Genomic DNA, 55734 nt, shown 5'->3' with positions numbered 1-55734 from the left:
GGATACTTGAGGTTGCACTTGTCCTTGAACAGGACGTAGGGCTCGCTCGTCGCCGCCTCGACGGCTGGCAGCAGGTGCCGGTCGACCAGCGCGCGGAAGGTCTGATCCTCTCCCACGAGGTACTCGACGCGGCAGACCGACATGGCCGAGGCGACTTCCGGGACACAAATGAGCTCCGGGCCCCGCGCCCGGTAGTACGCCTCGAGGCTCCTGCCCTCGTCCGCCGCGACCCGCAGGATCCGCTCGCCCTTCGTCAGCAAGGTGTCCAGCGCTGCCGTGAGTCGGGTGAGTACGGCGCCGTCCAGCCGGTTCCCGAGCGCGTACCCGTCGCGTTCGACGACGGTGTCCGGCCTGGCTTCTCGCATGGGATTGCCCTCTCCCTCATCCTTCGGTGGCCAGGACGCTCGGCCCGACGTCCGCGACCTTCCGGGGGTCGTACTTGGCGATCTCCAGGCCGAGCAGCTCCTCGGCCCGGGCCAGGAACTCCAGCCCGCGGAGGGAGGCCTCCGTCGAGGTTCGGGCCGGGATGATCACATGGCCGAAGATGCTCAGGTTCCCCTCGTACTTCCGGGCCGTCTGGCCCGCCCGCACCTTCAAGGTGTGCAAGGGGATGTCGAACTCGACCAGCAGGGCGTCGAGGTCCCGGTGATCGAAGTGCGGGGAGACCACTCCGCCGTGCCGGGCGCCGACGGCCAGGGTCAGCCCCGCAGAGCCGAAGGCCGGGTCGACCCGCACCGGCTCGCCGAGATGCGCCCTGATCATCAGCTCGAACGGGTCGGTGCCGGTCAGGAGCTGATACATCTGGGGCGACACGCTGCCCATCATCCTGGCATTGATCTCGACGATGACCGGGCCGTCGCGGCCGACGATGAGCTCGACGTGGTAGACACCGACGTCGAGACCGAGCGCCTCGAACACCTCCCGCACATACTCCTCCGCCTCCGCACGGGTCCGATCGGCCATCGTCGACGGCATCGCGGCCGCTATCTCCAGCAACTCGTAGTAGTCGGCCCGATGGCGGTTGGTCGTCGCGAAGATCCTCACCCGGCCGTCCGTGACCAGCACCTCGGCCGAGTGCAGGCTGCCGTCCACGTACTCCTCGACCAGGTAGTCCGTGCTGACGAGCCGGCCCAGCTCCAGCGGATCGGTGCGCCGGACCTCGTCCACCGTGGCAACGAATCGGTCGAAATCCCCCCAGGTCTGGCAGACCGCGGAGTATTGTTTCCCGAACCCGCGGACCGGCTTCACCACGAACGGCGGCCGCACGGCGGACGGGGCGCCGCGCGGATAGCGGGCCAGGTCCGTGGTCGTGGTGTAGGACGTCGATCGGATTCCGCGCTGCCGCAGGACCCGGCGCATCCTGTCCTTGTAGATGGCGGTCCGCAGGCTGTCATACCGCGGGTAGCGGGTCCCGAAATGCTCGGCCTCCCCGGCGACCGCGAGCAGCGCCGCCTCGGAGGTGGTGAGGATGGCGTCTATCGGTGCCTCGCGGGCCAGTTCGCTGATGACCGACCGGACCTCGCCGGTGTCCAGGGCCGCCACCTCCACGTATCGGCCGGCGAAATCGACTCGCTCACGCAGGTCCCGCTCCGTCGACACGGCCGCCGAGGCGAACGACAGCGACCTCGGACGGATGAAGACCACGTCATGTCCCATCTGCTCCGCGGTCCGCAGAGCCTGCAGGCCCATCACGGTGCTGTCGATGAAAACGATCATGTCGACCTTCCGTCGATGTCCTCAGCCCAGCAGGGCTCTGGCGTTTCCGAAGACGACCGCGACGACCGAAGTCAGCACCGCGGCCGCGGTGACGATGCCCAGACACCATCCGGTGCCGGGCAGGCGCAGCCGCACCCGGGCGACCTGCGCGACGGCCACCACGGCGCAGAGGGCGAGGAAGGGCCCCGCGGTGACGACCCCGGCCACGGTGAGCAGGGACAGGCACCCCACCAGGAATCCGGCGTACGTTGTGGGTAGCCCCGTGGAAAGGTGCGGGTCCGGTTCCGGCGTGATGTCGAAATGGGCGAGCCGGACGATGCCCAACACCACGAAGGTCGCTCCCACGAGCGCCGCAGCGGGCTGGACCGACGCGGTCAACGAGATCAGGACGGTCGGAACGGCGCCGAAGTTGAGCAGGTCGGCGAGGCTGTCGGCCCGGGCACCGAATGCTCGTCGCGCCGTGCCGGGCTCCAGGAACCGCCGCGCGAGGTATCCGTCCAGGTGGTCCAGCACGACAGCAGCGAACAGCAGCGCGAGGCACGCCCCGGCCTGCCCTTCCAGGGCGAGCCACAACGCCAGTCCCCCCACGGCGCCGTTGAGGAGGGTGACCGCGTTGGCGGAGTCCAGGTATTCGCCGAAGACGACGGGGGAGGTGCGGGGTGCGCTGCTCATCGGGTCACCTGCCGGTCGGGGTTGACGGGGGCGCGGGAGGGGAACCGTCGCTCCCGCGGCGCGGCGTACAGGGCCCAGAACCCCACGACACACAGGCAGAACGCGACCGCGGCGGACTGCACGGCGGCGACCGAGGTGAAGTAGCTGCCCAGGACGACCACGACGGTCATGCCGAGATAGATCAGGGCGATCTGCAACGTCGACACGAGCGCCACTGTCGAGGCGTCCGCCGCTTCGACGATCGACGCCTGCTGCCGCAGGAAGACCAGTTCGAAGGACAACATGAACAAGAAGTAGAGCCCCAGGAAGGCCAGCGGGAGATCGGTGACCGCGACCGCGATCATCAACACGGCCGCGAGGCAGCAGGTGAACCCGTTCCCCAGGACGACCCGCCGCCCGGCCGCGAGGAACGCGATGGCGGCGACCAGCGCCGCGAAGCTGGAGAGGAACTGCACCGCCCCGGTGAGGGCGACGGAGCCGTGGAAGGTGGTCAACGGCAGGGCGACCCGGGTGAGGTTGTAGTAGCCCTGGAACAGCGTCGTCAGGACGACGAAGGAGATGAAGGCGTGTCGCAGCCGGCCGTTGGCGGCCAGCGCGCGGAACTCGGCCGCCAGCAACGCCCGGTAGCCTCCGGTGTGGTCGCCCTGGGGCACCGCCACGTCGCGCGGTTCGGCGATCAGGTGCGCGGTCAGCGCGGCGAGGACGAAGCCGGCGCCGGAGATGCACAGAGCGAACTGCGGCGAGATCCACGAGCCGGCCCCGGCATAGATCAGGCAGGCCACCACACATCCGCTCGAGAACTGCGCCGAGAACGCCACCGGGACGGCGGATCGCATGTTCTCCCGCGAGACGCACCGGTTGATGACGACCAGCCGGCCGACCCGCTGCACCATGTCCACGAACCCGATCATCAGGCACAGCGGGATGAGCACCCCGTCGACCACGAGCAGCAGCGCGGCCGCCGCGGCGCAGGCCAGACCTCCCAGCCACATCGCCCCGGCGAGGACACGCCGGGGCTCGCCGCTGGTGCAGACCCGGTGGATCACCGGGCTCCCGAGGGCGGGGATCGCCAGTGGTGCCACCAGGACCAGGTTGGACAGCAGCACGCTGCTGGTCCGGTTGTGCACCTCGATGGCGAAGAAGAGATACAGGAACGTGCTCGAGGAGACGCTGAAGAAGGTGTTCGACCAGAGACCGATCAGGTCGCGGCCCGGGCTTCGAGCCGCGCCGGGCCCCGGGCCGGTGCCCGGCTCGGGCGGGTCCGAGGGCGGGCCCGCCCGATCCGGAGTCGTGTCCATGACGGCTACCTGGCCGGCAAGGGCCTGGCCAGACGCTCCACGGCGAGGCGGAAGGTCTTCTCGTCGCCACAGAGGACCAGGCGGACGTGCCGGTCGACGGAAGGACCGTAGACCTCTCCCGGCACCACGGCCACCTGTCGCTCGTCGATCAGGTAGCTCGCCACCGCGGCCCCCACCGACCTGCCCGCGTCCCGGAGCGGATCGGGCAGCCGATCGTGCAGCGCGGCGACATCGGGAAGGAGGAACATCCCGCCCTTCGGCGCCCGGTTCCACGAGAACCCCTGCTCCGGCGTCAGCGTCCTGATCGCGGTGTTCCGCCGCTCCCGCAGACGCGCGTTGTTCCCGGCGAACCACTGCTCGTTCTGGGGATCCTGCAGCATGCGGAGCGCGATCCGCTCGAAGAGGATGTTGACACCGAGGTAGAGATAGTCGTGTGCTTTCTTCGCGACCTCGATGAGGTCACGGCGGGCGACCATCCACCCGATCCGCAGACCCGGGGTGCCGAACTTCTTCGAGCAGCTGTTGATCATGATCGCTCGATCGCCCACCGCCTCGACGCTCCGGGCGGGCAGATGGGGCCGATCAAAGGCCATCGTGTCATACACCTCGTCGTGGATGATCCACGCGTCATTCCGCGTCGCGATGTCGCCCAGCAAGCCCCATTCCTCGGCGGTCAGCATGTATCCCGTCGGATTCTCCGGCGAGTTGACGATGACGGCCCGCGCGGCACCGAAGTCTCGGGCGAACGACGCGTCGTCGCCGATCAGCGCCTCGAACTCGCGGTCCGCCGCGGGCCGGCGGAAGCTGACCGGCCTCCGTCCCAGCGTCGCCACCGAGCGTTCGTACAGCATGTACGAGGGGTCGGTGATCGCCACCGGGTCACCGTCATTCGTGACGGAGAGCAACGCGAGCGCGATCGCCTCGACACCGCCGTGGGTCACGATGATCTCAGTGTCGGGGTCGACGACCATGCCGTAACGGCGGCGGTACCAGTCGGCGATGGCCTGTCGCAGCTCCGCGGATCCGGCGGAATACTCGTATCGGTTCAGCGCGTCCAGCAGCGTCGTCCGGGTGAGGTCGTCGGTCAGCACCCGATCGACCAGGTGCTCGGGCGGCCCGAACTCCGGTTCCCCGATGCTCAGGTTGCAGACGTCCGGCAACGACTTGGCCCTCATCGAAATCGCCTTGGAGGCGTACTCCGACATCGACGTCAACGTGCGGTTCGGCATCTCGCTCCTCCATCCTCAGCCGGCGGGCCGACTGGATCCGTTCCTCAGTCCGGACTCCATGACCGAGTCCACGATGTCGCCCGCGCGCCGCAGGTCCTCCGGATTGTCGATCTCCACCCACGGCAGCCCCTTGATGTCGATCACCGCGGCGCTCAGGTGTGACAGGGCCTCGTCGAAGATCCGGTACAGCTGCATCGGGCCGATGAAGGGCTGCTCACCGAGGGCGCGAACCACGTACTCCCGGGCCGGAGCACTGACCTTGACCAGGCAGACGAGCTCTCCCAGCACCTGCATGGGGCCGTCGTAGTGAGCCACCTCGTGCTCGAAGAACAGCAGTTGGCGCGGCTGGGATCCATCGGAGAGGACCAGCGTGTCGGGTCGCGCACTGGGCACGGACGAGTCGACCACGATGGTGAGGTCCGCCTGGCTCTCCCAGAGCTTCCTGAAAGCGATGGCGGGGACCAGCAGATCGCCTTCCATGTAGATCGTGCCGCCCGGGGCCTGGGACAGCGCCAGGAACGCGCTCCAGTCGAGGTTGCGGTCGGCGTAGTGGGTGTTGTCCACGACGGTGTATTCGAGCTCGTGCCCGGCCGCGGCCAGGTGGTCCTTGAGCTGAGGTCCGCCGTGGCCGGTCACGACGGTGAGCGACGACGCGCCCGCCTGCCGGAGGATGTCCAGCTGATAGTCGACGATACGGCGCCCGCCGAGGCTCAGCATCGACTTGTGACAGCTCTCGGTGAGCGGTGAGAGCCGAGTTCCGATACCTGCCATCAGAGCTGCGACATGCATGGATCAGTCACCCCTTCAGGTGCCGGTGCGGTCGCCGGCGCACCGGCTGCCCGACGCGTCGACATCGAATACTTGAGCCTCTCGGCGATCTCCGGTGGGCGGCGGTCCGGCCGTCCCAGCTTCTCCACCGAGCCCGGCCTGATCCGTAGATGCAGCAGGGTCGGCCCGGCGAAGGCTCGGCTGCCGAGGTGTCGCGTCAACCCGTCGAGATCCTCGCAGCGCACCGCGTCGGAATATCCACAGGCCCGCGCCAGGGCGGTGAAGTCCACCGTGCCCGCCGCGGTGGCCTGGCCGCCGGTCGAGTCGTAGCTCCCGTTGTCGAGGACGATATGGGTCAGGGCGGGCGGCGCGGTCGCTCCGATGGTCGACAGGTTGCCGAGATGCATCAGGAGGGCGCCGTCCCCGTCGAGGACGTAGACGGGTTCACTCGTACCGAGCGCCACACCGTGCGCGATGGCGTTGGCATAGCCCATGGCGCCCACACAGTAGAAGTTGCGTTCCCGATCCCGGATCGAGGAGAGCTCGCGCCCGCATTTGCCCGTCGTGGCGACGACGACGGCTTCGGGGCTCAGGGCCTCGGCTATCCGGGTCAGGGCCTCATGCCGGGACGGCAACTCCGCGGGTGCCCCAGCGGGATCCGGCCGCGGCCCGCCGTCCTGCCCGGTCAGGTCGCCCGCCCGAACCAATATCGCGTACGGCCGGCGGGTGCTCGCGAGATGGGCGAACACCTCGTCCAGGACCCCGGGAAGGTCCGAGTCCGAGGACGGCAGGTGCCTCCAGTCGATCTCCATGAGATCGAGCAGGCCCGGCGTCATCCGGCCCATGAGCTCGTGCTGTGGCTCGTCCGGCCGGCCGGGCTCGCCCCGCCAGGACACGATCAACAGGCAGGGGATCCGACTGCTCGCCGACAGCGAGGTGAGCGGGTTGACCATGTTGCCCAGTCCCGAGTTCTGGCACATCACCACGCCGAGCCCGCCGGTCAGCCAGGTGCCCGCGCAGAGCGCGACGGATTCCCCCTCGCTGGACGCGGGGACGTAGCGGACGTCGGGCCTACCGTGGACCTCCGACAGGAGCGGGTCCAGGTGACTGCACGGGACGCCGGTGAAGAAATTCGCCCCCCGATCCACGAGATGGCGCAGGAGTGTCGTGGCGTCGGTCATGTCCTCTCCTCGTCCTTTCGCCGCGACCGGCAGTCACGCCGACAGCTCGTTCGTCAGCCGGAACAGTTGCTCGAGGCTGGCGATGCGGGTCTCGATCCCCGCCACGGACCTGCCCCGGCAGATCTGGTCGGTGATGGTGCGCATCGCCGAGATCGAGGCCCGGAGACTGTGGTTCGCCCAGATGATGGCTGCGATGTCGCGCTCGATGAACAAGCTGGTCGGGGTGGCGTGGTACTTCGTGGGCACGATGATCACCGGACACGGGTGCTGCCAGCGGTCGAGGAACTGCAGGATCTCCTCGCCGTCGGACTTCTTGGAGTGGATCAATATCGCGTCGGCCCCGGACTCCTGATACCGGTACGCGCGATCGAGGGCCTCGTTCAGGCCGTGCCCGGCTATCAGCGCCTCGACCCGCGCGACCAGAACGAAGTCGTCGTCCAGCTGCGCATCCTTGCCGCGCTTGATCTTCTCGCAGAAATCCTCGACGGGAAGGAGCGGCTGGGCGGTTCCCAGGAATGAGTTCTGCTTCGGGAAGAGCTTGTCCTCGATGCAGACTCCCTGGACGTTTCGCTGGCACAACTTCTTGACCAGGCGACTGACGTTGTTGGCGTCCCCGAAGCCCGTGTCGCCGTCGAAGAGGACCGGCTCGGGGACGAAATCGGTGATCATCTCCACGATGTCGAGAACCTGCGTCCAGGACGCTTCGTTGCGGTCGCGGAGTCCCATCGTCGCCGAGATGGTCAGACCCGAGGCCCAGAGCGCCTCGAACCCCGACTCGACGGCGATCTTCGCACTCAGGGCATTGTGCGCTTCCATGATGTACAGCACTTCGTCGCGGAATATCAATTCGCGGAGCCGGTCAGGCACACCCCACCTCCGCGGAGTGAACGGGTGCCGGCGCGACCGGCGCTGCCGACAAATCGCTGCGAGCGACGATGGAAAACCTGGTCAACACATCACCCCCGTGATGTCGACGGGTGCCTTCCGGGAAACTCGCCGCGTGCCCCGGCTCGGCGGCGCCTGAGGTCCGGCGCGATCACCCGAACAGGCTTACACCCCTGCGGAAGGAACGCGCAAGCGCACTTCGGCTACCGCGATCGCGGTAGCCGACCTGCTGATGAACGCGGGCAAATGCCAACCAACCGGCCAGCGGAGCGGACCGCATTCCCGGACAAATGCCTCCGGGGGTCCGCCGGAGAGCTTCGATATGCGGACCGCGCGGTTGGTTGGACACAGCGAGCACAGTCGATCGCTGTCAGCGCAGCGCCGACCGGCGGAGTTTCGCCGAGCATCGACGGTGTCGATCATTTCTGATGGTGCTGAAATCCGTCCCACGGGATGAAGAACAGTCGAGGAATTTCTACTGTTGAGTTTGATCGACATATCAGCGTCGCGACCACACGGGGGGACGGAGCAGACGTTGTGCGTGAGATTCACGCTGTCCTGGGGGAGATCCTCAAACCGCGCTGGGCCGGGCCGGTGCTCGTGGACCTCGCCGCCCGGGGACCGGGCCGCTACACCGACCTGCGGGACCGCCTGGCCGGCGCCGACGGCCCGCATGTGCACAACCAGTCGCTGAGCGGGGCCCTGCGACGCCTCCAGCGCCACGCTCTGATCACCCAGGAGCCGGCGGACCAGGGCGGCGAATACACCCTCACCCCACTCGGCGCCGAACTCGCCGACTATCTGGCCCGCCTCGACCGCTGGAGCCGGCGCCACCGCGACCGCCTCCGTCTCGACTTCCGCCGCGGAGCCGCCGGAGCCGCCGGAGCCGCCGGAGCCGCGGGTCGATCGGGCGAAAAGCTGTCTCGGTGACCGTCGTGCGGCAAAATGCCGACATGGACATACAGCTTCGACCGGTTCAGCACCAGGACGTGCCAGTGCTGGCCGACCTCCTGGGCCAGCTGGGCTATCCGACCACCGAGACAGCGGCGCGGGAACGGCTCGACCTCTGGCTGGACGACCCGGCGAGCTGGCTCATCGGCGCCGACGACGACGGCGAGCTGGTCGGCGTCGCGGCGCTGCACGTCATGCCCCTGCTGCAGCTGACCGGAAAGGCGGGTCGCCTGGTCGCCCTGGTGGTCGACGAGCGTTACCGCAGCCGGGGCGTAGGCCAGTCCCTGGTCGCCGCGGCCGAGGACCAGGCCCGGGCGGCCGGCTGCGCGAAGATGGAAGTCACCAGCCGCCGCCACCGCACGAGAACCCACGAGTTCTACAAACTCCTTGGCTACGAGGATATCTGCTCCTCCTCGGCCCGCTTCGTCAAACTCTTCCCCACCGACTGACAGCACCGCCCTCGGCCCGGCCGCCGATCACGCCGGCGGGGTGCGCCGGCTCAGGGGCGGGCGCCTGGCGGGCGCATGGCGGCGAGCAGCGCGTCGACGTCGACGGTGGCGAAGCTGACCCGGGCGTCGCTGGAGCCGTAGGGCAACCAGAGCAGTCCGGCGTGGATCAGGGCGCCGCACGAGTAGACGACGTTGGGCACGTAGCCGTCGCGCTCGGTGTGGTCGGGCTCGACGAGGGCACCGGGCAGCTCGCCGATGACCCGCTCCGGGTGGCGCAGGTCGAGCAGCAGGGCGCTGATGACGTACCGGCGCATCGGGCCGACGCCGTGGGTCAGGACCAGCCAGCCGGCGTCGGTCTCGATCGGCGAGCCGCAGTTGCCGGTCTGGATCAGGTCCCAGCCGTACCGGGGCCCGCGCAGCGGCACCGGCGGTTGCCATCGGGCGTTCTCGTCGAGCACGGTCAGCCCGGTGGTCTCGCCGTCGGTGCGGCACAGCGCGAGGCGGCGGCCCTCGACGGCCCGGGGGAACAGGGCGATGCCCTTGTTCCGGACGCCCGGACCGCGCATGGGTGCGATCTGGAAGTGCCGGAGATCGGGGCTGGTGAGCGTCCGCGCGGCGATGTGGCGCCCGTCGTAGGCCGTGTAGGTGGCCCGGTAGTCGACGGTGCCGTCGTCGTCGGCGTACCGCACGAAGCGGGCGTCCTCCATCCCGTTGCTCTCCGCCGGGCTGGCCGGCCAGAGCACCCGCTGATGCAGCGGGGTCTCCGCCGGGAAGGTGATCGCGTAGCCGGCGGCGTGGGTGCGGCGCAGGTGCTCGAGGGTGCGCTGGGTGTTCTCCCTGCTCTGCAGGTCGGCCGGGAGGTCGGCGAGGACCTGCTCGAAGGTCGCGTCGTCGAACAGCGCGGGCAGCGAGCCGAGCACGGTGGCGGACACCTCGTTGTCCCAGCCGTCGTCGGTCAGGCCGGCCGCGAGCAGGTCACGCCGGTGGCTCGCGGCGGCGCGCCGGCCGGTGTGCAGCGGACCGGCGCGGTCGGTCACCGCCAGCCGGCCGGCCGGGCCGACCACGGCCGTGGCGAATCCGATGGACGACAGGTGCCCCTCGCCGATCTGGCGGAGGCTGACGGCCACCCGCAACTGCCCGGCCGCCAGCGCGGACTGATCGGGGTGCGCGACGACGGAGGGGTTGCACAGGGCGGCGGCCTCGACGGCGTACTCGTGGGTGAAGTAGGCGCCGACCAGCAGGCGCTGGGCCGGCGAGAGGTCGCCGGCCCGGTCGGCCCGGTGCCGCACCAGGTCGAAGTGGTGCAGGAAGGTGCCCGCCAGGTCGTGATGGCGGGGGGCGAACCCCGCCATGGTCCGCGCGAGCAGGCTCTCCACCTGGTCGGCGGGCAGGTCGGCGATCCGGTCGATGAGGGCGTGGGCGCGGGTCCGCACCACGGCGGCGTCCTCGCCGGGCACGAACAGTTTGACGATGACCCGCCGGGGGTCGGGAGTCAGCGTCAAGGTCTGCCGCGCCGCCTGCGGCGCGCCGGTCAGCGCCGGCATGCGGTCATGGTCTGTGAACGAGCGGCCATGGGCCGACCTTCCGGTCGTCGAGCACGGTACGGGCCGCGGCAGGCGCCGGGATCCCGGGGGAGTCACCACCGTACGCGGGCCGTGCGCCACGGTCCTGGTGGATTCGGGGTGCCGGCGGGTGCTTCCCGCCTAAAATGTCCGGTATCAGGACACGTGAGGGCTCTCGGCTGCTGGGCATCGGGCCACGCGCCGCGGCTCGTCAGGTCGCGGTGTTGTTCGCCCTTTCCGGGCTGCTCGGCATCATCGGCATCGCCAACGACACCCGGCGGGCCGGCGACCTGCTGATCATCGCGGCGGCCGACCTGGTGTCGGCGGCGGTCATCAGCGTGCTTCCGTGGCAGCGCTGGCACCGGCGGGCGCCGGCGCTCCTGGTGCTGCCCGCCTTCCTGGTCCTCGGCTTCTCCACGTGGGCGTTCGGCGGCGTGGCCGCGGGCACCGGCCCGTTCCTGGTGCTGATCTTCGCCTGGGCGGCCCTGCACTTCTCGCGGCGGCTGCTGCTGGCGTTCGTCCCGCCGGCGCTGCTCGCGTACCTCGTGCCGTTGATCATCACCGGGCAGCCGCCGATGATTCTCGGCTCGGCCGTGGTGCTGCTGCCGGTCGCGCTCGGCATCGCCCTGCTCATCGAGGCGCAGGCCCGGCACGTACGCGAGGACCGCGCGCGGCTGGCCCAGATCGAGAAATGGCGGGCGGCGCTGGTGGCGGCGCTCGCGCACGACGTGCGCTCGCCGCTGAGCACCGTGCAGATCGTGCTGGAGGAACTGCGGGTGGACGCCGGCCAGGAAGGCGAGGAGCTCATCGACCGGGCCCTGCGGCAGGTCGCCCCGGATCAGCAACCTGACGGCCGGCCTGCTGGATCTCGACCGGATCGACTCCCAGGGCCGGCTGACGCTGCACCCCCGGCCGTGGCCGGTCTCCGACGTGGTGTCCGCCGCCGTCGCCGACCTGGGACGCGGGGTCGACGTCGTCATCGACGTCGACCCCGGCCTGGTCATGGCCCTGGACCGGGAGCGGTTCGAGCAGATCGTGGTCAACCTCGTGGGCAACAGCCTGCGCCACGGCAAGCCGCCCGTGGTGGTGCGGGTGACCAGCGACGGGAGCACCGGCCGGCTGGAGGTGCGCGACCACGGTGCCGGCGTCCCCGCCGCGGCGCAGCCGCGCCTGTTCACCCGCTTCGGCAGCGACAACCCCGGCAGCGTCGGGCTCGGCCTCTGGATCGTCGGTCAGCTCGCGCAGGCGCACGGCGGCGAGGCCCACTACGAGGACGTCGCCGGCGGTGCCCGGATGGTCGTCACCTGGCCGGTGCCGGACTGACGGGGGACGCTCAGTCGCTGGTGAGGGCGTCGTAGCGGATGCGGGTGCCCGGCACCCGCATCTCGGTCAGCCTGGTCAGGGTCGCGTTGACCATGGCCCTCGGGCCCGCGACGTAGAAGTCGTGGTCGCGCCAGGGCCCGTACCGCGACATCACGTCGGTGACGGCGCCGCGCTCGCCGGGGTAGTCGGGTTCGGCGCTGACCGAGCGGACGACGGTGAGCCAGGGGTGCGCCTCGGCCAGCAGGTCGAGTTCCTCGCTGTCGTAGAAGTCGTCGTGGCCGCGCTCGCCGCGGAACAGGTGGATCCAGCGGGTGCGGTTGTACCGGGTCAGTTCGTCGAGCATGGCCTTGACCGGCGCCAGGCCGGTGCCGCCCGAGACGAAGACGATGTCGCGCCGGGACGCCGGGTCCAGGATCATCGAGCCCATCGGCGCGGCGAGCCGGATGACCTCGCCGACCTTGAGCCGGCGCACCAGGGCGCTGGAGACCCAGCCGCCGCCGGTGGAGCGCACGTGGAACTCCAGGGTGTCGTCCGGGCGCGGCGCGTTGGCCACCGAGTAGGGCCGCCAGAGCCGTGGCTGGTGCGGGCACTCGATGCTGACGTACTGGCCCGCCCGGTACCGCAGCGGTCGCAGCGGCCGGCAGGTGAAGACGGCGACGTCCGCGCGCCGCCGTTCGTGGTCGAGCACCTCGGCGTGCCAGTACGGCGGCCCGTCGTCCTCCTCGGCGCCGGCGATCATCGTCCGCGCCGTCAGGTCGTACACGTCGCCCCAGGCCTGCTCGTAGACGCTGGTCCAGCGGTCGCCGGCGTGCGCCCGCAACGCGTCCAGCAGGGCCGTCTTCACGTGGGCGTAGTGCTCCGGCGTGACGTGGTATTTGCGATGGTCGCGGCCCAGGGCGCGCAGGTAGCCGTCGAAGCGGGCCGGATCGTCGAGGTTCTGGATGGTGGCGACGATCGCGCCGAGCAGCCGGCCGCGCTGGACGTCCATCTGGACCGGGAACAGGTCGCGCAGCTGGGGATTGGCCAGGAACAGCCGGGCGTAGAAGTACGCGGCGACCCGATCCTGCCGATCTTCGACAAGATGCCAGCTTTCCTTGAGAACAGCGGACAAATGACTCATCAGGGTTCCTGCCCGGCATGCGTGAGCGTGATTCGATCAGGGTGCGTGAATACGGAGAGACACGACGCACACACTGTGCGATATCGTCGCGGTGGTGCGGCGGCTCGTGGCACGGACGCGACGGGAGTTGTCACCGGTGCGAGACGAGGGCCTGAGGAGGCTCCCATGGACGGCGCGAGCTTGGACGCGATGCAGTCGTGTGCCATCGCCGGAGAGCGGCTGCTACAGGAAAGGCTCGGCACGCGGGAGCAGGCCGAGCGGTTCCACGAACGCCAGGTCCTCGATCACCTCAACGAGCCGATGTGCCGGTTCATCGCCCGGCAGGAGATGATGTTCCTGGCCACCAGCGACGGCGCGGGTGCCTGCGACAGCACGCTGCGGGCCGGGGCGCCGGGCTTCGTGACGGTGCTGGACGAGCGCCGGCTGGCCTGGCCGGAATACCGGGGCAACGGCGTGCTGGCCAGCCGGGGCAACATCGTCGAGAATCCGCACGTCGGGTTGCTCTTCGTGGACTTCGTCCGGGACGGGATCGGCCTGCACGTCAACGGCGGCGCGGTGCTGACCGACGACGATGACCTGCGGGAGGAGTTCCCCGCCCTGCCGACCGAGGTGGTGCCGGGCCGCAAGCCCGAGCAGTGGGTCGTCGCCGCGGTGGTCGAGGCGTACATCCACTGCGCCAAGTTCATCCCCCGGCTGGCCGCCGTGCCGGCGCAGCGGGACCGGCGCGGCGCGGACCCGCAGCCCAAGAAGAGCGACTACTTCATCCCTTAGCCACCGTGAGCAGGACTCCGGCGTCCTCCAGCGCTTCGAGGGCATGCCGTGAGTCGGGAATGATCAGGATGTCCCCGGCGGTGGCCTCGCACGACGTGGACCCGGCTTCCAGGCGCACCCGGCCGTGCAGGACCTGCAGGGTGGCCTGGCCGGGATTCTCGTGCTCGTCGAGGCGCCGGCCGGCGGCCAGCACGATGAGGGTCTGGCGCAGGCTGTGCTCGCTGCCGCCGTAGACGGTGTGCGCGCTGCGCCCGCTGGATGCCGTACGGGCCACCGCGAGATGCTCGCCGAGCAGTGCGGTGATCGAAATGGCGTTCATGACCGTGATCCTCCAGGAGACCGGCCCGCGCGACGAGGGCCGAAGGTCCCGACGGCGGCGAACGGTGTACCACGGTCGCAGTAGCGGGATCACTGCGCCTGGAGGACGCCTGCCTGGACCTCGCGGCGCAGAATGGATGGCGGCCGCACCTGACCGACAGTCCGTCCCTACCGCTCGGAGATCGCCATCGTGACCATCGCGCACCCCGGCCGGACGGCATCCGACGGCGGCCCGGCGGCTCCCGGCGCTCGCGGCGAGCCCGAGGCGCTCCGCGAGCTGACCGACGGGCTGGCCGAATTCCTGATGGTCTACAAGTTCGGGCTCGACGAGATCAGCACCAAGCTCACCATCCTGCGCGAGGAGCTGTCGCACCGCGGCACGGGCAGCCCGATCGAGCACGTCAGCCCGAGGCTGAAGACGCCCGCCAGCATCACCGCCAAGGCGCGGCGGATCGGCTGCCCGCTCGTCTTCGACGACCTGCGGAGCCGGATCCGCGACATCGCCGGCATCCGGGTCGTCTGCGGGTTCATCTCCGACGTCTACACCGTCGCGGACATGCTCACCCGGCAGCCCGACGTGCGATTGTTGCAGGTCAAGGACTACGTGGCGGCGCCGAAGCCGAACGGCTACCGGAGCCTGCACCTGATCGTGGAGATCCCGGTGTTCCTCTCCGACCGGGTCGCGGCGGTGCCGGTGGAGGTGCAGCTCCGCACCGTGGCGATGGACTTCTGGGCGAGCCTGGAGCACAAGCTCTCCTATAAGTACGACGACGACATCCCGGCCCGGCTGCACGACGAGCTGACCGCCGCCGCGGAGGACGCGATGCGCCTCGACCAGCGGATGGAGCTGCTGCAGCAGGAGATCCGCGGCACCGCCCCCACGACGGCCGGCCCCGCCGCGGCGGTCCGCCCCGACGGCTGGTGACGCCGTCAGGCTTCGCTGCCGGCCGGCTGCCGCTGCGCCGCTGACGCGTCGGCGAGCCGCCGCAGGTGTCGCACGACCGGCAGGGTGAGCAGCAGGCCCAGCACCGGGACGAGGAACGCCACCCGCAGCCCGACCGGTTCGGAGAGCAGCCCGAGCAGCACCGCGCCGATCAGCGCCCCGCCGTAGTTGAACAGGTTGACCCGGGCGATCACCTCGTCGCTGTTGCCGGGCACGGCATGCCCGGCGGCGCTGAACGCGAGCGGCACCAGCACGCCCACCCCGAGGCCGGTGAGGGCGAAGCCGGCGATGGCCGCCGCGACCGAGGGGACCGCCACGACCAGTCCGCAGCCGACCGCGCAGACCAGCAGGGCGGCGGTCGCGGCCGCGGCCACCCCGGTACGGGGCACGACGTGGTCGCCGGTCAGCCGGGAGACGAGCACCGTGAACTGGTACGCCGCATAGCCCAGCGGCGCGATCGAGTCGGCGGCCAGCAGCGAGTCGTGCAGGTAGATGGTGCTCCAGGTGCTGACGGCGGAGTCGGCGAGGAACGCGGTGAAGATGAGCGCACCGCAGATCAGCACGACGCGGCGGGAGTTGCCGCGCGGATGGCGGTGCCCGGTGAGGTCGGGCAGCACGGTGCGCGCCGGCTCGTAGCCCCGCCAGCCGGCCAGCGCGACCGCGACGGCGAACGCGCCCGCGATGCCGACGGAGACGCTGGCGCCGGCCCCGCCCGCGACGAACGCGGACATCAGCAGGGCGGCGGCCATGGCCGCGGCGGTGTAGGCCGCGAAGAGCCGGTTCATGACGCTGCGGCCCAGCCGGGCCTGGACGAGCACCCCCTGCATGCTGAGCGAGGCGTCGACCGTGCCGAGGCCCACGCCGTAGATGATGAGGATCGCGACGAACACGGCGGTGGGGGTGCGGAACGTGGTCAGGCCGAGCGCGGCGCCGACCGCGAGCAGCCCGCCGGCCAGCGCGAAGCGGCTGCCCCACCGGGCGGCGACCGCGTCGGCGAGCAGCGATCCGCCCGCCGCCGCCACGACCACCAGCAGCAGGATCACCGAGACGAGGGCGTCGTCGAAGCCCTGGCGTTCCTTGAACATCGGCAGCGCGGTGACCACCGCCGCGTAGCCGAGGCCCTGCGCCGCGTAGCCGGCGCCGATCCACCGGGCGCGGGTGCCGCCGGTGGGTTCCGCCGGGGTCATCGACGGCCCGGCGTGCACGGTCCGGCCGGCACGCGGTCCGATCGAGAAACATGGGAATTGTTCACGATCTCCATGGGCGCTCACTCTGGCACGTGAGTGCCGTCACGTCGAGAGGACAAATGCGAGCAGAACATCAGCCCGCACACCGTCATGTGGACATCATCGCTCACGACCGGTGGGTTACGGCACGAGTGTCAGCGCGACCGGCATCCGCACCGTGAAAGTCGACCCGGCGCCGGGGGCGCTGGTGACCGAGATGGTGCCGCCGTGCGCCTCGGTGAGCTTGCGGGCGATGGCGAGCCCGAGCCCGCTGCCACCCGTGCTGCGGGTGCGGGAGCCGTCCGCGCGCCAGAACCGGTCGAAGATCCTCGGCAGGTCCGCGGCGGCGATGCCGATGCCGGTGTCGGCGACCTGGACGGTGAGCTCACCGTCCGCCACCCGGGAGCGGACGGTGACGGTGCCGCCGGACGGGGTGTGCCGGACGGCGTTGGAGACCAGGTTGCCGACGAGCTGGCGCAGCCGTACCGGATCGACGACGACCTGCGGGTCGGCCTCGGTCTCGGTGACCAGCCGCACGGCCGCGGTCTCGGCGGCGCCGCGGTGGGCCTCGGCGACCTGCTCCAGCGCGTCGTTGACGTACACCGGCTCGGGGTGCACCCGCAGGGTGTCGGCGTCGGCGGCGGCCAGGTCCCGCAGGTCGTCGATGATGTGCTGGAGCAGGACGGCCTCCTCGAGCAGCAGGCTGAGCAGCTGCGGGTCGGCGGTGGCGAGCCCGTCCTGGGCGGCCTCCAGCCAGCTGCGCATGTTGGTCAGGGGAGTGCGCAGCTCGTGCGCCACGTCGCTGACCATCGCCTTGCGCTGCTGCTCCGTGCGTTCCCGGCGGGCCGCCAGGTCGTTGAGCGCGGTGGCCAGGTAGCCGATCTCGTCGTTGGTGGTGACCGGCACCCGGGCCTGGTCCTCGACGGGCTTGCGGGCCGCCTCGGCGAGGGTCCGCAGCGGCCGGACCAGCCGGGTCCCCACCAGGACCGTGACCAGGATCGCCAGCAGCAGGACGGCGCCGGTGACCGTGGCGATGCGGGTGATGTTGGCCCGGGAGAGGTTGAACGTCGGCTGGGCGGCGCCGTCCGCGGGGTCGGTCACGAACAGCAGCGCGGGCGGGGCGACGTACGGCTTGAGCTGGCTCCGCCGCGACTTCAGCAGGCAGTCGCCGGCCTGTTTGCTGCGGGCCGCGCTGGCCCGCTTCGGGTCGGCCTCGCCGAACGTGGTGGTGAAGTCCGGGGCGATCCCCAGCTTGACCTGGAAGGGATCGGCGCCCAGGCAGGCCAGCGTCAGCTTCGTGAGCTTCGCCAGGGCCACCTCCTCGGTCTTCGTCAGCTGCTCCTCGAGCCGCCACGGCTCGCAGAGGGAGGACAAGGTCCGGGGAGCGCTGCCGGGTATCCGGACGGACGGCCGCCCGCTCGGCGCCTCGACGATCTCGGCACCCAGGCCCTGGTCCTTGAGGCAGGAGACCTGCTGGTCCGCGTCGGCCCGCAGGCTCCGCCGCTCCCGGCCGGTCAGCCGGTACGGCCCCACGGCGCGCGGGTCGATGCGCTCGGCGCCCCCGGTCAGTCCCGGGTCGGTCCGCAACGGGTCGACGATCGCCGAGGGACGGGCCGCCCGCAGCGACGGCCCGTCGGCCGAATCGGCGATGACCTGCCGGTCCTCGGTGGTGAGCGTGATCCGCCGGCCGACCTCGCGGGCCCGTTCGTCGACGATCGGGCCCACCCCGGACCAGTCGGTGTGGGTGGCGCCGTAGCCGAGCAGCGCGTCGTAGACGCTGGTGTCGTCCGACAACGACCGGCCCTGCTCCTGGCGGACCGCCCGGGTGGTCGACTGCACCACGAGCCAGGCGGTGGTCATGGTGGCGCAGACCGCCACCAGGATCGAGGTGGCCAGCAACCGCACCACGAGACTGCGGTGCGGCGGCACGCGCTGGGCGCGCATCAGCTCGTCCCGGCGGTCAGCTTGTAGCCGATCCCGTACACGGTCAGCAGCTGCACCGGCCGCCGCGGATCGGCCTCGATCTTGCGGCGCAGGTTCATCACGTGGACGTCGATGGTGCGCTCGGTGGACTCGCGGTCGAGGCCGCTGGTGTGCTCCAGGAGCTGACCGCGGGTGAAGACCCGGTCTGGCAGCTCGGCCATGGCGGCGAGGATCGCGAACTCGCCGGGGGTGCAGTCGATCCGCTCGCCGCCGGCCGTCACCTCGTGGCGGCCCGGATCGACACCGAGCCGGCCCACCCGGCGGACCGCCGTGGGACCCGGGCTGCGCTGGGCGCGGCGCAGCAGGGTCCGCACCCGGGCCATCAGCTCCCGGGGGCTGTAGGGCTTGGTCAGGTAGTCGTCGGCGCCGAGTTCCAGCCCGAGCAGCAGGTCGTCCTCGGCGGAGCGGGCGGTGAGCATCAGCACCAGCACGTCGGACTCGGTCCGCAGGATGCGGCACACGTCGAGGCCGTCGAGCCGCGGCATCATCACGTCCAGGACGACCAGCTCGGGTTGCCGGCGCCGGACCTGGTCGAGGGCGGAGCGGCCGTCGTGCACCACGGTGGCCTGGTGGCCGTCGGCCTCCAGATACCGTCGCAGCACCTCGGCCTGGCGTTCGTCGTCCTCGGCGACCAGCACATATGCGCACACGCCGCCGACTATAGGGTGACCGCGCAGCGAATCTCGCCGCCCGAATCGTGGCCGGAACCTCACAGGTTCCTGACGATGCGCGGTCACCATGGCCCCGGTCCTACCCGCGGGCGGCGACCTCGCGCTGGCAGTCGTCCAGCAGCTCGCCGGTCATCGAGATGGAACGGGCGTCGTTCCGCGAGCCGCCGGCGGCGATGCCGATGCCGTCCTCGGTCGTCTCGACGTACCTGACGCCCTTGCCCTTCAGGCACTTCACCACGTCCCGGGCGAAGTCGTCGGCCTCCGGGTTCGCCGGATCCTGTTCCCACGGCGGCAGCGGCCAGAACCTCGTGCAGGCCTCCTGCGCCGCCTTCTGCTTGGCGGGCACGTCGTCGCCGCCGACCCAGCCCTGGTCCTTCTCGCCGCCGGGCAGGCCCTGCGCCTTCATGCACTTCTGGAACGGCTTGAGCAGCGCCTGGAAGTCGGCCTCGGACTCGTCCAGGCGTCGCCGGGGGCGTTCCTGTCGCACCACCGCTGACCCGGACGCGGCCGCGGAGGCCGTGGCCGAGGGCGGGATCAGGCTGGCCACCCGGGGCGTCTGCTCGTCCGGCCCGGACGAGCACGCCGCCGCGCCGAGCACCGCGACGAGCACCACCGGAAGCAGCCGTGCGGACCTGACCATCACTGTGTCTCCCTGTTGATCATGGCTTCGCACCCGGGTTCCCCGGACGCCGAGCCAGGATCATGGACAGTTGTCAGGAAGCTGTGAGGCGTGCGCGGGGCGGATCCTTGACAACGCGGCAACGTGGACGCAATTATTCAGCAACCTCAATGAGATCGTTCGCCAGTTGCCACGGCCCGAATTGTTACCGTTCACATTCAGGCCGACGAATGCGAGGTTCCAGTGAAACGTCGTACCCTGCTGTCGGCGATGGGCGGAGCGGCCCTCACCGCGAGCGCCGCGGGCGCCCTGATCCGGCCCGGCGCCGCCGGCGCCGCCACCTATTCCGGCTACGCCATGGCCTATTTCACCGAATCGCCGTCGATGACGGCGGCGAGCTACAACCTGCACCTGGCCGTCAGTCCCGACGGGCTGGCCTGGACCCCGCTCAACCAGAACCGGCCGGTGGCGACCCCGACGGCGGGCAGCGGCGGCCTGCGCGACCCGTTCATCCTGCGCAAGCAGGACGGCACGTTCACCGTGCTGGCCACCGACCTCAACGGCACCAACTGGTCCTACCAGAGCCAGTACCTGCACGTCTGGGACTCGGCGGACCTGCGCAGCTTCCGCAACTACCGGCTGCTCAAGGTGCACTCGCTGGCGACACACGCGTGGGCGCCCGAGGCGTACTGGGACGCCGCACGCGGGCAGTACGCCGTGGTCTACTCGGCGGTGGTCAACGGCCACAACGTCCTGATGGTCAACTACACCGGCGACTTCGTGACCGCGTCGGCGCCGCAGGTCTTCTTCGACCCGGGCTACGACGCCATCGACGGCAACTTCGTCACGGCCGGCGGCGTCAACTACATGTACTTCAAGAACAACACCAACAGCACCCTGCTGGGCGCCCGCTCCACCTCCCTGAACCCGGGCAGCTTCAGCATCTACACCGCCGCGATCGGTCCCGGCCGGGGCGTCGAGGCCCCGCAGATCGTGAAGTCGAACAGCGCCAACGTCTGGTACATGTGGGGCGACACCTGGAGCCCGAACGGCCGGTTCTTCTGCTGGCAGACCGGCGACCTCGCGGGCGGCTCGTGGAGCCTGCTGAACGACCGGGCGTACACCCAGCCGCTGAACTCCAAGCACCTCGGCATCACGCCGATCACCGCCACCGAACTGTCCGGCCTCACCAGCGCCTGGGGCACGCCCGCCTGGAACCGGATCAAGTCCTACAACTACCCGGACCGCTACGTCCGGCATGCGAACAACGTCGGCCGCATCGACGCGTACCCGTTCGACCCGTACCAGGATCAGCTGTGGACGGTGGTGCCGGGACTCGCGGACCCGGCGGGGATCTCGTTCCGGTCGGTCAACTATCCGGACCGCTACCTGCGGCACGCGAACTACGCGCTGGTCCTCAACGCCAACGACGGCACCGGTGTCTTCGCGGCGGACGCCACCTTCCACCGGGCCGCGGGCTGGGCGGACGCCGGCTGGACGTCGTTGCGCTCGCACAACTTCCCGGACCGCTACGTCCGGCACGCCGGCTATGTGCTGCGGATCGACCCGATCACCAGCGGCTCGTCGGGCGCCGACAAGCAGGACGCGACGTTCCACATCGGCTTCTGACCGGTCGCCGCCCAAAAAGCAGTGCCGCTGCGAATTCCACGGGGGAAGAACTCGCAACGGCACGCACCATGAATCTAAACGACGACGACCGGTGCTGTCTAACCGGCGGGCGATCCAATGCCGGATTTCCCGCCGGACGGGCCGCGCGCGGGACGGTGTGTGCCTTGACCGGTGCCTGTCGCTAAATATAGTTTCGTATTAGCAAATGCACGACGACGAAGGACAACGCGGGCCCGATCCGGCCGATCACGGGGTGGCCGGGATCAGGCCCGCTCCCGCTGCCGGGCGTCGCTCGCCGTTTCGCCGCTGCCGGGGACCAGGACGGGGTTGGCCCTATGAAGGTTCTCATCGCCGGCGGCGGAGTCGCCGGCACCGCCACCGCGCTCGCCCTGCACCAGGCCGGCATCTCGTCGGTCGTCTACGAGGCGCACGGGTCCGGCGGCGACGACGCCGGTGCGTTCCTGACCGTGATGGCGAACGGCATGGCGGGCCTCGAGACGATCGACGCCGCCCGGTCCGTCGTGGACGCCTCCTACCCGGCCGCGGCGGTCGAGTTGTTCAGCGCCGAGGGGCGGCACTTGCAGCACCGGGCGATCGAGGGCGTGGCGCGCACGCTGAGCCGTGCCACGCTGTATCGCGTCCTGCAGGATCTCGCGTCCGCCCGGGGCATCCCGATCGTGCACGGCAAGCGCCTGGTCGACGTCTCCGTGGCCGGCGGTGTCGAGGTGCGCTTCGCCGACGGCGGCCGGGCCAGGGGTGACATCCTGGTCGGTGCCGACGGCATCCACTCGCTGACCCGCCGCCTCATCGACCCGCAGGCGCCGACCCCGCGCCACACCGGCCAGCAGGTCGTGTACGGCTACGCCGCCGGCAACCCGGCCGGCAGCGCGCCGGACGCGTACCACATGGTGTTCGGCGCCCGCGCGTTCTTCGGCTTCACCGCGCCCGGCGACGGGCGCACCTGGTGGTTCGCCCGTCTTCCCGGCGACAGCCGACGCGGCGAGACCGGTGCCGGGCAGTGGCGCGGCCTCGTCCTCGAGGCTGTCCGCGACGACACCACCCCGGCCGCGGCGATCATCGAAGCGACCGGCGGGGACGTCGTGGGCGCGGACTCCTACGACATCCCGACGACGCCGCGCTGGCACAACGACCGGCTGGTGCTGGTCGGCGACGCCGCGCACGCCGCGTCGCCGGCGGCCGCCCAGGGCGCGTCGATGGCGATCGAGGACGCCGTGGCGCTGGCAGCCGCCCTGCGGGGGCGAGCGGATCCGGGGGCGGCCTTCGCCGCATACTCCTCGCGGCGCCGGGCCCAGACGGAGGAGACGGTGGCCGCCAGCGCCCGGATGGGCACGGGCCGCGGATAGCGGGCAGGCTCAGCCCTTGATCGACGCCGCCAGCTTGCTCAGCGCGTCGCCGGCGCCGCTGGTCAGGGGTTCGCCGTGGCCGGGCAGGATCGTCTTGACGCCCAGGGCGGCCAGCTTGCGCACCGAGGCGGCCGCCTGGGCGGTGTCGGCGGTGTACTTCGGGTCGGGCCCGACCAGGCCGGCGGTGGTGCGCAACGCGTCGCCGGCCACCAGGACGCCGGTGGACGGGTCGAAGACGGAGATGTGCCCGGCGGTGTGGCCGGGGGTGCCGATGATCCGGAGGCCGAAGATCTCGTCGCCGTCCTTGACCGGCTGCAGCGGCTGCGCCGAGGTGATCCCGGCGACGTCCGCCTCGCCGGCATAGATCGCGGCCTTGACCTGGGGCGCGACCCCCGCGAGACCGCCGGCGTGGTCGGGGTGCTGATGGGTGAGGAGGACGTGCCGCACCGCGCCCCAGCCGCTGCCCGCGGCCGTCAGCGCCGACCCGATCGAGTCGGCCGAGCCGTCGGTGCCGAGGTCGACCACGGCCGCTTCGTCGCCGCGGATCAGCAGGTAGGCCGAGACGAACGAGAGATTGACGCGCTGCCAGTCACCGGCGGCCGTCCCGGTCGCACCGGCGCTCGCGGTGCGGGCCGCGTCGGGCGACGCCGGCGTGGCCGGGCCGGTGGATTTCGAGCAGCCCGTGACGGTGTTCAGGACGGTCACGCCGAGAATCCCTGAACCGGCGGTGACCAGAAGGTGGCGCCGGGTAAGCCTCAAGTCCCTCATGTCCGAAGGGTAGCCCGCTGGGCGGTTCGGCCACCGGTTTCGGATGATCATCGGCTGGCGGATCGGTCGGCACCGGGGTCGGGCGGGCAGCCGGTGCTGTGCGGCGCCGCGGCGTGCGACATTGTCGCGCGAGCCGGCCGGGAGAGCGGGGCCGGCCGGGGGAGTGGAGAGACTGTGGACGAAGCGCTGCTGGCCTACGACGCCGGCCGGGTCGACGCCCTCGCCGGGCACCGGGATGCCGCGCGGGCGAAGGACGCCTCGACCGGGGCCGACTACCGGATGGGGTTCCTCGACGGGCGAATCGAGATATTTCGGATGCTGGCCTCCGTCCGCGAGATCCTCGACGGCGACTCTCCTTGACCCCATCATAGTAAGCGCGCATACTAAATTCATGAGGACGATCGCTGCCGCCCGGCTCACGACCGCCGATCCCGCCCGCCCGCCGGCGGCGGCCCGCGCGGCGGGAGTGTCGGCGTGACCTACTGGCTCGGCGTGGTCTGCCGCGACCACGTGCGGCGCGGCACCGCGCTGGGCATCGCTCAGCTCGGTCACGGCAGGCGCGACGGGCTCGCCCGGCTCGCGAGCGGTGACTGGCTCGTCTACTACTCGCCTCGCACGAGCCTGCGCGGCGGCCGGCCGCTGCAGGCCTGCACGGCGATCGGTGAGCTGCCCGACGACGAGATCTGGCAGGCCCACGAGGGTGACTTCCACCCGTGGCGGCGCCGGGTGCGCTACCTGCCGGAGGCGGCCGAGACGCCGATCCGCTCGCTGCGGCTCGACCTCACCGCGGCGCCGAACTGGGGATACCAGCTGCGACGCGGCCTCATCCAGCTCTCCGGCGACGATTTCGCGGCGATCCGCGCCGCCATGCTCGCCCCGGCGGCGGTCACCCCGTCGTGAGCCTCGCCACCCGGTTCTCCAGCGCCGACGAGAGCCCGGGCCTGCTGCTCTGGCAGGTCACCAACCGGTGGCAGGCCGCGCAGCGGGCCACGCTCAAGCCGTACGGCATCACTCACGTGCAGTTCGTCCTGCTCGCCACGCTCACCTATCTGCAGGCCTCCGGCCCGGTCACCCAGAAGGCGCTCGCCGACGTGGCCGCCACCGATCCGATGATGACGTCCCAGGTCCTGCGCGCCCTGGAGGGCCGCGACCTGGTGCACCGGCCCGCGCACCCCACCGACCGGCGGGCCCGCGCGCTGGCCGTCACCGCGGCCGGCCGCGAGCTGGTCAACCGGGCGGTGGTCGCGGTGGAGGCCTGCGACACGGCGTTCTTCGCCGCGCTCGGTGCCGACGGTCCCGCGTTCGCGGCGGCGCTGCGCACCCTCTGCCGCCCCTGATCCCGGCCCGTCGTCCCGCAGCCCGGGGTCAGCCCCCGCTCATCGCGGCGACCGGGGCGCCATGCCGGTTGCGCGCCGAGACCGGGTCCGGCAGGAGCAGCTCCACGTTGCGGTCGGTCAGCTCGCCGCGGCGGGCGTCCGTCCTGTTCGGCAGGTCGTTGGCGGACAACTCGCGGGACAGCGAGGCCAGGGTGGCGGTCTCGGTCAGTCGGCCGCCGCGGGAGATCGGGCCGCTGTGATCGATGATCGTGCAGAAGATCGACAGGGTGTCGTCCAGGTTGTCGGTCAGCTCGACGATCCGTGACTGCTGCGGCCAGTCGATGTGCGCCGCCGTGTTGATCTCCCAGAAGCCGCCGCCGACAGCCGCCCCGGACGGGCGGGCGTGCGGCAGCACCTGATTGCGGTGGGTGTGGCCGTTGACCCAGGCGATCACGTTGGGGTAGCGCAGCAGCAGCTCCCGCACCTGCGGGCCGCCGAGCCGGCCGCTGCCGTCGGAGACGTTGGTCATCGACGCGATGGTGTGATGGCTGAAGATCATCACGTACCGGTCGGCGCGGCCGCGGCGGCGCACCACCTCGCCCGACGGGGCCAGCCACTGGCTGCTCGCCGCCTGCAGCTGCGCCTCCAGCCAGGCGAACTGCGCCGGCTCCAGCGACCCGTCGGGGCCGCCGCTGCTGGTGACCGTGTCCAGCACGATGCCGCGCACCGGCCCCCGGTCGAACGTGTAGTAGGCGGTGCCGGCGGCCAGGTTCGCGGCGGTGAACCCGTGCCCGACCGGGCCTCCGGTGGTCTTGAAATGCTCCCTGATGGTGGTGCCGCGGTCCACGATGCGGCGCCGGGCATCGGGCGTGACGAATCGCCGGCCGCCCTCGGCCAGCTGCTGCGCCACCGCGGCCGGGTCGAGCCGGAGCAGCCCGAGGATGAACTGCACCTGCGCGGAGAGCGGCGCCGCCAGGATCGACGGCGGCAGGCTGGTCAGCTTGAGCGGGCCGGTCGCGAGCTGCCGGAGCAGGTCGTTGCTGGGCAGGTTGCCCTGCACCAGGCCGTCGTGGTTGCCGTAGACGGCATACCACGGCAGATCCAGACCGACCGCCCGGAACGGCGCGCGGGCGGCGTGCAGCAGGCCGGGCACCCGCGGGAATCCGTACGCTGCGGTGGGCTGGCCGAACCCGCTCTCCGGATGCCAGTAGTAGGGGTCCGGCGCCACGTCGTCCAGCACGCCCTCGTAGCGCTGGGGGTCGCCGGAGTCCGGCCGCACCGCACCGCCGTCGAGCAGGTCGATATACCAGCGCAGCTCGTTGAACTGACAGTTGTCGGTGTTGTCGCCGGTGACCACGGTGAACCGCACCGGCGCGCCGGTCGCCGGGCCGCGGCGCACCCGGCGCAGCTGAGCCACCATCGCGTTGCCCACCTGGGCGCTCAGCAGCTCCTGGGGGCGGTGGGCGCTGCCGAAATCCGACAGGCCGGGAATGCCGCTGTACCGGTCGAAGTATTCGAACCGGGCCGGCGACTGGACGTCCATCACGTGCAGGTCGGTGAGCTGCGTGAAGCAGGTCAGCGCCCGCCGGCGGCGGCAGGAGTGACGGGACACGCCGGCCAGGTCGCCACGGAACAGGAACGGCTCGCCGGCCGCGGCGGTCAGCCGGGCGTAGCCGCCGGCGCCGGCCGGGCCCCGGACGATGGTGCGCGCCAGCGTCGTCCCGGCGCCCGGGCCGGCGCCGGCGGATGCGGCCCGCTGCGTGAACGGATCCAGTGCTCCGGCGACGGTGAACCCGGCCGCGCCGAGCGCGCCATTGAGGATCGTGCGCCTGGTGATTCCCACGCCAGTACCCCTCTCGAGCCGCCTCGTCGCGCCTGCCTCCAATGTTTCGGCCAGGTTTCCCGGCCGCAATCAGCCGAATGGGCGGCCTGGGCCGCGGCACTCCTGGCGCAAGCGGCCCGGCACCAGTATTTTTTTGACGATGACGCGGCTCACTCCGAAGTGGCGCGACCCCAAGGTGCACGCGGTGCTGCTCGACTTTCTGGAGCGGGCCGGCTGGTCGGCAGGGCAGGTCTTCCTCGCGACGCTGCTGGGCGGTGGCGTCGCCGGCTCGGTGGGCAACCTGCCGTGGAGATACGCGCTGACGCTGGCCGTCAGCGCGGCGGTCGCCTCGGTCCTGCTCACCTCGGCGCAATACGCGGGGAAGCTGACGGACCTCCCGTTCTGGCCCGACCTGCTGGTGCGCCTGGGCAAGACATTCGTCAGCTCGCTGTCGGCCTCCATCGTGGCCAGTGGCGTCTTCGACATCACCCGGTTCAGCTGGAGCGCCGCCTTCAACATCGCCTTCATCGCGACGATCGGCGGCCTCGGCAAGGGTCTGCTGGCCCGCGAGCACGTGATCCCGGTGGCGGCTGCCGGGCCGTCCACTGTGGCGGAGCCGGCTGCGGAGCCGGGGCCCACCGCTCCGGCTCCCGCGGCGCCGCCGGCCGCCCCCACCGAGCCCGCCGTGGTTGTCGAGGTGCCGCGACCCAGCCCGTCGACACTGCCGACCGAGACCTACCGAGAGGCCGTCGGCTAGCGTGGCCGGGCGTCGCGAAGCCATCTCGGCGTCATGACCGCCCTCAGCGGGGCCAGGCCGCCAGCCGTGCCCGGAGCGCGCCCACCTGCTCCGGGCTCAGCCCGTAGACCGCGAACCGGGCGTCGTCCAGCCGGTCCAGATAGCGCCCGGCGTCGGCGATCTCGTCGTCCTCCAGCCCCGGCTCCAGCGCCCGGGCGAGCTCGAGCACCCGCTTGAGCGTGTAGCGCTCCAGCGCCGCCGCCACGTCGATGTAGTCGCGGACCTCGCGCCGGTTGACCAGCGCGGCGACCTTCGAGGCCACCAGGTCGTCGAGGTGCATGACCGGCCCGACGTCCATCACCACCGGCGCCCGGCGGCGGTCGAGGCGGGTCAGGGTCAGCCGCAGCGCCCGGGTGCCGTCGGCCACGTGGTATTCGCGCAGGTCCTCGTCCATGCCGGCGAACAGCTCGTCGGCCACCTCCCGGAACACCTGGTAGCCGGCCTCGGTCAGCGCCGTGGTGACCTGCCCGGCCGCGGCACCGACCGCGCCGGCGGTGTCGGTGAACAGGTCGATGTCCTCGGTCGGGCGCTGCACCAGGCCGTTGACCAGCCAGGCGACGCCGCCGCCGAGGACGAAGCCGTGCTTCTCGCCGACCGTCAGGGCGATGGTGGCGACGTCACGGTAGAAGTCGTCGATGTTCCCGCTCACGCCGTCACCGTCGCCGGGCACGGAGCTGATGCTTCGCTCACGCCGTGACGCTAGCGGACGCGGCCGCTCAGCAGGACGTGCCGGGCCTCCCAGGCCGCGCGGACGCCGCGGGGGAGGTTGAGCTCCGGCCAGATCCGCACCAGGGTCGGGCCGTGCAGGTAGCCGCGCAGCTCGTCGACGCGGACGGCCTCGCGCAGCACGTTCTCGTACATCCAGGCCAGCATGGTGGGCTGGTCGAGGTCGAAGGTGCGGACCGGATTCCACCACAGGCGCAGCGGCAGCTCGACCACGCCGTGGGCCGGGCCGGTCAGCTCGCCGAGGGTGCCCGCCACGAGAACCGGCCGGTGCGGCCGGGCGAGCTGGACCGCCGGGGCTTCGGGCGCGGTGGTGGGCATGCCCTCAGGGTAGACCGCCGACCGCCCCGACGGATACCTCCTAGAATCCTAGGATGCCCTACGGGTGGTGCGCCGCGGCTCACGGCAGGCGCAGGCGGACCTGGACCGGAAGGTGGTCGCTCGGGAACTGGTTTCCCCGGTGGTGGGTGTTCACCAGGGTGGCCAGTGCCGTGGCGCCCGGGGTGGTGAGAATCCAGTCGGCCCGTTCGCCGTCGGGCACCAGGGGCTGGTAGTTGTGGATCGTCGCGTACGAGGGGCCGCGCCGCGCCGCGGTGGTCCAGGTGTCGCGGAGGCCGGCCTGGTCGACCAGGAGGTGGTAGACCTGACTGCCCGGCCCCGCCGGGGTGTTGAAGTCACCGGTCAGCACGATCGGCAGCGGGTCGAACGCGGCGAGCCGGTGCCTGATGAGCCCGGCGGCGTGCCGGCGGGCGTTCTCGCTGGCGTTGTCGAGGTGGGTGTTGACGGCGTAGAAGCGCCTGCCGGTCGCCAGGTCGTCGAACAGCACCCAGGTGACCATGCGGACGTGGCGGGAGCCCCAGCTGATGGATCCCGGGACCGCCGGCGTGGCGGAGAGCCAGAAGTTCCCGGACTGCCGGGGGAGCAGCCGGGCCTTGTTGAAGAAGATCGCCATGTGCTCGTCGAGGTCGCCGCCGTTGCGGCCGGTGCCGATGTAGTCGTAGCCGGCGCCGAGATCGGCTTCGACGTCCCGCAGCTGCGCGACGAGCCCCTCCTGGGTGCCGATCAGGTCCGGCCGTTCGGTCGTCAGCAGGGCGCGCGTCACCGGGCGCCGCTGGGCCCACGAGTTGGGTGTGATCGTGCTGGCGTAGCGGAGGTTGAACGTCATGACGTCCAGGTCGGCGGGCGCGGCCGGGCCGGCGAGGCCGTCCATTGCGGAGGGCGCCGGCGCGGAGGGTGCCGGGCTGGCCGCCGGCGGCGCTGATTGCGGCGCGGCAAGCGGTTCCCGGACGCGGCCCCTGCCGCTCTCTTGGGTGCAGACGATGGTGAGTGCGATGAGGACCACCGACCGTGCCACGAGGCCGCGACCCCGGCCGGATCGCACGCTACGAATCGGCACCGTCCGACGATAACAAGGAGGCATTCACAGAGAGTGATCGCTCGCCTCCCAAGGGTTCGGCGAGGTCAGGAGAGGCGGGTGCGGACGACCAGTTGGTGCAGGGCCTCGACCGCGCCGCGGTCGGCCTGCTCGGGCAGGGCGGAGGCGTCCCGGGCGGCTTCGAGGTCGGCCCGCAGCCGTGGCACGTCCCGGGCCAGGTCGGCGCGGACGGCGGACGGGAACGGGCCGTGTTCGGCCTCGCGTTTGCGCCCGATCAGCTCCGGCACGTAGGGCAGGCCGCCGCCCAGCACCCCGAGGTCGGTCTCCAGCGCGCCGGTCCGCATGAGGTGCAGCCCGGTCAGCAGCACCCGCAGCGTGTACAGCGCGGGCTTCAGCTCCCCGGTCCGGTCGAAGAGCCGTTCCTGGGTCGCCGCGAAGCCCAGGTAGTGGTGGGCGTGGTGGCGCGTGATCAGCGCCGGCGCCAGGGTGATCAGCTCGGCGTGCACCGGCGAGGTGGCGATCACCAGCGGCGACAGCAGTTGTTCCAGGACGTAGCCGTTGCGGCTGGTCAGCAGGCGGGCGAATTTCAGCAGGTCGTGGCTGACCACGTCGAGTTCGACGCCGTCGCGCCAGCCGTCGGTCTGCACGGTCTCCGGGCCGGTGCGCAGGCCGACGACCTCGGCCGCCGGCAGCAGGTGGGCGGCGCGCAGGTCGAGGTCGGAGTCCGCGGAGGCGAAGCCGTACAGGTGGGCGCCGCTCACGGTGGCGAAGATCAGGGGGTACGGCAGGTCGGCCGCGACCTGGCCGGCCCAGTTCGGCACGTCGACGGTCATCGCAGACCCCTTTCCCGTACGGCGTAGAGCAGCGTGTCGACGGCGGCGCGGTCCGGCTCCCCGGGCAGTGTGGTGGTCCGCGCCGCCTCGGCCAGGTCGGCGAGCAGCTCGTCGGCCCACCCGGTCACCGACTCCCACGGCACGTTCCCGTGCTTGACCGCCAGCAGCCGCTCGCGCAGGGGGGACACGTCGACCAGCACCTCGCCGGTGCGCAGCACGTGCGCGCCGGCGAGCAGCAGCCGGATCATGTGCATCGCCTGCTTGTGGTTGGTCTCGCCGGTGCGCTCGCGCCGGGCGGCGACGCGTTTGAGCTGGTCGCGGGCGTACGCGCCGTAGGTTTCGGCGACCCGGCGGGACAGGAACGCCCGCCGGGTGGTCAGCAGGTCCTCGCCGTCGGTGGTGACCTGGGTGATCAGGGGTGACCAGAGCACTTCGAGCACGGTCGGGTTGCCCTGCAGCGCGAGGGTGCAGAAGCGTTCGAGCTCCCAGGAGAACTGTTCCTCGGCGGGGCCGTCGAGGTGTGTCGGTGGCTTGTCGAGGTGCCAGAACAGTGGGGTGGGTGCCGCGTACACGCCGCGCCGGTCGTGGTCGGAGCCCGGGCCGTCGAGGCCGTAGGCGCGGGAGCCGACCACGACCGCGAGGATCGTGTGCTCGGTGACGAGAGTGGTCACAGGTCCAGGCTGGTGCCGTCGATCTCGTCCAGTTCGTCGTCGGTCAGGGCCGGGTTGTCCAGGGCTGCGACGTTGGTCTCGAGCTGCGCGACGCTGCTGGCGCCGATGATCAGGCTGGTCATCCGCCGGTCGCGCAGGGCCCAGGCCAGGGCGAGCTGGGCCAGGGACTGGCCGCGGCGCCCGGCGATGGCGTTGAGGTTGTGGATCCGGGCCATGGTGGCCTTGTCCAGGTCGCTCTCGCTGAGGAAGGTGCTGGTGCGCACCCGGGAGTCGGCGGGGATGCCGCCGAGGTAGCGGTCGGTGAGCAGGCCCTGCTGCAGGGGGCTGAAGGCGATGCAGCCGGCGCCGACGGCCTCGAGCGTGTCGAGCAGGTGGTCCTTCTCGATCCAGCGGTTGAGGATCGAGTACGACGGCTGGTGGATCAGCAGCGGGGTGCCGAGTTCCTGCAGGAGCGCGGCGGCCTGGGCGGTCTGTTCGGCGCTGTAGTTGCTGATGCCGACGTAGAGGGCCTTGCCGGAGCGGACGACGGCGTCGAGGGCGCTCATGGTCTCTTCGAGCGGGGTGTCCGGGTCCGGGCGGTGGTGGTAGAAGATGTCCACGTAGTCGAGGCCGAGGCGCTTGAGGGACTGGTCGAGCGACGAGACGAGGTATTTGCGGGAGCCCCACTCGCCGTAGGGGCCGTTCCACATGTGGTAGCCGGCCTTGGTGGAGACGACGAGTTCGTCGCGGTGGTGCCGGAAGTCGGTGCTCAGGATGCGGCCGAAGTTCTGCTCGGCGCTGCCGGGCGGCGGGCCGTAGTTGTTGGCCAGGTCGAAGTGGGTGACGCCGAGGTCGAAGGCGCGGCGGGTGATGTCGCGCTGGCGTTCGATCGGGCGGGCGTCGCCGAAGTTGTGCCACAGGCCGAGGCTGATAGCGGGCAGCTTGAGGCCGCTTCGGCCGGCGCGGCGGTAGGTCATCGTTTCGTAGCGGTCGTCCGCAGCGGAGTAGGTCACACACCACACCCTAGGGACACATGATCGAAACGCGGACGCTGGTAGGTTGGTATGAGCCGTACACCCGCGCGGGAGAGACCATCCCGGTGGCGCCGAAGGGGCAAATCCTCCCCGGAACCTCTCAGGCAAAAGGACCGTGTGGGTAGGCGACTCTGGAGTGCCCGGTGGGTATGACAGAGGGGGAGGTTGCTCTCGTCGACCTCTTTCTCCCCCCAGGAGCCGCCATGACGTTCGCCGACCGCCACATCGGCCCGGATGCCGACGCGCAGACCCAGATGCTCAAGGCGATCGGGTACGCCTCGCTGGACGCGCTGATGGACGCCGCGATTCCCGAGGTGATCCGCTGGCACGGGTCGTTGGCGCTGCCCGAGGCGGCCTCCGAGGAGGAGACGATCGCGGAGCTGCGCGAGATCGCGGGCCGTAACACGGTCGCGACCTCGATGATCGGGCTCGGCTACTACGGCACCTTCACCCCGGCGGTGATCCGGCGCAACGTGCTGGAGAATCCGGCCTGGTACACGGCGTATACCCCGTACCAGCCGGAGATCAGCCAGGGCCGGCTGGAGGCGCTGCTGAACTTCCAGACGATGGTCACCGATTTGACCGGGCTGACCACGGCGAACGCCTCGATGCTGGACGAGGGCACGGCGGTGGCGGAGGCGATGACTCTGGCGCGCCGGTCGAGCAAGAGCAAGAGCCCCGTGTACGTGGTGGACGCGGACACGCTGCCGCAGACGCTGGCCATCCTGCGCACCCGGGCGGAGCCGCTGGGCATCGAGATCGTCCTGGCCGACCTGGGCGCGGGGGAGCAGCTGCCGGGCGAGTTCTTCGGCCTGCACCTGCAGTATCCGGGGGCGTCCGGTGCGGTGCGTGACCACGCGGCGCTGGTCGAGGCCGCGCACGCGGTCGGTGCCCTGGTGACGGTGGCGGCGGACCTGCTGGCGTTGACGCTGCTGCGGTCGCCGGGGGAGATCGGTGCGGACATCGCCGCGGGCACGACGCAGCGCTTCGGCGTACCGCTGGGCTTCGGTGGCCCGCACGCCGGTTACCTGGCGGTGCGCGCCGGGCTGGAGCGGTCGCTGCCGGGCCGGCTGGTCGGGGTGTCGAAGGACGCCGACGGCGCGCCGGCCTACCGGCTGGCGCTGCAGACCCGCGAGCAGCACATCCGCCGGGAGCGGGCGACCAGCAACATCTGCACCGCCCAGGTCCTGCTGGCGGTGATGGCCAGCATGTATGCGGTCTACCACGGTCCGGCCGGGCTGCGGCGGATCGCCGAGCACGCCCACCTGCAGGCGTCCACGATCGCCGGCGCGCTGACCGAAGGCGGCGTCGAGGTCGCGCACGGGACGTTCTTCGACACGGTGACCGCGGTGGTGCCCGGCCGGGCCGCGGAGATCGTCGCGGCGGCCGACGCCGCGGGGGTCAACCTGCGCCTGGTGGACGCCGACCGGGTGTCGGTCGCGTGCGACGAGACCACGACGGAGGCGCATGTCTCCGCCGTGCTGGCCGCGTTCGGGGTGCGGCGCGGCGGGGCCTTCCCGGTGGGCGCCCTGCCGAAGCGGAGCACGGAGTTCCTGACCCATCCGGTGTTCCACGCGCATCACTCGGAGACGGCGATGCTGCGCTATCTGCGCAAGCTGTCGGACCGCGACTACGCGCTGGACCGGGGCATGATCCCGCTGGGCTCGTGCACGATGAAGCTGAACGCGACCACCGAGATGGAGCCGGTGACCTGGGCGGAGTTCGCGAACATCCACCCGTACGCCCCGGCGTCGCAGACGGCCGGCTACGAGGCGCTGGTCGCGCAGCTGGAGGGCTGGCTGGCGGAGCTCACCGGGTACGACGCGGTGAGCGTGCAGCCGAACGCGGGCTCGCAGGGTGAGCTGGCCGGCCTGCTGGCGATCCGCGGCTACCACCGCTCGCGCGGCGAGACCCACCGCGACGTCTGCCTGATCCCGTCGAGCGCGCACGGCACCAACGCGGCCAGCGCGGTGATGGCGGGCATGCGGGTGGTCGTGGTGGCTTGCGACGACAACGGCAACGTGGATCTGGGTGACCTGGCGGCGAAGATCGCCCGGCACGCGGACGCGCTCGCCGCGATCATGGTGACATACCCGTCGACCCACGGCGTCTACGAGAAGGGCATCGCGGAGCTGTGCGGGGCGGTGCACGACGCGGGCGGCCAGGTGTACGTCGACGGGGCGAACCTCAACGCGCTGGTCGGTTTCGCCAAGCCGGGCCGCTTCGGCGCGGACGTGTCGCACCTGAACCTGCACAAGACGTTCTGCATCCCGCACGGCGGCGGCGGCCCGGGGGTGGGCCCGGTCGCGGTGCGCGCGCACCTGGCCGAGTTCCTGCCGGGCGATCCGCTGGAGCCCGGCGAGCACCACGCGGTGTCGGCGGCGGCGCACGGCTCGGCGGGCATCCTGCCGATCTCGTGGGCGTACCTGCGGATGATGGGGCCGGCGGGGCTGGCCGCGGCGACCGGTGTCGCGGTGCTGGCGGCGAACTACGTGGCGGCGCGGCTGCGGGAGCACTACCCGGTGCTGTACGCGGGCAACGAGGGCCTGGTCGCGCACGAGTGCATCCTCGACCTGCGGCCGCTGACGAAGGCGACGGGCGTGTCGGTCGACGACGTGGCCAAGCGGCTGATCGACTATGGCTTCCACGCGCCGACGATGTCGTTCCCGGTGGCGGGGACGCTGATGGTGGAGCCGACCGAGAGCGAGGACCTGGCCGAGCTGGACAGGTTCTGCGACGCGATGATCGCGATCAGGGGTGAGATCGACCGGGTGGCGGCCGGTGAGTGGCCCCGCGACGACAACCCGCTGCACCACGCGCCGCACACGGCCTCGGCGGTGGCGGCCGACGAGTGGGCTCACGCATACCCGCGGTCGTTGGCGGGTTTCCCGGCGGGGGTGGACCGCAGCTCGAAGTACTGGCCGCCGGTGCGCCGCATCGACGGCGCCTACGGTGACCGGAACCTGGTCTGTTCGTGCCCGTCGCCGGCGGCGTTCGAGGACTGAGGTTCATCCGTGCGGGTCGGCCGGGGAGGTTTCCGGTCGGCCCGCGGGTCTGTGGTGCTGCCGGCCGGACGGCCGGGTGGAGACTGTCCCGCGGGACGGTCAGGCCGCCAGGGCGTGCACGGCCGGTCCGCGGTGCGGGGCGATGGTCCTGCCGTCGGGCAGCAGTTCGCCGGTGTCCTCGAAGACGATGACACCGTTGCAGAGCAGGCTCCAACCCTGCTCGGGGAAGGTCGCCACGATCCGGGCCGCTTCGCGGTCGACGGCTTCGGCAGAGGGGCAGGACGTCAGGTGCTGGCACATCGGGTGTCTCCGGTAGGGGGTTGTGTCGTGCTTCACATCAACGGGGCGGAACACTACTCCCATCCGAACGAGTCCGGATCGCGTGAGTGACGGCGCCCCATTGAGAGAATCCACTGTTCTGATGTTCCACGGCAGAGCCGCCGCCGACCACTTTCCGACACCTGGACGGGGTCCTCAACCGGGTTCTCCGGCGTCCTGCCAGGGCCGTCACCGTGAGTCATGCCGATTCGAGTGGTCGGTGGGTGATGGCGGTGACCCCGCAGAGCTTGTCTCGGCGTTCCTGTCCCGCAACGGACTGCCGGTGCGAGACATCGGCCGAACGGCCACCCAAATCCACCCGACTGGCGCGGAAACCCCCTGTGGAGCAGCACTGTACGTGTCGGCCTCGGCCGGTTCGGTGATGGTGGGCGGCCCCGTCGGAGCCCCCTCGCCGGTGCCCGGGATCCCCGATGTGGTGGCCGTTGTTCACGTTCACATCGAGCCGACCGAGTCGTCACCCTCCGTCATGGGAGCGTGTGCGATCGACCCCGGTGATTCGGCCGGTTCCGCATCCGGTGCACGGCCGGACGGGTGGCGGCTGGGTCATTGGCGCGACAGTTGGACACCCGGCGAGCACGCCGCCGCGGTCAGCGCCGTCCGGGCGGCCATCGAGCGCGGCGACGTCTATCAGGTCAACGTCGTAGGGCACGCCTCGGCGCCGTACACGGGCGATCCGGGCCCGGCCCTGGACCGACTGACCACCCTGCCCGGCGCGCGCTACGGCGGCGTGCTGAGGGGCGACGGATGGGCCGTGGCGACGGCCTCGCCCGAGACGCTGGTCGAGGTGCGCGGCGGCCGGATCATCACCCGGCCGATCAAGGGCACCCGGCCGGCCACCGACGCCGGCCGCCGGGAGCTGCTGGCCTCGGCCAAGGAACGCGCCGAGCACGTGATGATCGTCGACCTGGAACGCAACGACCTGGCCCGGCTCGGGGCGGGCCCGGTCCGGGTGGACGAGTTGTTCGCGGTGCGCCGCTGGTGCGGGCTGTGGCAGGCGGAGTCGGTGGTCTCCGCCCCGATCGAACGGCCGGTCGGCCTGGCCGAGCTGCTGCGGGCGCTGTGCCCGGGCGGCTCGGTGACCGGCGCGCCCAAGCACGCGGCGCTGCGGGAGATCGCCGCGCTGGAGCCGGTCGGCCGCGGGGTGAGCATGGGCGCCCTCGGCTGGGTCGGCACCGACCACGTCGACCTGGGCCTGAGCATCCGCACGGCGGCGGTCGACGGCGAGCGGGTGCACCTGTGGGCCGGCGGCGGCATCACCATCGACAGCGACCCGTGGGACGAGGTCGCCGAGGCCGCGGCGAAGGCGGCACCGCTGCGCGCCGCCCTGGCCGGCCCCGGGGGCTGACCCGCGCCGCCCGCCCGGAGAAATCCTCGCCGGGCCCCCGCACATCTGGCCGGTTCTTCGCGGACGTGTCACCGTTGGCCCGGCCCGGCACGTCTGAAAGGGCAGAGTGCAGTGTCGGGAGGAGCACCGTGACCGAGGAACTGCGGGGCTTGCTCCGCGACGAACTCGCCGCCCAGCGGCCGCCGCCGGTGGGTGACCTCGTCGCCGTGGCGCTGCGCGACGGCCGCCGCATCCGCCGCCGGCGGCGCCTCGCGGCCCTCGGCGGCGGCGCGGCGGTGGCCGGTGTGCTGGCCGCCACGGTGGCGCTGGGCGGCCAGTTCGGCCCGGTGTCCCGGGCCGTGCCCGCCGGCGACGGCGACCTGGTCACGGCCACCGCCGCAGCCACGGCGTCCCGGGCCGGGCCCGCCACCGGCGGCGCCGACGACGGGATCGCGGCCACCGCGAGACCCACGCTGCCCCCCGCCGCTGCCGCGCCCCGCCCCCGCCGCTGGGCGGCCCACCGGCCTGGCCAGGCCCGGATTCCGAGCAGGCCAGGGCCACTCCGGAGGCCATGCTGGTGCTGCTGGAGGGGCTGCTGCCGGCGGGCCGGACCAGTGCTCCGGCCAAGACCGGGCCGCGCGACTTGCACGTGCAGCTGTACCTTGACCGGGGCAAGGGCCCGGGAATGATCCGTGTGTCGGTCAGCGGGGAAACCCGCACCGGGCCGCGGACGGGCACCCCGGCCGTCACGGTCGACAGCCTGCCCGACAACTGCATCCAGAGCACGGTCGCCCGCGCGCGGTGGCCCGACGGCCTCACCGTCCAGGCGGACCTGGCCACCTGCCTGGCCTGGGACGGCCGCCGGAATCCGCCGGCGCCGCGGGCGCTGAGCACGGACGAGGCGAGGGCGATCGTCGCCGATCCGCGCTGGGGCACGACAATGGACGCCGGACTTGTCCGGGCCGGTGCGGACCGGTTCCCGCACGTGGCGATCTTCAGCTAGGAGCTGTCGGTGTTGCAGGACGAGGAGTTCGCGGAGTTCGCGGAGGCGGCCGCCGAGCGGCTGCGCACCACCGCGTACATGATGTGCCGCGACTGGCATCTGGCGCAGGACCTGACCCAGACCGCGCTGACCCGGCTCTACCTGGGCTGGCGGCACGCCCGGCAGGCGGACAACCTGACGGCGTACGCCCAGAAGATCCTGTTGCGCGCCTACCTGGACCACCGCCGGCGGCGCAGCACGTCGGAGACGGTGGTCGAGGTGATCCACGACACGGCGGGCTACCAGCACCAGCCCGACCTGCGGCTGACCATGCTCGACGCGCTGGGCCGGCTGAACCCCCGCGACCGGGCCATCGTGATCCTGCGGTATTTCGAGGACTACAGCGTCGAGCAGGTCGCCGACGTGCTGGACGTGCCGGTCGGGGTGGTCAAGAGCCAGACGAGGCGGTCGCTGGCGCGGCTGCGCGAGGAGCTGGCCGCCGACCAGCTGGCCCTTTTCGCCTAATCTGGGCCCATGACTGTGCGAGAGATCCGCCTCTTCGGCGACCCGGTGCTGCGTACCCCGGCGGAGCCCGTCGTGGCCTTCGACGACGACCTGCGGGCGCTGATCGCCGACCTGGAGGACACCGTCCGCGAGCCCGGCCGGGCCGGCGTGGCCGCCCCGCAGATCGGGGTGGGCCTGCGCGCGTTCTCCTACAACGTCGCCGGCGTGGTCGGGCACCTGATCAACCCGGTGCTGTCCGGCTTCGACGGCGAGCAGGACGACGAGGAGGGCTGCCTGTCGCTGCCGGGCATGGGCTATCCGACCCCGCGGGCCTGGGCGGTGACGGCCTCCGGCTTCGACCGGTTCGGCGAGCCGGTGACGATCGCCGGCACCGGGCTGCTGGCCCGCGCGCTGCAGCACGAGACCGACCATCTGGACGGCCGGCTCTACATCGACACGCTGACCGGTGACACCCGCCGCCAGGCCCTGCGCGAGCTGCGCCGCGGGCCCCGCGCGGCCCGCGCGTGAACGGCCCGGACCGCTCCGGTGATCGCGTTCACCGTGTCGTATGGGGAGGTCACGAGGGTGCCATCACCCCGGGGGACGTCAGTAGGGCAGCTCCCGCCCGAGGTGCCGGGCGTACGGGCCGGTGCCGCGGTGGACCGCGTCCCTGTCAGAGCACCTCGAAGCGCGGCGGCGGGTGGCGCAGGAAGTCGTGGTGCGAGATGTCCCAACCGTAGGCGCCGGCGCGGCCGAAGACCAGCACGTCACCGACGCGCAGCCGGCGCACGGGCCGGTCGCGGGCGAGCACGTCGCGCGGCGTGCACAGCTCACCGACCGCGTCCACGGCCACGTTCTCGACCTGCGGGCGCGGCCACTCGTACGGCCAGGCGTCGACCTCCAGCACGGTGAACGGGTGGCTGTAGCCCCAGGCGGCGGGCAGCCGGAAGTGGTGGGTGCCGCCGCGCAGCACCGCGAACCAGCGCCCGTGGGTGCGCTTGAGATCGATGACCTCGGCGGCGTACCAGCCCGCGTCGGCGGCCAGGATCCGCCCCGGCTCGACGATCAGCTCCACTCCGGCCGGCACGGTCAGCCCGGCCAGGCCCCCGCGCAGCGCGGCGAGGTCGATCGTGGCGTCGCTGAGGTAGTCGACGCCGAGGCCGCCGCCGGCGTTGACCAGCCGCAGCGCCAGCCCGTGCCGCGCGGCGGTGGCCACCGAGAAGTCCACCGCTTCGGCCACGAACCGGGCGTGTGCGGCGGCGTCCAGGTTGTTCGACACGGCGTGCAGGTGGAAGCCGGTGATCCGGACCGAGGTCAGCGGCAGCGCCAGCACCCGGGGCAGCTCCTGCTCGTCGACGCCGAACGGGGTGGGCGTACCCGTCATGGCGTGGCTGCCCGGCAGCGCGGCCCCCGCGCGGTTGACCCGTACCGCCGCCCGCACGACCGTGCCGGCCGCCCGGGCGGCCCGGTCCAGGCGCCGCAGCTCGTGTCCGCTCTCGACGTTGACCTGCGCGCCCGCGGCCACGGCCGCGGCCAGCTCCGCGTCGGTCTTGGCCGGCCCGCCGAAGACGATCCGGCGGGCGCCGGCCGCGACCGCCAACTGCAGCTCACCGCCGGAGGCGACCTCCAGGCCGTCGCAGACCGCGGCGAGGGTACGGACCACAGCCGGGTGCCCGTTGGCCTTCACCGCGTACAGCAGGGTGGCGCCCGGCGGCAGCGCGGCCCGCACCGCCGCGGCCCGCTCCCGCAGCGCGGCGGTGTCGTAGACGTAGGCGCAGACCGGCCCGGGCCGGCCCCGCAGCGCGGCGGTGACGTGCTCAGGCGGGCGCATGCAGCGGATTCTCCACCGGCAGGTACTCGTCGCCGGCCCCGGCCAGGCGCATCCGCACCAGGGCCTTGTGCGGGACGGTCGGCGCGGTGAACGCGGCGTGGTCCTGCGCCGCGAGCTCGCCCTGCCCGGCGTAGGTCTCGTCGACGACGGCCCGCACGATCCGCCAGGCGGCGTCCTCGTCCAGCCCGTGCGACTCGCCGAGCCGGATGATCAGCTCGCCCAGGTGGGCCTGGAACAGCGTGTAGCCGATCTTGGCGCGCAGCACGGTCTCGTCGCCGGTGCCGATCACCGAGCCCGGCCACAGCGCCACCACCTCGTGCCCGGCGGCGGCAAGCCGGCCCGGGTGCAGCCGCAGCCCGGCGAAGTCGCGGACGGCCAGGCGCTGCGGCACGCCGCCGGCGAACGTCGGCAGGCAGTTCTGCAGGTGCGCCTCCAGGGCCACCCCGCGCAGCGTCAGCCGCAGCAGCGGCGGCAGGACCAGCCGGGCGTACGCGTCCAGGAAAGCCGCCGCCGCGCCGGCGTCGTCGCGGCGGCCCGTACTCGCGGCGAAGCCGGACACCAGCCCGGCGGCGACGAACGGCAGCGCCCCACCGGGCACCGCCTGCTCGCCGGGCCGCAGCCGGCCGGTGAGCCCGTCGCGCATGATCGCGGCCAGGTCCCGGCCCGACCCGGTCGGTACGGCGGCGCCGCCGGTCTCGGCCATCAGCAGCAGCCGGTCCGCGGCGGGGTCCTCGGCGACCAGCCGGTGCAGCAGCACGGACAGGGCCGGGCCGTTGCGGGTGCTGGCGATGCTGATGCTGCGCCGCGTCGAGGTGACCTGGATGTCCAGCGACACCTTCACGTACCGGCGGCTGCCGTCGGCGGCGACCGGCAGCAGCAGGGTCCGCAGCGCGGCGGTCGGGATCGCGTCGAGCTCGTCGTCCAGGATCCGCAGCGCGCCGTCGTCGAGCAGGCCGCGGTAGCGGACCGGCAGCACGGCGTCGCGCTGCCACGCGTGCACCGGCTGCAGCCGGTAGCCGGCCGGCGCCGGCGGGACCTGGGGATAGACCTCCCGCAGGGCGGCGCCGATGTCGTCGCCGAGGTGCAGGTCGTCGCGGACGGCGACGAACCCGAGCCGGGTGTGCCCGGCCTCCAGGTCGTGGGCGAGCACGTCGCTGGTGTCCCAGCCGAGCCGGGTCCGCCCGCACGGGTGCAGATTGTGCCCGGCGACGGCGAGCCGCTCCCCGGCGACCGCGGCGTGGTCGGGGTCGTCCGCCGGCACGTGCTCGCGGCGGGCCATGGCCACGGCCAGGTTGACCACCGCGTTGCGCAGCTCGGCGGCGAACCCGCCGGCGTTGCCCGGCAGCCGATCCGGCAGCAGGTCGGCGGGGTCGTCGGCGCCGGCGGCGGCGAACTCGACGCGGTGGAACGCGTGCACCCGGTCGCCGGGAGCGGCGGGCACCAGCCCTTCGCGGACCAGCGCGCCGCGCAGCCGCCGCCCGACGACATCGGCGGCCTCCGGCAACGCGGCGGTGAACCCGTCGAGCAGCCCCGGCGCGTGCACGGCGAGCGCGGCGCCGGTGTGTGCCGCGGTCACGGCGAGCCGCCGGGCCACCAGGCTGCGTGTCATGCTCCCGCCATCGGGTTGTCGAAGGTGGTCCAGAGGTCGTCGAGCGGGTCGTCGGCCAGCCGCATCGCGGTGGTCGCCTTGACCGGCAGCGGATCGCTCAGCAGCCGGGCCCCGTCGGCGGTCCCGGCGCCGCGGATCGCCGCCGCCGTCGCCGCCCACAGCCGCGCCGGCTCCGCGCCCGCGCGGGCCAGCACGGTGATGAGCTGCGCGGCGACGGTGCCCAGGACGGCGCCGGCGAGCTTGGTGCGCAGCACGTCCGGGTCGTCGGTGGGCAGGTCACCCTCGACCGGGGGAGCCTCGACGCCGGCCGCGCGCAGGCGTTTCGCGCTGACCCGTACGCCGCCGAGGTCGCGGTAGACGATCCTGCCCGGCCGCCCGTCGTCCAGGACCAACAGGGTGTTCTGGCCGTGCGCCTCCAGGGCCACCCCCCGGTCCAGGACGGTGAGCAGCGGCGGGAACAGCAGCTGGGCGAAGTCGTGCCACCAGGCGTGCGGGTCGACGGCGATCCCGGGCAGCAGCGCGGCGAGGGCGCCCAGCGGCAGAACCGTCTCGGTGCGGGCGAGCCGCGGGGCCGCGCGGCGCAGGTAGGCCAGGTGACGCTGGGGTTGCCCGCCGACCAGGACCGCGCCCGCGGCGGTCTCCGCCAGGACCGTCAGCGGCAGGTCGGCGGTGAGCTCACCGAGCAGGACGGACAGCCGCGGTCCGTTGTGGACGGCGGCGGGGGAGACGGTACGGACGGCCGAGGTCAGCTGGATGTCGACCGCGGTCTTGAGGTGGTCGCCGCCGGCCAGGGGCGCGACGGTGCGCAGCGACATCAGGGGCCGGACCGGTTCGGTCTGCCCGGCGTCGGACAGCCAGGGGTAGCGGTCCTTGAGGCGGTCGGCCTGCCAGGGATGGGCGTAGAGGACCGGCGGGGTGTCGCCGTACCAACGCTCGGGCGGAACGGCGAGCCGGCGCAGGCGGATGACCGGACGGTGCTCGGGCGCGTAGGCCAGGACGTCGGCGACCGTCATGCCACCCCGGGTGCGGCAGCAGGGATGCAGGGGGTGGCCGTCGAGGACCCGCTGCTCCAGCCGGCCCAGGCCGTCGGGATCGCCTTCGGCGTCGCGGAGCGGGACCCCGGGCGGCGGCGGGTCGGCGAGGGCGAGGGCGAGGTTGGCGACGCTGTTGTCGATCTCCTGGGCGAGCCGGCCGGTGTGCGGGCCGAGATCCAGGGAGCGCAGCAACGTCGCCGGGTCGTCGTGGGCCTCACCGGGCGCCGGGGCCGCCTCGCCGCCGGTGAGCCGTGCGGTCAGACCCGGTGCGGGCGCGGCGAACGGGACGGTCGCGTCGGTGGGGGCGGTCAGGGCGCGGCCGTCGGCGAGGGCGAGGTGCCGCGCACGGTGGGTAACGCCGGGGATCGGCTCGTGGTGCAGGGCGTACAGCAGGCGGGCCAGGATCGCGGCCCGGGCGCCCGGGAGGGCGCCGTCGTAGGCGGCGAGCAGGTCCGGGCGGAGGATTCGCAGGTCGGACCGGGTCCGGGCGGGGCCGGAGGTGTGCCGGGTCGGCGGCGCTGGGGTGGTCGGCGAGGTGGGCACGCCCCATATTCTCCGGCAGCGGGTCGGCGAGGGTCGGATCGGCCCATCCCACCCAGTATCCTAGGATGCCTTACGCACTGTGCGCCCGGCCATGGGCGCACAAAGATCCAGAACAAAAAGGAATCAACGGCACTACCTGATTTGGGTTTGGCTCTCGGTTTCTCGCCCGGCTTCGCGGTGGGCTCGGTAGCTCCCGGCCGGGGGATCGGGACAGCCGGCAAGGCGCCGGTGCGCACGGCTGATCGGCCGCGTTCACCCCGTTGTCCGCCGGGCCGACGCGGGTCCCGGGTCCCGGGTCCTGGGTCCTGGGTCCGCCCGTTGTGATTCTTGGTGCGGGCCGGTGCGCAGCGAGTCGCTCGATCGGCCGCGTTCGGGTTGGCGGTGTCTTCGGTGCCGCGGGGTCCGGCCAGCGGGGGTATTGGTGGTTGGTCGCCCTTTGCTCTGCTTCCCCATAGGAAACGCCGGGTGTGGGTTCTGCCTTTCGGCTGATGCCGGGCGTCGGCCGAGGGGGGCGCTTCCGATGCCGACGGCGTGCTTCCAATGCCGAAGAGGTGCTTCCGATGCCGAGGGGGCGCTGCCGATGCTGACGATGCTGAGGGGGTGCTTCCGATGGGGAAGCAGAGCAAAGCCGGTGTCGGGTGGGGTCCGTCGCTGGTCGGGGAGGATCAGCGATCGAGACGGGCACCTGCCCTGCGGTCGGGGCCACGAACCGCCGTAGCGGTGTATGCAGGCGGCGATGCGCTGTGGGTCGACTGCGGTGGTTCTTGGCGCGTGTCGGCTATGTTCCGCCGGAGCCGCGCGGCACCCTGTCGGGTGTTGCCGGCAGCGCGCGAGGCGCTCCGAGGGTCACTGGTCACCAACATCGTGCCCTCGTTGTCGGCGAGGGCACGATGTTGATGTCGACGGAGACCTGGGATCGCGAGTCGGACGTCCTGGTGGTGGGCACCGGAGCCGCCGTCGGCTGCGGGGATCGAAGCGGTGGGCCTCTCACCCCGGGGCGCGGGGAGCGGCCGTCACCTCGGGGTGCGGGCCAGGAGGGCGGCCCTTACTCCGGGGTGCGGGCCAGGAGGGCGGCTTCGCGGTCCGGGTCCAGGCCGACGGGTGTGCGGTCGGGGCGTTGTGGGGCCGTACCGCCGATTTTTTGCAGCCAGGTCCAGGTGTCGGCGACCGTTTCGGTGATCGGGCGGTTCTTCAGGCCCGTCCGCAGGGCCTTGGTGACGTCGCTGCCGTGCATGAAGTCGTGTTCGTAGCCGGGGGCCAGCCAGATCGGGAGGTCCATCCAGGGCTTGATGCCCGCGTCGAGGATGGTCTTCGGGTCGGTCCAGCGTAGGTCGGCGTGGCCGCCGGTGACGGTGTTGATCGTTTCCAGGAGTTCGCCCATGGTGGTGTGGCCGGGCGGGCTGACCACGTCGTAGGCGCCCTGGCGGCCCTGCTCCGCCGCGTCGAGCAGCCAGGTCGCCAGGTCTCGGGCGTCGATGTACTGCAGTTTCAGGTCGTGCGGGCCGGGGGCCAGGGTCGGGCCGCCGCGGGCCAGGCGGTTGAGCCACCAGGGGAGCCGGCCGATGTTCTCGTGCGGGCCCAGGATCAGGCCGGCGCGGGCGTGCAGGACGGGGCCGGCGAAGTTCTGCTCGGCGGCCAGTTCGGCGCCGCGTTTGGCCGCGGCGTAGTTGGTTTCGTCGTCGGAGTCCGGGGATGCTTCGACGACCGGTGCTTCCTCGGTGAGCGGGAAGATGTCGTGGTCGGCGTAGACGCTGCGGCTCGAGACGTACGTGTAGTGCCCGGCGTGGCCGGTGAGGGCGCGGGCCGCGTCGCGGACCGCGGTGGGGCGCCCCGACCAGGTGTCGACGACCAGGTCCCAGGCGCCGCCGGTCAGGGCGGTGAGGCCGTCCGGGGCGCGTCGGTCGCCGGTCAGGCCGGTGGTGCCCGGCGGGGGCGGGTGGTGGCCGCGGTTGAAGACGGTGATGGCGTGGCCGCGGGTGCGGGCCTCGTCGACGACGGCGCGGCCGACGAATGCGGTTCCTCCGAGCACGAGCAGCTTCATGGCGTCGACGATGCCGGTTGTCGTACCCCCGGTGGAAGATGTGATCGCTGAGAGCGGAACAGGGGTGCGGGATGGCGTTGCGGGTGGATCTGACGTTCGACTGTGCGCGGGCGGTGGTGCTGGCGGAGTTCTGGAAGCTGGCGTTGGGTTATGTGGATGAGCCGCCGCCGGCGCCGTTCCGGACGCGTGAGGAGTGGGTGGCGTCGTTCGGTGAGCCGGAGGAGGACGAGGGCGACGGGGCCTGGCTGCATGATCCGGACGGGGTGGGTCCGCGGCTGGTGTTCCTGGAGGTGCCGGAGCCGAAGGTGGCGAAGAACAGGTTGCACATCGATGTGCGGGTGGGCCGTGACGGGTCGCCGGGGCAGGTGTGGGCGCGGGTCGAGGCGAAGGTGGCGCACTTGGTCGGCGCGGGGGCGTCGGTCCTGACGGTGGCGGGGACGCATCATGTGGTGCTGGCCGATCCGGAGGGCAACGAGTTCTGTGTGGCCGGCTGAGGCCGGGGTCCGATTTACAGGCGAGGCACAGCTGTGGCACATCGGGGTCCTCAGGAGGTGGTCTTTCCTTGAGTCTCCAGCTGCACCCAGCGACCGAGGATGGCCCGCATGCCCGCTCACACCCTGTCCCGCCGGTCCTTCGGTGCGGCCCTTCTCGGGGTCGCCGGTCTGGCCGTGGCCGGCGGATGCTCGACCGGCTCGGCGGGTTCGCCGGGTGCGGCGGCGGCCGGTGAGGGATTGTTCGACGACGGCGTGGTTCACGACATCGGTTTGGCGTTCGAGCGCGCCGACTACGACGCGATGATCGACGCCTACCTCAACGACCAGGACAAGAGCTGGATCGAGGCGACCGCCACGATCGACGGGTCGACGTTCGAGAGGGTGGGTTTGCGGCTGAAGGGCAACTCGTCGCTGCGCGGGCTGACCAGGTCGGGCAGCACGGCCAGCACCGGTGAGCAGGGTGGCGGTGGGCCGGGCGGCAGTGTGTCGGCGGAGAATCCGCAGGATCTGCCGTGGCTGGTGCGGCTCGACAAGTTCGTGGAGGGGCAGGAGTTCGGCGGTTACACCGAGTTCGTGGTCCGCTCGAACAACTCGGAGAGCGCGCTGAACGAGGCGGTGGCCCTGGAACTGCTCGGCCTCGCCGGGCTGGCGACCCAGGGCTCGGTGTCGACGCGGCTCAGTGTCAACGGTGGCGGTGCGGTGCTGCGCCTGATCGTCGAGAATCCGGGCGACAAGTGGGACGCGGACCGTTTCGGGTCGGCCGGGATTCTCTACAAGGCGGAGAGCGGTGGCGACTACAGCTACCGCGGTGACGACGCGGGCAGTTACGACGGCGTGTTCGACCAGGAGACCGATACTGACAATCCGAATCTGGCCCCGTTGGCCGCCTTCCTCAAGTTCATCAACGAGTCCGATGACGCGGCGTTCTCCGCGGAGCTGGGTAAGCACCTGGATGTGCCGGCGTTCGCGACGTATCTGGCGTTTCAGGAGCTGGTCAAGAACTCGGATGACATCGACGGGCCGGGCAACAACTCGTACCTGCGGTATACGACCGGGAAGGATCAGTTCACCGTGGTCGCCTGGGATCACAACCTGGCCTTCGGCGGGATGGGTGGCGGCAATCGCGGTGGGGGTGGTCCGGGTCAGGCCCCGGGCGGTCAGGCCCCGAAGGGCCAGGTGGCGAGCGGTCAGGCGGCGAAGACCCGGGGCGGCGGTCCGGGTGGGCGCAGCAACATCCTCGTCACCCGGTTCACCGCGAACGAGACGTTCAAGGCGTCCTACGAGAAGGCGCTCACCGACCTCCGGGCGTCCCTTTACGCCAGTGGCAAGGCCGCCGAGGTCCTGCGGGTCCGCGCCGCTGTGCTGACCGCCGGGGCCGGTGACCTGGTCAGCGCCGACACGGTGGCCGGCGAGTCCGATGCGATCAAGGCGTTTTTCACCGCGTGACGGCCGGCTTGGCCTCGGCGAGGATCCCGCTGGATGCTCCGCCGGGTCGCGTGTGGACTGCGAGTTCCTCGTAGCCTGGGTGTTGGGCTCCCGGAGGAGGACTGATGACCGGTATGCGTCCTGAACAGCTCCGTCAGGCCGTCGCGCGGGCGGCCCTTCCGCTGCTGGGTGAGTACGAGACGCTGACCACGGCGCGGATCGCCCAGGCGGCGGGCATCGGCGAGGCCGATCTGCTGGCGGTCTTCGCGGACAAAGAGGCGGTCATGCAGGCGTGTGTGGCCATCCTGGCGGAGGCCGTGGCCGTGGCGTTCGACGCTGCCGAGGAGGTGCGGCAGATCGGTGCGATCCGTGCGGATCAGCCGCTCGCGGCGCGTCTGGTCGAGGTGATCGACATCCTCGACGCCTACAACCGCCGCATCCGTGTCGATCTCGACGATCTGCTGCCCGCCGGCGTCCCGGCCGTCAGCACCTCTGATGCGGCCGGCAGCCGACCGCTCATCCCTGACGATCTCCGTTCCCTGGACAGCAGATCGTCGGAGATCCGGGAGGCTGTCGCGGCGTTGCTGGAGCCGGATGAGTCCCGCCTGTGCCTTCCCGTTCGGGTCCTCGCGGCGGCGTTCGTCGGCATGACCTTCGGTGGTGTCCGGCCCGCGCACCCGGACGAGCCGCCGCTGCCGGCCGAGCGGGTGGTGGACCTGTTTCTGCACGGCGCCATGCACGCCGGTCGGGTCGCCGGGTGAGCGGACTTGACGTTGACACTGTGGCAGGGTTTTGACTGGGTGCGGGAGGTGGTCACCGTCAACCCGACACCTAGGAACGCGCCGGAGATGCGCCTGCTCGACGCGTTGGGCGCCGGAGCTTCGTCGGCGCGGCTTCAGGCGGCTCTGGCTGCTGGCGCGCGTGCCGACCCCGGCCTGGTGGAGGCGCTGGTGGAGCGGTGCGCGATCGAGCCGGACTTCTTCGTGCGTGACATGCTCACGTGGGCGTTGACCCGCCTGCCGCGGGAGATCACGGTGCCCAGGCTTTGTGCGGAGCTCTGTTCGGAGCGTGCCCGGGCCCGGAGTCAGGCGTTGCACACGCTATCGAAGATCGGCGACCGGGCTGCGTGGCCGGCGATCACGCGGTCGTTGCTGCACGACGCCGACGATGAGGTGGCGCGAAGCGCGTGGCGTGCCGCCGTCGTCCTGGTGCCCGCCGGCGAGCAGCGGGGGCTGGCCGCGGACCTGGTCGCCCAGCTCGGTCGCGGCGACCGGGCGGTGAGGTTGAGTCTCAGCCGGGCGCTCGTCGCGCTCGGCGAGGTGATCGAGCCGGCGCTGCGGTCGGCGTCGGCGGGTGCCGATCCGGCGGTGCGGGCGCATGCCCGGGCCACGGAGCGGCTGCTGCGCGATCCGGATGCCGGTTTCGAGCCGGCCGTCGAGGAGGCGATCCGGATCGTCGCGCTCGGCCCGGACCGGGCTGAGGAAAGCGGGTGCTGACCGGATCGTCGCGCTCGGCCCGGAACAGGCTGGGGGAAGCGCGTGCTGACCGGATCGTCGCGCTCGGTCCGGAACGGGCTGGGGGAAGCGCGTGCTGATCGGTGAGGTGGCCCGCCGTTCGGGGGTGAGCACCCGGATGCTGCGGCACTACGACTCCCTGGGGCTGGTGCGGCCGACGGGCCGCACCGTGGGTGGTTACCGCGAGTATTCCGGCGCCGATATTCGCCGGATCTTTCACGTGGAGAGTCTGCGGTCGCTGGGGTTGTCGCTGCGGCAGATCGGGCGGGCGCTGGAGGATCCTGGGTTCGCGCCGTCGGTGCTGGTCGGCGACTTGATCCGGCGGGCCGAGGAGCGGTTGGAGCGGGAGCAGGAGCTGCTCGGGCGACTCCGTACGGTCGAGGCCTCGGCGCCGGTGGGCTGGCAGGGTGTGCTGCGCATCGTCGAGCTGCTGCGGGGGCTCGGCTCGCCCAGTGCCGCGCGCCGGCAGCAGGCGGTCCTGGCCCCGTTCGAGGAGGTGCCGGTTCCCACCGAGTTGCTGGCGGCGGCGGTCCTGGCCGAGTCCGATCCGAACGTCGCCGGCGCCTTGCAGTGGGCGCTGGCGCGGGCCGGTGGTGACGGTGTGGCGAGCGTGGCGGCCGGTGTGCGGGCGGCGGAGGTCGACGTGCGGCGGCGCGCGGTCGCGGCGGTCGCCGAGATGCCCGGTGATGAGGCGACCGCGGTGCTGGTGGGCGCGCTCGGGGATGCGGATCCGGTGGTGCGTGGGCAGGCTGCGCTGGCGTCGGGTACGCGTGGCGTGGTCGCGGCCGTGCCGGCGCTGGTCGCCATGGTGGTCGAGGGGACGAACGACGTCGAGGCGGCCGAGGTCCTGGGCGTGTTGTCGGTGGATCCGGGGTGTGCGGAGCGGGTGGTGAGTGCGCTGGTCGAGGAGCTCGCCGCGGGTTCCGCGACCGCCGCGGTGCGGATCCGGCTGACTCAGGCGTTCGTCGAGATGCCGGCGGCCGTCGCGCGGGGTGTCCTGCGGCGGTTGGCCCAGGATGATGATCGGGTTGTCGCCGTCGTCGCCTCGGCACTGGTGGGTGTGGTCGAGGAGGGTGCCGCCGGCTGAGCCGGGGCGGGTGACGGATGTCATGGGGTGGGCGTGACGCGCGGCCCGGGGCCGGCCCGGTGTGAGTGCCGAGGATGGTGGCATGACTGTTACCGCGTTACCTGAGGCCGTGATCCGTGGGTCGGGCCAGTTCGCCGTTGATCTGGATGCGGTGGTGAAGCGTTTCGGCGCTGTCACCGCGGTCGACGGGATCAGTTTGCGAATCCGTCCGGGGGAGGTGGTGGCATTGCTGGGCCCCAATGGGGCGGGCAAGACCAGCACGGTTGACATGTTGCTGGGTCTGTCGGCGCCGACGCGGGGTACGGCCAGGGTGTACGGGCGGCCGCCGCGGGAGGCGGTGGCGCTGGGCCTGGTGTCGGCGGTGATGCAGACCGGGGGGTTGTTGAAGGACTACACGGTCGAGGAGACCGTCCGGTTGACGGCGGTGTTGTTCGGGCGGGGCCGCGACGATGTGGAGCGGGCGTTGGGGCGGGCGGGGATCGCCGATATTCGTAAGCGGCTGGTCGGTAAGTGCTCGGGTGGCCAGCAGCAGCGGTTGCGGTTCGCGATGGCGTTGCTGCCGGATCCGGAGTTGCTGATTCTGGACGAGCCGACGACCGGGATGGACGTCGGTGGGCGGCATGACTTCTGGACGGCGATCCGGGCGGATGCGCGTTCCGGCCGTACCGTCATTTTCGCCACGCACTACCTGGAGGAGGCCGACGCGTACGCCGACCGGGTGGTTTTCGTGCGGCGTGGCCGGGTGGTGGCCGACGGGACGGCGGCCGAGGTGAAGGCGCTGGCGTCGGGCCGTACGGTGCGGGCGACGTTGCCGGGTGCCCCGGAGGCCGTCCTGGGGGCGTTGCCGGGGGTGGATTCGGTGGAGGTGCGCGGGGACACCGTCTATGTGCACGCGCGGGACACCGATGCGGTGGCGCGGTATCTGCTGAACGAGACCGCCGCCCGGGATCTGGAGATCACCTCCCGGAATCTGGAGCAGGCGTTCTTGACTCTGACCTCTGACGAGACGGATCCGGGGAGTGCGCGATGAGCTTGGCTGAGCCGATGATGAGTGTGCCCGCCGTCCGCCGGTTGCCGCGTTTCGGTGGTTTCTCGCTGGGGATGATCGGGCTGGAGTTGCGGCGGATGGTCCGTAATCGGCGGACCGTGATCTTCACGCTGGTGATGCCGGCGGTGTTCTTTCTGTTGTTCGGCACCAACGATTCGTATCGCACCCAGCGGGCCGGTGACGGCAACGTGACCGGTTACATCCTGGTGAGCATGGCGGTGTACGGGGCGATGTTGGCCACGACCAGCGGCGGGGCGATGGTGTCGCTCGAGCGGGCGGCCGGGTGGAGCCGGCAGTTGCGGCTGACGCCGTTGCAGCCGGCGGCGTACATCGCGGTGAAGCTGGTGCTGGCGATGGTGCTGGGCGCGGTGTCGGTGGTGGTGGCTTTCGCGGTCGGTGCGGTGTCGGGGGCCGAGTTGCCGGCGTCGGCGTGGGTCTGGTGCGGGTTGCTGGCGTGGGTGTGCGCGCTGGTGTTCGCCGCGTTCGGGTTGTTCATGGGGTATCTGTTGCCGAGTGAGAACGTGATGCAGATTCTCGGTCCGGTGCTGGCGGTGTTGTCGTTCGCTGGTGGGTTGTTCGTGCCGGTGGATCAGCTTGGGCATACGTTCGCGACGATCGCGAAGTTCACCCCGGTTTTCGGGGTGGGGGAGATCGCCCGGTATCCGCTGACCCAGGACGGGAACCTGTGGCTGGCGGTGCTGAACGTGGTGGTCTGGACGGCCTTGTTCGCCGCCGGCGCGATGTGGCGGTTCCGGCGGGACACGGCGCGGGTCTGAGTGGGCGGTAGCGTCACGGCTATGAGCGAGGCGGGGCGGCGCGGCCAGCGCTTCGGGTGGGTCTTCGCCACGGTGTGGCTGGTCTACCTGCACGAGAACCTGACGGCGCTGCTGGCGCATCCGGCCGGCTGGCAGCGGACCGTGGGGCTGGCCGCGCTGTTCGGCTTCGCGGCGCTGTATCTGCTGCTGGTGGGCCGGTTGAGCCAGGCGCGGCACGGGGTGCGGCGGTGGCTGACGGCGGTGCGGTTCTGGCTGATCCTGGTGGCGTTGCTGGGGTTGGCGGCGTTGCAGGTGCCCGGTGCCGGTGTGCACGCGCTGACCTGCCTGGTGTATATCGCGGCGTCGGCGATGATCGGGCTGCCGCTGCGGCAGGCGGTGCCGTTCGCGGCGGCGCTGGTGATTCTGGCCGAGGTGCTGTCGTGGCGGGTGCCGGGCTGGGACGACCAGGGGTACGGGCTGGCGGCGCTGCTCGGGTCGGCGGCCAGCGGCGGGATCCGGCTGGCCGGCGAGCGCCAGCAGCGGCTGCAGGCGGCGCAGCAGGAGCTGGCGGACATGGCGCAGCGGGAGTTGGCCGACAAGGCGGTGGCCGACGAGCGGGCGCGGATCGCCGCCGACCTGCACGACATCCTGGGGCATTCGCTGACGGTGGTGACGGTGAAGGCGGAGTTGGCGCAGCGGCTGCTGGACGTGGATCTGGAGAAGGCGCGGGCGGAGTTGCGCGATCTGGAGGGCCTGGCCCGCGACGCGTTGTCGGATGTGCGGGCGACGGCGCTGGGGGTGCGGGGGATCTCGTTGCCGGGGGAGATCGCGGCGGCGCGGGAGGCCCTGGCGGCGGCGCATGTGTGCGCGGAGTTGCCGGGGGCCACCGACGCGGTGCCGACTCGCAACCGGGAGTTGTTCGCGTGGACGATCAGGGAGGCGGTCACCAACGTGGTGCGGCACAGCCGGGCGGGGCGGTGCGCGGTGCGGTTGGCGCCGGGCAGCGTGGAGATCGTTGACGACGGCCCGGGTGACGGGCCGCCGGCGGCGGACGGGCAGGGGTTGCTGGGGCTGCGCCGCCGCGCTGACGCGGCGGGCGCGACGCTGCTGGTCGGCCGCCGGGAGGATCAGCCGGGTTTCCGGGTACGGGTGGAGGTGCCCTCGTGATCCGGTTGTTGCTCGCCGATGACCAGGCGCTGGTGCGCGGGGCGATGGCGGCCCTGTTGGACATGGAGCCGGATCTGACGGTGGTGGCGGAGGTCGGCCGTGGGGACGAGGTCGTCGCGGCGGTGCGGGGCCATGCCGTCGATGTGGCGCTGCTGGATGTGGAGATGCCGGGCCTGGACGGGGTCGCCGCGGCGCGGGAGTTGCGGCGGGAGGTGCCGGGCTGCCGGGTGCTGATGGTGACGACGTTCGGCCGGGCGGGTTATCTGCGTCAGGCGATGGCGGCGGGCGCGAGTGGTTTCGTGGTCAAGGACACCCCGGCGCGGCAGCTCGCGGACGTGGTGCGCCGGGTGCACGCGGGGCTGCGGGTGGTGGATCCGGCGCTGGCGGCGCAGTCGCTGGCGCAGGGGGATTCGCCGCTGACCGAGCGGGAGAGCGACGTGCTGCGTTCGGCGCGTGAGGGTGGGACGGTGGCCGACATCGCCCGGGAGCTGCACCTGTCGGAGGGCACGGTGCGCAATCACCTGTCGGCGGCGATCGGCAAGACCGGGGCGCGGACGCGTGCCGAGGCGGTTCGGCTCGCCGTCGACAACGGCTGGTTGTTGGCGTAGCCGCAGCTCAGAGCGTTTTGCCGGGCCCGGAGTGCCGCCGGCGCGGACTTTAGGGTTTTGCCGGCGCAACCCATTAGCAACCGAACGTGACCAGAGTCTGCACCCTGCGCAACGAAAAGTTCCTCCTTGTCAGCCGGTGAGCCGTCGCCGGGCGACACACACGAGGGGGAACACACGATGTCCGCAGCGAAGACGAAGACCGTCAGCCGCGAGCAGGAGCTCCTGATCCGCCAGAACATGCCGTTGGTGGGTCACCTGGTCCGCGAGATGTTGTTCAAGGTTCCCGCGCACGTGCACCGTGACGATCTCGCCTCGGCCGGCTACGCCGCCCTGGTCACGGCCGCGCAGTCGTTCGACACCGGCCGGGGTATCCCGTTCGGGCGGTTCGCCGCCGTGCGGGTCCGGGGTGCGCTGCTGGACGAGCTGCGCAGCATGGACTGGGCCAGCCGCTCGGTGCGGGCCCGGGCCCGCCGCGCGGACGTGGCCCGTCAGGAGCTGACCGCGCAGCTCGGCCGCACGCCGAGCCCGGCGGAGCTGGCCGAGCTGCTCGGCGTCGGCGTCAGCGAGCTGGCCACCGTCGACGACGACGTGCAGCGGGCGGCGGTGCTGTCCCTGCAGGGTTTCACCGCCGGGGCGGCCGAGGACATGGTCACCGAGGAGGCGATGAACCCGGAGGAGACGCTGCTGCACCGGGAGCGGATCGGCTACCTGCACGACGCGGTCGCCGTGCTGCCGGAGCGGTTGCGGTTCGTGGTGGAGGCGTCGTTCCTGCGGGAGCGGGCGCTGTCGGAGGTCGCCGCCGAGCTGGGGGTGACCGAGTCGCGGGTGTCGCAGCTGCGGACCGAGGCGCTGGCGCTGCTGCGCGACGGGCTGGGCACCCACATGGAGCAGCAGAACAGCGACGCGGCCAAGGGCGACGGTTGCGTGGCGCGGCGCCGGGCGGCGTATGCGGCCCAGATCGCCGCGCGCAGCACGATGGCGTCACGGCTGGCGGTCACCGACGTGCAGGGCATGCACACGTCGGTGGCTTACGCTGCCTGACCCGCGCCGCACCGCGACGAGGAAGGCGCCGCCCGACCGCCGCCCGACCGCGACACCGACAGGGCCGCCACGCTGACCGCGTGACGGCCCTTCGCGCGTAGCGGGGCAGGCCCGCGACCGGGTCGAAGCGTCGCCAACGAAATGGCCTTGTCGAGTTCGGGACGGCGGGCGAGCTTTCCGGGAGAACAACGAGCCGACGCGGAGGGCGCCTGGGCAGATGCCCGGCATGCCCTGGGCTCTCGGCCATGAGGGGCACTCTTCGCCGATCAACTTGTCGCACGTTCGTCGGCGACGCCCCGGATCAGCCCGCGGCGGGGGACTGCTGCGGCACGGCCGCGGGCTGACCCGGGCGGGCGATCACGACGGTGGCCGCGGCGAGCAGCACGCCGGCGATCGACAGGGCCAGGACCTGCCACGGCGGCCCGAAGGGGTAGTAGTCGCCGGGGGTGAAGGCGCTGTGCACGGTGAATACCGGGCCGAAGTCGCCCGCATATCGCAACGCGCGCATGAGGTTGCCGTAGAGGGCGACCGCCGGCAGGGCCGCGGCGATCACGGCCAGCGCGCAGGTCGTGGCGGCCAGGCGTGGCCGGCGTGAGCGCCGTACCCGGTAGGCGCCGGCGGCGGCGAGCAGCCAGCCCGCGACCAGGCCGACGACGGTGCCGGCGACGGTCAGCGGCAGGAAGACCGGGGTCGCGCCCGCCCAGGTGGAGGTGTCCACCGTGCCGGCGGGGGCGACGCGGGAGTCGGCCAGGAACGCCCGGACGGAGAGCTGGACGCCGTCCCTGGTGGCCCGGAACTCGTTGTTGCGCATCGGGAGGTCGATCATGGCCCCCGTGGCCGGATCGACCGTGTGTGCCGAGCCGTCCACGGGTGTCACCGGGCTGACCTGCCACCCGTCGGCGCGCATCCGCTGGCGGGCCGGTTCGATCTGCCAGGTGTGGGCGACCTCAGTGTCGGTGAACCGCGCGGTGTGTGACCACGAGGACGTGTCGTGCACCCAGGTCCGGCCGCCGGCGGTGCCGGTGACCCGCTCGGCGAGCGCGGCCTGCTCGGGCAGGCCGGCGAAGGTCTGTGCGCCGGCCCAGGAGCCGGCGGCGGCGCCGAACGCCCCGGTGATCAGCGTGATCAGCACCGCGGCCGCCCAGGCCAGGGGCCGCCCGGCCGGGAGCCGGAAACGCTGCCGCAGGCCGCTGGCGAGCAGGTGCCAGGCGTCGGCGCGGGCCGGGCGCCGCCGGCCGGGCTCCGCCATCTCCAGCAGGGTGGTGACGATCTCGGCGCCGTGCCGGCGGCGGTAGCGGCCGGGGTAGGCCAGCAGCAGCAGCCGGTAGGCCCGCTCGAGGCGCACGTCGGCCCGGGGCCAGCCCGCGCGGCGCTCGTCGGCCGACGGG

57 protein-coding genes and 1 riboswitch (1 of these 58 only partly in view) are annotated in these 55734 nt (G+C 72.1%); of the genes, 26 read left to right on the top strand and 31 right to left on the bottom strand.

Annotated elements, in window-relative coordinates; genetic code table 11:
* The 8 genes in view from DMB66_RS07155 to aepX are tightly spaced (at most 53 nt apart) and all read right to left on the bottom strand, a layout consistent with a single transcriptional unit that may run on beyond the window.
* A protein-coding gene (locus tag DMB66_RS07155) for a phytanoyl-CoA dioxygenase family protein (RefSeq protein ID WP_125803223.1) crosses the window boundary here: on the bottom strand, nt 1-365 show its 5' end (the start). It extends 496 nt beyond the left edge of the window; 365 of the gene's 861 nt are visible here — the first part of the coding sequence; its start codon is at nt 363-365; its stop codon lies beyond the left edge, outside the window.
* A 16-nt stretch (nt 366-381) separates the two neighbouring features.
* Complete coding sequence (locus tag DMB66_RS07150) at nt 382-1716, bottom strand: acetyl-CoA carboxylase biotin carboxylase subunit family protein (RefSeq protein ID WP_125803222.1); 1335 nt, start codon at nt 1714-1716, stop codon at nt 382-384.
* Nucleotides 1717-1737: 21 nt separating this feature from the next.
* Nucleotides 1738-2388, bottom strand: coding sequence for a phosphatidylcholine/phosphatidylserine synthase (locus tag DMB66_RS07145; RefSeq protein WP_125803221.1), 651 nt, complete (start codon nt 2386-2388; stop codon nt 1738-1740).
* Nucleotides 2385-3686, bottom strand: a complete 1302-nt coding sequence (locus DMB66_RS07140) for a hypothetical protein (RefSeq protein WP_125803220.1) — start codon at nt 3684-3686, stop codon at nt 2385-2387. Before DMB66_RS07140 ends, DMB66_RS07145 begins: the two co-directional genes overlap by 4 nt.
* A 5-nt stretch (nt 3687-3691) precedes the next feature.
* The gene (locus DMB66_RS07135) at nt 3692-4915 is read right to left on the bottom strand and encodes a pyridoxal phosphate-dependent aminotransferase (RefSeq protein WP_199752081.1); all 1224 of its coding nucleotides are present in this window, start codon (nt 4913-4915) and stop codon (nt 3692-3694) included.
* Nucleotides 4916-4930: 15 nt separating this feature from the next.
* Nucleotides 4931-5632 carry a hypothetical protein gene (locus DMB66_RS07130; RefSeq protein WP_233624359.1) on the bottom strand — a complete coding sequence of 234 codons (702 nt, stop codon included), beginning with the start codon at nt 5630-5632 and terminating at the stop codon, nt 4931-4933.
* 53 nt (nt 5633-5685) lie between these two features.
* Entirely contained in the window at nt 5686-6864 is a 1179-nt protein-coding gene (aepY, locus tag DMB66_RS07125; protein ID WP_125803218.1) for a phosphonopyruvate decarboxylase, read from the bottom strand.
* A gap of 33 nt (nt 6865-6897) precedes the next feature.
* Nucleotides 6898-7731 (bottom strand): phosphoenolpyruvate mutase, encoded by an 834-nt coding sequence (aepX, locus tag DMB66_RS07120; RefSeq protein ID WP_199752079.1) that lies wholly within the window; start codon nt 7729-7731, stop codon nt 6898-6900.
* Nucleotides 7732-8286: 555 nt separating this feature from the next.
* Between aepX and DMB66_RS07115 the strand changes: the two genes are divergently transcribed.
* Nucleotides 8287-8679, top strand: a complete 393-nt coding sequence (locus tag DMB66_RS07115) for a helix-turn-helix domain-containing protein (RefSeq protein ID WP_158647157.1) — start codon at nt 8287-8289, stop codon at nt 8677-8679.
* Nucleotides 8680-8702: 23 nt separating this feature from the next.
* Nucleotides 8703-9149, top strand: a complete 447-nt coding sequence (locus DMB66_RS07110) for a GNAT family N-acetyltransferase (RefSeq protein WP_125803216.1) — start codon at nt 8703-8705, stop codon at nt 9147-9149.
* A 50-nt stretch (nt 9150-9199) separates the two neighbouring features.
* On the opposite strand, the gene DMB66_RS07105 is transcribed toward DMB66_RS07110, so the two are convergent.
* Both DMB66_RS07105 and DMB66_RS07100 read right to left on the bottom strand, forming a co-directional pair.
* The gene (locus tag DMB66_RS07105; RefSeq protein WP_125803215.1) at nt 9200-10693 is read right to left on the bottom strand and encodes a glycoside hydrolase family 130 protein; all 1494 of its coding nucleotides are present in this window, start codon (nt 10691-10693) and stop codon (nt 9200-9202) included.
* A gap of 229 nt (nt 10694-10922) precedes the next feature.
* Nucleotides 10923-11519: a hypothetical protein gene (locus tag DMB66_RS07100; protein ID WP_125803214.1), complete on the bottom strand. Its 597-nt coding sequence runs from the start codon at nt 11517-11519 to the stop codon at nt 10923-10925.
* Between the two features lie 122 nt (nt 11520-11641).
* On the opposite strand from DMB66_RS07100, the gene DMB66_RS07095 reads away from it, so the two are divergent.
* Entirely contained in the window at nt 11642-12034 is a 393-nt protein-coding gene (locus DMB66_RS07095) for a sensor histidine kinase KdpD (protein WP_125803213.1), read from the top strand.
* A gap of 10 nt (nt 12035-12044) precedes the next feature.
* Here the strand turns inward: DMB66_RS07095 and DMB66_RS07090 are convergent, their stop codons facing one another.
* Nucleotides 12045-13154 (bottom strand): globin domain-containing protein, encoded by a 1110-nt coding sequence (locus DMB66_RS07090; protein ID WP_125803212.1) that lies wholly within the window; start codon nt 13152-13154, stop codon nt 12045-12047.
* 165 nt (nt 13155-13319) lie between these two features.
* Here DMB66_RS07090 and DMB66_RS07085 point away from each other — a divergent pair, with 165 nt between their 5' ends.
* On the top strand, nt 13320-13925 hold the full coding sequence (locus tag DMB66_RS07085; protein ID WP_233624358.1) for a pyridoxamine 5'-phosphate oxidase family protein: 606 nt from the start codon (nt 13320-13322) through the stop codon (nt 13923-13925).
* Here DMB66_RS07085 and DMB66_RS07080 read toward each other — a convergent pair.
* Nucleotides 13915-14244 (bottom strand): cupin domain-containing protein, encoded by a 330-nt coding sequence (locus tag DMB66_RS07080; protein WP_125803211.1) that lies wholly within the window; start codon nt 14242-14244, stop codon nt 13915-13917. The two genes, DMB66_RS07085 and DMB66_RS07080, sit on opposite strands and share 11 nt — an antisense overlap.
* A gap of 189 nt (nt 14245-14433) precedes the next feature.
* Between DMB66_RS07080 and DMB66_RS07075 the strand changes: the two genes are divergently transcribed.
* Complete coding sequence (locus tag DMB66_RS07075; RefSeq protein WP_233624357.1) at nt 14434-15168, top strand: GTP pyrophosphokinase family protein; 735 nt, start codon at nt 14434-14436, stop codon at nt 15166-15168.
* Nucleotides 15169-15173: 5 nt separating this feature from the next.
* Here DMB66_RS07075 and DMB66_RS07070 read toward each other — a convergent pair whose 3' ends face one another.
* From DMB66_RS07070 to DMB66_RS07055, 4 genes are all read right to left on the bottom strand, one after another.
* Complete coding sequence (locus tag DMB66_RS07070) at nt 15174-16373, bottom strand: MFS transporter (protein ID WP_125803210.1); 1200 nt, start codon at nt 16371-16373, stop codon at nt 15174-15176.
* Nucleotides 16374-16553: 180 nt separating this feature from the next.
* Nucleotides 16554-18356, bottom strand: coding sequence for a cell wall metabolism sensor histidine kinase WalK (locus DMB66_RS07065; protein ID WP_125803209.1), 1803 nt, complete (start codon nt 18354-18356; stop codon nt 16554-16556).
* Nucleotides 18356-19045, bottom strand: coding sequence for a response regulator transcription factor (locus DMB66_RS07060; protein WP_233624356.1), 690 nt, complete (start codon nt 19043-19045; stop codon nt 18356-18358). The genes DMB66_RS07065 and DMB66_RS07060 overlap by 1 nt, the downstream gene beginning before the upstream one ends.
* A gap of 100 nt (nt 19046-19145) precedes the next feature.
* Nucleotides 19146-19706: a hypothetical protein gene (locus DMB66_RS07055; protein ID WP_125803207.1), complete on the bottom strand. Its 561-nt coding sequence runs from the start codon at nt 19704-19706 to the stop codon at nt 19146-19148.
* A gap of 222 nt (nt 19707-19928) precedes the next feature.
* Here DMB66_RS07055 and DMB66_RS07050 point away from each other — a divergent pair, with 222 nt between their 5' ends.
* Together DMB66_RS07050 and DMB66_RS07045 are read left to right on the top strand one after the other, a co-directional pair.
* On the top strand, nt 19929-21314 hold the full coding sequence (locus DMB66_RS07050) for a glycoside hydrolase family 43 protein (protein ID WP_233624355.1): 1386 nt from the start codon (nt 19929-19931) through the stop codon (nt 21312-21314).
* A gap of 335 nt (nt 21315-21649) precedes the next feature.
* Nucleotides 21650-22678 (top strand): FAD-dependent monooxygenase, encoded by a 1029-nt coding sequence (locus DMB66_RS07045; protein WP_125803206.1) that lies wholly within the window; start codon nt 21650-21652, stop codon nt 22676-22678.
* A 9-nt stretch (nt 22679-22687) separates the two neighbouring features.
* On the opposite strand, the gene DMB66_RS07040 is transcribed toward DMB66_RS07045, so the two are convergent.
* A complete protein-coding gene (locus DMB66_RS07040; protein WP_125803205.1) occupies nt 22688-23446 on the bottom strand; it encodes an MBL fold metallo-hydrolase in 759 nt (252 codons plus the stop codon).
* 174 nt (nt 23447-23620) lie between these two features.
* Here DMB66_RS07040 and DMB66_RS07035 point away from each other — a divergent pair, with 174 nt between their 5' ends.
* The 3 genes from DMB66_RS07035 (at nt 23621) to DMB66_RS07025 (ending at nt 24783) form a co-directional block, all read left to right on the top strand.
* Nucleotides 23621-23806, top strand: a complete 186-nt coding sequence (locus tag DMB66_RS07035; protein WP_125803204.1) for a hypothetical protein — start codon at nt 23621-23623, stop codon at nt 23804-23806.
* Nucleotides 23807-23920: 114 nt separating this feature from the next.
* On the top strand, nt 23921-24346 hold the full coding sequence (locus tag DMB66_RS07030) for an EVE domain-containing protein (protein WP_125803203.1): 426 nt from the start codon (nt 23921-23923) through the stop codon (nt 24344-24346).
* Nucleotides 24343-24783 carry a MarR family winged helix-turn-helix transcriptional regulator gene (locus DMB66_RS07025; RefSeq protein ID WP_125803202.1) on the top strand — a complete coding sequence of 147 codons (441 nt, stop codon included), beginning with the start codon at nt 24343-24345 and terminating at the stop codon, nt 24781-24783. The genes DMB66_RS07030 and DMB66_RS07025 overlap by 4 nt, the downstream gene beginning before the upstream one ends.
* Before the next feature lie 28 nt (nt 24784-24811).
* Here DMB66_RS07025 and DMB66_RS07020 read toward each other — a convergent pair whose 3' ends face one another.
* Nucleotides 24812-26605 carry a TIGR03767 family metallophosphoesterase gene (locus tag DMB66_RS07020; protein ID WP_125803201.1) on the bottom strand — a complete coding sequence of 598 codons (1794 nt, stop codon included), beginning with the start codon at nt 26603-26605 and terminating at the stop codon, nt 24812-24814.
* A 139-nt stretch (nt 26606-26744) separates the two neighbouring features.
* Between DMB66_RS07020 and DMB66_RS07015 the strand changes: the two genes are divergently transcribed.
* Nucleotides 26745-27341, top strand: coding sequence for a hypothetical protein (locus DMB66_RS07015; protein ID WP_125803200.1), 597 nt, complete (start codon nt 26745-26747; stop codon nt 27339-27341).
* Between the two features lie 43 nt (nt 27342-27384).
* Here the strand turns inward: DMB66_RS07015 and DMB66_RS07010 are convergent, their stop codons facing one another.
* The 6 genes from DMB66_RS07010 to mgrA all read right to left on the bottom strand — a co-directional run bounded on the left by DMB66_RS07010 (nt 27385) and on the right by mgrA (nt 31974).
* A complete protein-coding gene (locus DMB66_RS07010; RefSeq protein WP_125803199.1) occupies nt 27385-28029 on the bottom strand; it encodes a nucleotidyl transferase AbiEii/AbiGii toxin family protein in 645 nt (214 codons plus the stop codon).
* A 50-nt stretch (nt 28030-28079) separates the two neighbouring features.
* Complete coding sequence (locus DMB66_RS07005; RefSeq protein WP_125803198.1) at nt 28080-28424, bottom strand: hypothetical protein; 345 nt, start codon at nt 28422-28424, stop codon at nt 28080-28082.
* 79 nt (nt 28425-28503) lie between these two features.
* The gene (locus DMB66_RS07000; protein ID WP_233624354.1) at nt 28504-29499 is read right to left on the bottom strand and encodes an endonuclease/exonuclease/phosphatase family protein; all 996 of its coding nucleotides are present in this window, start codon (nt 29497-29499) and stop codon (nt 28504-28506) included.
* Between the two features lie 65 nt (nt 29500-29564).
* Nucleotides 29565-30311, bottom strand: a complete 747-nt coding sequence (locus DMB66_RS06995) for a DNA polymerase beta superfamily protein (protein ID WP_125803196.1) — start codon at nt 30309-30311, stop codon at nt 29565-29567.
* Complete coding sequence (locus DMB66_RS06990) at nt 30308-30982, bottom strand: DNA polymerase beta superfamily protein (protein ID WP_125803195.1); 675 nt, start codon at nt 30980-30982, stop codon at nt 30308-30310. Before DMB66_RS06990 ends, DMB66_RS06995 begins: the two co-directional genes overlap by 4 nt.
* A complete protein-coding gene (gene mgrA / locus DMB66_RS06985) occupies nt 30979-31974 on the bottom strand; it encodes an L-glyceraldehyde 3-phosphate reductase (protein ID WP_125803194.1) in 996 nt (331 codons plus the stop codon). The genes DMB66_RS06990 and mgrA overlap by 4 nt, the downstream gene beginning before the upstream one ends.
* A gap of 59 nt (nt 31975-32033) precedes the next feature.
* Nucleotides 32034-32121, top strand: a riboswitch (glycine riboswitch).
* A gap of 77 nt (nt 32122-32198) precedes the next feature.
* Between mgrA and gcvP the strand changes: the two genes are divergently transcribed.
* Nucleotides 32199-35000 carry an aminomethyl-transferring glycine dehydrogenase gene (gcvP, locus tag DMB66_RS06980; protein ID WP_125803193.1) on the top strand — a complete coding sequence of 934 codons (2802 nt, stop codon included), beginning with the start codon at nt 32199-32201 and terminating at the stop codon, nt 34998-35000.
* A 99-nt stretch (nt 35001-35099) separates the two neighbouring features.
* Here gcvP and DMB66_RS06975 read toward each other — a convergent pair whose 3' ends face one another.
* Nucleotides 35100-35300, bottom strand: a complete 201-nt coding sequence (locus DMB66_RS06975) for a DUF5999 family protein (RefSeq protein ID WP_125803192.1) — start codon at nt 35298-35300, stop codon at nt 35100-35102.
* A gap of 121 nt (nt 35301-35421) precedes the next feature.
* On the opposite strand from DMB66_RS06975, the gene DMB66_RS06970 reads away from it, so the two are divergent.
* On the top strand, nt 35422-36684 hold the full coding sequence (locus DMB66_RS06970) for a chorismate-binding protein (protein WP_125803191.1): 1263 nt from the start codon (nt 35422-35424) through the stop codon (nt 36682-36684).
* A gap of 68 nt (nt 36685-36752) precedes the next feature.
* Here the strand turns inward: DMB66_RS06970 and DMB66_RS06965 are convergent, their stop codons facing one another.
* On the bottom strand, nt 36753-37184 hold the full coding sequence (locus DMB66_RS06965) for a hypothetical protein (RefSeq protein ID WP_125803190.1): 432 nt from the start codon (nt 37182-37184) through the stop codon (nt 36753-36755).
* Nucleotides 37185-37234: 50 nt separating this feature from the next.
* On the opposite strand from DMB66_RS06965, the gene DMB66_RS06960 reads away from it, so the two are divergent.
* Genes DMB66_RS06960 through DMB66_RS06950 form a run of 3 tightly spaced genes read left to right on the top strand, consistent with a single transcriptional unit; the run spans nt 37235 to nt 38677 of the window.
* A complete protein-coding gene (locus DMB66_RS06960; RefSeq protein ID WP_125803189.1) occupies nt 37235-37666 on the top strand; it encodes a hypothetical protein in 432 nt (143 codons plus the stop codon).
* A gap of 9 nt (nt 37667-37675) precedes the next feature.
* Nucleotides 37676-38170 (top strand): SigE family RNA polymerase sigma factor, encoded by a 495-nt coding sequence (locus tag DMB66_RS06955; protein ID WP_125803188.1) that lies wholly within the window; start codon nt 37676-37678, stop codon nt 38168-38170.
* Between the two features lie 9 nt (nt 38171-38179).
* Nucleotides 38180-38677 carry a peptide deformylase gene (locus DMB66_RS06950; protein ID WP_125803187.1) on the top strand — a complete coding sequence of 166 codons (498 nt, stop codon included), beginning with the start codon at nt 38180-38182 and terminating at the stop codon, nt 38675-38677.
* A gap of 145 nt (nt 38678-38822) precedes the next feature.
* Here the strand turns inward: DMB66_RS06950 and DMB66_RS06945 are convergent, their stop codons facing one another.
* From DMB66_RS06945 to DMB66_RS06930, 4 genes are all read right to left on the bottom strand, one after another.
* Nucleotides 38823-39980, bottom strand: coding sequence for an alanine racemase (locus DMB66_RS06945; RefSeq protein ID WP_125803186.1), 1158 nt, complete (start codon nt 39978-39980; stop codon nt 38823-38825).
* Nucleotides 39967-41589 carry an IucA/IucC family protein gene (locus DMB66_RS06940; RefSeq protein WP_125803185.1) on the bottom strand — a complete coding sequence of 541 codons (1623 nt, stop codon included), beginning with the start codon at nt 41587-41589 and terminating at the stop codon, nt 39967-39969. The genes DMB66_RS06945 and DMB66_RS06940 overlap by 14 nt, the downstream gene beginning before the upstream one ends.
* Nucleotides 41586-43166, bottom strand: a complete 1581-nt coding sequence (locus DMB66_RS06935; RefSeq protein ID WP_233624353.1) for an IucA/IucC family protein — start codon at nt 43164-43166, stop codon at nt 41586-41588. Before DMB66_RS06935 ends, DMB66_RS06940 begins: the two co-directional genes overlap by 4 nt.
* A 1045-nt stretch (nt 43167-44211) precedes the next feature.
* Nucleotides 44212-45207, bottom strand: coding sequence for an NAD-dependent epimerase/dehydratase family protein (locus DMB66_RS06930; RefSeq protein WP_125803184.1), 996 nt, complete (start codon nt 45205-45207; stop codon nt 44212-44214).
* Nucleotides 45208-45278: 71 nt separating this feature from the next.
* Between DMB66_RS06930 and DMB66_RS06925 the strand changes: the two genes are divergently transcribed.
* From DMB66_RS06925 to DMB66_RS06880, 10 genes are all read left to right on the top strand, one after another.
* A complete protein-coding gene (locus DMB66_RS06925) occupies nt 45279-45701 on the top strand; it encodes a VOC family protein (protein ID WP_125803183.1) in 423 nt (140 codons plus the stop codon).
* Between the two features lie 108 nt (nt 45702-45809).
* Entirely contained in the window at nt 45810-47147 is a 1338-nt protein-coding gene (locus tag DMB66_RS06920; protein ID WP_158647156.1) for a CotH kinase family protein, read from the top strand.
* 104 nt (nt 47148-47251) lie between these two features.
* Nucleotides 47252-47887: a TetR/AcrR family transcriptional regulator gene (locus DMB66_RS06915; RefSeq protein WP_125803181.1), complete on the top strand. Its 636-nt coding sequence runs from the start codon at nt 47252-47254 to the stop codon at nt 47885-47887.
* Nucleotides 47888-47974: 87 nt separating this feature from the next.
* Nucleotides 47975-48622, top strand: a complete 648-nt coding sequence (locus DMB66_RS06910) for a HEAT repeat domain-containing protein (RefSeq protein WP_199752089.1) — start codon at nt 47975-47977, stop codon at nt 48620-48622.
* A 91-nt stretch (nt 48623-48713) separates the two neighbouring features.
* The gene (locus tag DMB66_RS06905) at nt 48714-49727 is read left to right on the top strand and encodes a MerR family transcriptional regulator (RefSeq protein ID WP_125803180.1); all 1014 of its coding nucleotides are present in this window, start codon (nt 48714-48716) and stop codon (nt 49725-49727) included.
* Nucleotides 49728-49809: 82 nt separating this feature from the next.
* Nucleotides 49810-50757 (top strand): ABC transporter ATP-binding protein, encoded by a 948-nt coding sequence (locus DMB66_RS06900; RefSeq protein ID WP_125803235.1) that lies wholly within the window; start codon nt 49810-49812, stop codon nt 50755-50757.
* Nucleotides 50754-51551, top strand: coding sequence for an ABC transporter permease (locus DMB66_RS06895; RefSeq protein ID WP_233624352.1), 798 nt, complete (start codon nt 50754-50756; stop codon nt 51549-51551). The genes DMB66_RS06900 and DMB66_RS06895 overlap by 4 nt, the downstream gene beginning before the upstream one ends.
* Nucleotides 51552-51572: 21 nt before the next feature.
* The gene (locus tag DMB66_RS06890) at nt 51573-52697 is read left to right on the top strand and encodes a sensor histidine kinase (protein ID WP_125803179.1); all 1125 of its coding nucleotides are present in this window, start codon (nt 51573-51575) and stop codon (nt 52695-52697) included.
* Nucleotides 52694-53305, top strand: coding sequence for a response regulator transcription factor (locus tag DMB66_RS06885; protein WP_125803178.1), 612 nt, complete (start codon nt 52694-52696; stop codon nt 53303-53305). Before DMB66_RS06890 ends, DMB66_RS06885 begins: the two co-directional genes overlap by 4 nt.
* A 177-nt stretch (nt 53306-53482) precedes the next feature.
* Complete coding sequence (locus tag DMB66_RS06880) at nt 53483-54346, top strand: sigma-70 family RNA polymerase sigma factor (protein WP_125803177.1); 864 nt, start codon at nt 53483-53485, stop codon at nt 54344-54346.
* A 301-nt stretch (nt 54347-54647) separates the two neighbouring features.
* Here the strand turns inward: DMB66_RS06880 and DMB66_RS61035 are convergent.
* Nucleotides 54648-55734: hypothetical protein (locus DMB66_RS61035; protein WP_158647155.1), on the bottom strand; the 1087-nt coding region annotated here is incomplete at its 5' end.

This window comes from Actinoplanes sp. ATCC 53533 (assembly GCF_003947245.1).
Note: the sequence above shows the minus strand (reverse complement) of the source record. Positions and strands in the feature narration are given on the sequence as shown.

Excerpts from the sequence above, each read along its gene's own strand:
- DMB66_RS07015 (WP_125803200.1), top strand. The coding sequence starts at position 26,745 with ATGACGCGGCTCACTCCGAAGTGGCGCGACCCCAAGGTGCACGCGGTG.
- DMB66_RS07085 (WP_233624358.1), top strand. The coding sequence starts at position 13,320 with ATGGACGGCGCGAGCTTGGACGCGATGCAGTCGTGTGCCATCGCCGGA.
- DMB66_RS07145 (WP_125803221.1), bottom strand. The coding sequence starts at position 2,388 with ATGAGCAGCGCACCCCGCACCTCCCCCGTCGTCTTCGGCGAATACCTG.
- DMB66_RS07040 (WP_125803205.1), bottom strand. The coding sequence starts at position 23,446 with ATGAGGGACTTGAGGCTTACCCGGCGCCACCTTCTGGTCACCGCCGGT.
- DMB66_RS07005 (WP_125803198.1), bottom strand. The coding sequence starts at position 28,424 with ATGCCCACCACCGCGCCCGAAGCCCCGGCGGTCCAGCTCGCCCGGCCG.
- DMB66_RS06940 (WP_125803185.1), bottom strand. The coding sequence starts at position 41,589 with ATGACACGCAGCCTGGTGGCCCGGCGGCTCGCCGTGACCGCGGCACAC.
- DMB66_RS06920 (WP_158647156.1), top strand. The coding sequence starts at position 45,810 with ATGCCCGCTCACACCCTGTCCCGCCGGTCCTTCGGTGCGGCCCTTCTC.
- DMB66_RS06900 (WP_125803235.1), top strand. The coding sequence starts at position 49,810 with ATGACTGTTACCGCGTTACCTGAGGCCGTGATCCGTGGGTCGGGCCAG.
- aepY (WP_125803218.1), bottom strand. The coding sequence starts at position 6,864 with ATGACCGACGCCACGACACTCCTGCGCCATCTCGTGGATCGGGGGGCG.
- gcvP (WP_125803193.1), top strand. The coding sequence starts at position 32,199 with ATGACGTTCGCCGACCGCCACATCGGCCCGGATGCCGACGCGCAGACC.
- DMB66_RS07100 (WP_125803214.1), bottom strand. The coding sequence starts at position 11,519 with ATGAGCTCCTCGCCTTCCTGGCCGGCGTCCACCCGCAGTTCCTCCAGC.
- DMB66_RS06945 (WP_125803186.1), bottom strand. The coding sequence starts at position 39,980 with ATGCGCCCGCCTGAGCACGTCACCGCCGCGCTGCGGGGCCGGCCCGGG.
- DMB66_RS06995 (WP_125803196.1), bottom strand. The coding sequence starts at position 30,311 with ATGACCGTCGACGTGCCGAACTGGGCCGGCCAGGTCGCGGCCGACCTG.
- DMB66_RS07140 (WP_125803220.1), bottom strand. The coding sequence starts at position 3,686 with ATGGACACGACTCCGGATCGGGCGGGCCCGCCCTCGGACCCGCCCGAG.
- DMB66_RS07080 (WP_125803211.1), bottom strand. The coding sequence starts at position 14,244 with ATGAACGCCATTTCGATCACCGCACTGCTCGGCGAGCATCTCGCGGTG.
- DMB66_RS06930 (WP_125803184.1), bottom strand. The coding sequence starts at position 45,207 with ATGAAGCTGCTCGTGCTCGGAGGAACCGCATTCGTCGGCCGCGCCGTC.
- DMB66_RS07150 (WP_125803222.1), bottom strand. The coding sequence starts at position 1,716 with ATGATCGTTTTCATCGACAGCACCGTGATGGGCCTGCAGGCTCTGCGG.
- DMB66_RS07055 (WP_125803207.1), bottom strand. The coding sequence starts at position 19,706 with ATGGTCAGGTCCGCACGGCTGCTTCCGGTGGTGCTCGTCGCGGTGCTC.
- DMB66_RS06970 (WP_125803191.1), top strand. The coding sequence starts at position 35,422 with ATGTTCCACGGCAGAGCCGCCGCCGACCACTTTCCGACACCTGGACGG.
- DMB66_RS07090 (WP_125803212.1), bottom strand. The coding sequence starts at position 13,154 with ATGAGTCATTTGTCCGCTGTTCTCAAGGAAAGCTGGCATCTTGTCGAA.
- DMB66_RS07130 (WP_233624359.1), bottom strand. The coding sequence starts at position 5,632 with ATGCTGAGCCTCGGCGGGCGCCGTATCGTCGACTATCAGCTGGACATC.
- DMB66_RS06960 (WP_125803189.1), top strand. The coding sequence starts at position 37,235 with ATGCTGGTGCTGCTGGAGGGGCTGCTGCCGGCGGGCCGGACCAGTGCT.
- DMB66_RS06915 (WP_125803181.1), top strand. The coding sequence starts at position 47,252 with ATGACCGGTATGCGTCCTGAACAGCTCCGTCAGGCCGTCGCGCGGGCG.
- DMB66_RS07045 (WP_125803206.1), top strand. The coding sequence starts at position 21,650 with ATGAAGGTTCTCATCGCCGGCGGCGGAGTCGCCGGCACCGCCACCGCG.
- DMB66_RS06975 (WP_125803192.1), bottom strand. The coding sequence starts at position 35,300 with ATGTGCCAGCACCTGACGTCCTGCCCCTCTGCCGAAGCCGTCGACCGC.
- DMB66_RS06925 (WP_125803183.1), top strand. The coding sequence starts at position 45,279 with ATGGCGTTGCGGGTGGATCTGACGTTCGACTGTGCGCGGGCGGTGGTG.
- DMB66_RS06950 (WP_125803187.1), top strand. The coding sequence starts at position 38,180 with ATGACTGTGCGAGAGATCCGCCTCTTCGGCGACCCGGTGCTGCGTACC.
- DMB66_RS06880 (WP_125803177.1), top strand. The coding sequence starts at position 53,483 with ATGTCCGCAGCGAAGACGAAGACCGTCAGCCGCGAGCAGGAGCTCCTG.
- DMB66_RS07070 (WP_125803210.1), bottom strand. The coding sequence starts at position 16,373 with ATGACCCCGGCGGAACCCACCGGCGGCACCCGCGCCCGGTGGATCGGC.
- DMB66_RS07110 (WP_125803216.1), top strand. The coding sequence starts at position 8,703 with ATGGACATACAGCTTCGACCGGTTCAGCACCAGGACGTGCCAGTGCTG.
- DMB66_RS06895 (WP_233624352.1), top strand. The coding sequence starts at position 50,754 with ATGAGCTTGGCTGAGCCGATGATGAGTGTGCCCGCCGTCCGCCGGTTG.
- DMB66_RS07065 (WP_125803209.1), bottom strand. The coding sequence starts at position 18,356 with ATGCGCGCCCAGCGCGTGCCGCCGCACCGCAGTCTCGTGGTGCGGTTG.
- DMB66_RS07135 (WP_199752081.1), bottom strand. The coding sequence starts at position 4,915 with ATGCCGAACCGCACGTTGACGTCGATGTCGGAGTACGCCTCCAAGGCG.
- DMB66_RS07105 (WP_125803215.1), bottom strand. The coding sequence starts at position 10,693 with ATGCCGGCGCTGACCGGCGCGCCGCAGGCGGCGCGGCAGACCTTGACG.
- DMB66_RS06910 (WP_199752089.1), top strand. The coding sequence starts at position 47,975 with ATGCGCCTGCTCGACGCGTTGGGCGCCGGAGCTTCGTCGGCGCGGCTT.
- DMB66_RS06890 (WP_125803179.1), top strand. The coding sequence starts at position 51,573 with ATGAGCGAGGCGGGGCGGCGCGGCCAGCGCTTCGGGTGGGTCTTCGCC.